The organism is Conservatibacter flavescens (assembly GCF_002795425.1).
Lineage (GTDB): Bacteria > Pseudomonadota > Gammaproteobacteria > Enterobacterales > Pasteurellaceae > Conservatibacter > Conservatibacter flavescens.
In genome coordinates this window covers 1-57671 of sequence record NZ_PHHA01000021.1, presented here as the reverse complement: position 1 = coordinate 57671, position 57671 = coordinate 1, and the positions used below count along the sequence as shown (strand labels likewise).

The 57671-nt window shown below is 39.1% G+C and carries 50 protein-coding genes and 1 pseudogene (1 of these 51 running past the window's edge); 24 read left to right on the top strand and 27 right to left on the bottom strand.

From position 1 onward, the window contains the following. On the bottom strand, positions 1–252 hold the beginning of the coding sequence (locus tag CVP05_RS09455; protein ID WP_100289329.1) for a sucrose-specific PTS transporter subunit IIBC. 1167 nt of this gene lie to the left of the window's left edge; the window shows 252 of its 1419 coding nt (coding positions 1–252); the start codon lies at positions 250–252; its stop codon lies beyond the left edge, outside the window. 127 nt (positions 253–379) lie between these two features. Then, positions 380–1540 carry a cytochrome-c peroxidase gene (locus CVP05_RS09450; RefSeq protein ID WP_100289328.1) on the bottom strand — a complete coding sequence of 387 codons (1161 nt, stop codon included), beginning with the start codon at positions 1538–1540 and terminating at the stop codon, positions 380–382. A gap of 197 nt (positions 1541–1737) precedes the next feature. Here CVP05_RS09450 and CVP05_RS09445 point away from each other — a divergent pair. Then, positions 1738–2211 (top strand): annotated as a pseudogene (locus CVP05_RS09445) (hemerythrin domain-containing protein); the annotation flags it as partial. Positions 2212–2247: 36 nt separating this feature from the next. Here CVP05_RS09445 and CVP05_RS09440 read toward each other — a convergent pair. Both CVP05_RS09440 and tilS read right to left on the bottom strand, forming a co-directional pair. Continuing rightward, complete coding sequence (locus tag CVP05_RS09440; protein ID WP_100289326.1) at positions 2248–3537, bottom strand: NRAMP family divalent metal transporter; 1290 nt, start codon at positions 3535–3537, stop codon at positions 2248–2250. A 364-nt stretch (positions 3538–3901) separates the two neighbouring features. Beyond that, the gene (tilS, locus tag CVP05_RS09435; RefSeq protein ID WP_100289408.1) at positions 3902–5236 is read right to left on the bottom strand and encodes a tRNA lysidine(34) synthetase TilS; all 1335 of its coding nucleotides are present in this window, start codon (positions 5234–5236) and stop codon (positions 3902–3904) included. A gap of 60 nt (positions 5237–5296) precedes the next feature. On the opposite strand from tilS, the gene CVP05_RS09430 reads away from it, so the two are divergent. Beyond that, the gene (locus CVP05_RS09430) at positions 5297–5695 is read left to right on the top strand and encodes a YbaN family protein (protein ID WP_100289325.1); all 399 of its coding nucleotides are present in this window, start codon (positions 5297–5299) and stop codon (positions 5693–5695) included. Here the strand turns inward: CVP05_RS09430 and CVP05_RS09425 are convergent. The 5 genes from CVP05_RS09425 to CVP05_RS09405 form a co-directional block, all read right to left on the bottom strand. Beyond that, the gene (locus CVP05_RS09425) at positions 5673–6263 is read right to left on the bottom strand and encodes a hypothetical protein (protein WP_100289324.1); all 591 of its coding nucleotides are present in this window, start codon (positions 6261–6263) and stop codon (positions 5673–5675) included. The two genes, CVP05_RS09430 and CVP05_RS09425, sit on opposite strands and share 23 nt — an antisense overlap. A gap of 68 nt (positions 6264–6331) precedes the next feature. Continuing rightward, positions 6332–7585: a multifunctional CCA addition/repair protein gene (locus CVP05_RS09420; protein WP_100289323.1), complete on the bottom strand. Its 1254-nt coding sequence runs from the start codon at positions 7583–7585 to the stop codon at positions 6332–6334. A 5-nt stretch (positions 7586–7590) separates the two neighbouring features. After that, a complete protein-coding gene (locus CVP05_RS09415; RefSeq protein ID WP_100289322.1) occupies positions 7591–8199 on the bottom strand; it encodes a TIGR04211 family SH3 domain-containing protein in 609 nt (202 codons plus the stop codon). Positions 8200–8269: 70 nt separating this feature from the next. Beyond that, on the bottom strand, positions 8270–9532 hold the full coding sequence (locus CVP05_RS09410) for an inorganic phosphate transporter (RefSeq protein ID WP_100289321.1): 1263 nt from the start codon (positions 9530–9532) through the stop codon (positions 8270–8272). Between the two features lie 26 nt (positions 9533–9558). Beyond that, positions 9559–10239: a TIGR00153 family protein gene (locus CVP05_RS09405; protein ID WP_100289320.1), complete on the bottom strand. Its 681-nt coding sequence runs from the start codon at positions 10237–10239 to the stop codon at positions 9559–9561. 185 nt (positions 10240–10424) lie between these two features. Here CVP05_RS09405 and CVP05_RS09400 point away from each other — a divergent pair, with 185 nt between their 5' ends. The 7 genes from CVP05_RS09400 to CVP05_RS09370 all read left to right on the top strand — a co-directional run bounded on the left by CVP05_RS09400 (position 10425) and on the right by CVP05_RS09370 (position 19243). After that, entirely contained in the window at positions 10425–11519 is a 1095-nt protein-coding gene (locus CVP05_RS09400; protein WP_100289319.1) for a CYTH domain-containing protein, read from the top strand. A gap of 18 nt (positions 11520–11537) precedes the next feature. Then, entirely contained in the window at positions 11538–12917 is a 1380-nt protein-coding gene (gene radA / locus CVP05_RS09395; RefSeq protein ID WP_100289318.1) for a DNA repair protein RadA, read from the top strand. Next, positions 12914–13807 carry a DMT family transporter gene (locus CVP05_RS09390; RefSeq protein WP_100289317.1) on the top strand — a complete coding sequence of 298 codons (894 nt, stop codon included), beginning with the start codon at positions 12914–12916 and terminating at the stop codon, positions 13805–13807. Before radA ends, CVP05_RS09390 begins: the two co-directional genes overlap by 4 nt. A 51-nt stretch (positions 13808–13858) precedes the next feature. After that, on the top strand, positions 13859–14338 hold the full coding sequence (gene lrp / locus CVP05_RS09385) for a leucine-responsive transcriptional regulator Lrp (RefSeq protein WP_100289316.1): 480 nt from the start codon (positions 13859–13861) through the stop codon (positions 14336–14338). Positions 14339–14343: 5 nt separating this feature from the next. Beyond that, a complete protein-coding gene (locus tag CVP05_RS09380; protein ID WP_100289315.1) occupies positions 14344–17175 on the top strand; it encodes a DNA translocase FtsK in 2832 nt (943 codons plus the stop codon). A gap of 61 nt (positions 17176–17236) precedes the next feature. After that, positions 17237–17854, top strand: a complete 618-nt coding sequence (gene lolA / locus CVP05_RS09375; RefSeq protein WP_100289314.1) for an outer membrane lipoprotein periplasmic chaperone LolA — start codon at positions 17237–17239, stop codon at positions 17852–17854. A gap of 51 nt (positions 17855–17905) precedes the next feature. After that, positions 17906–19243: a replication-associated recombination protein A gene (locus CVP05_RS09370; protein WP_100289313.1), complete on the top strand. Its 1338-nt coding sequence runs from the start codon at positions 17906–17908 to the stop codon at positions 19241–19243. A gap of 37 nt (positions 19244–19280) precedes the next feature. On the opposite strand, the gene parC is transcribed toward CVP05_RS09370, so the two are convergent. From parC to pilM, 11 genes are all read right to left on the bottom strand, one after another. Next, positions 19281–21533 carry a DNA topoisomerase IV subunit A gene (gene parC / locus CVP05_RS09365; RefSeq protein WP_100289312.1) on the bottom strand — a complete coding sequence of 751 codons (2253 nt, stop codon included), beginning with the start codon at positions 21531–21533 and terminating at the stop codon, positions 19281–19283. Between the two features lie 69 nt (positions 21534–21602). After that, the gene (gene parE / locus CVP05_RS09360; RefSeq protein WP_100289311.1) at positions 21603–23489 is read right to left on the bottom strand and encodes a DNA topoisomerase IV subunit B; all 1887 of its coding nucleotides are present in this window, start codon (positions 23487–23489) and stop codon (positions 21603–21605) included. A 126-nt stretch (positions 23490–23615) separates the two neighbouring features. After that, positions 23616–24557, bottom strand: a complete 942-nt coding sequence (locus CVP05_RS09355) for a bile acid:sodium symporter family protein (RefSeq protein WP_100289310.1) — start codon at positions 24555–24557, stop codon at positions 23616–23618. Positions 24558–24640: 83 nt separating this feature from the next. Continuing rightward, positions 24641–25486, bottom strand: coding sequence for a Dam family site-specific DNA-(adenine-N6)-methyltransferase (locus tag CVP05_RS09350; protein ID WP_100289309.1), 846 nt, complete (start codon positions 25484–25486; stop codon positions 24641–24643). 1 nt (position 25487) lies between these two features. Further along, positions 25488–26576 (bottom strand): 3-dehydroquinate synthase, encoded by a 1089-nt coding sequence (gene aroB, locus CVP05_RS09345; RefSeq protein ID WP_100289308.1) that lies wholly within the window; start codon positions 26574–26576, stop codon positions 25488–25490. An 18-nt stretch (positions 26577–26594) separates the two neighbouring features. Further along, positions 26595–27122, bottom strand: coding sequence for a shikimate kinase AroK (aroK, locus tag CVP05_RS09340; protein ID WP_100289307.1), 528 nt, complete (start codon positions 27120–27122; stop codon positions 26595–26597). A 210-nt stretch (positions 27123–27332) separates the two neighbouring features. Next, positions 27333–28727, bottom strand: a complete 1395-nt coding sequence (locus CVP05_RS09335; protein WP_100289306.1) for a type IV pilus secretin PilQ — start codon at positions 28725–28727, stop codon at positions 27333–27335. 8 nt (positions 28728–28735) lie between these two features. Next, positions 28736–29122: a hypothetical protein gene (locus tag CVP05_RS09330; protein WP_100289305.1), complete on the bottom strand. Its 387-nt coding sequence runs from the start codon at positions 29120–29122 to the stop codon at positions 28736–28738. Positions 29123–29126: 4 nt separating this feature from the next. Then, entirely contained in the window at positions 29127–29657 is a 531-nt protein-coding gene (locus CVP05_RS09325; protein ID WP_100289304.1) for a hypothetical protein, read from the bottom strand. Beyond that, a complete protein-coding gene (locus CVP05_RS09320; protein WP_100289303.1) occupies positions 29654–30202 on the bottom strand; it encodes a hypothetical protein in 549 nt (182 codons plus the stop codon). The genes CVP05_RS09325 and CVP05_RS09320 overlap by 4 nt, the downstream gene beginning before the upstream one ends. Before the next feature lie 8 nt (positions 30203–30210). Continuing rightward, on the bottom strand, positions 30211–31107 hold the full coding sequence (pilM, locus tag CVP05_RS09315; protein ID WP_100289302.1) for a pilus assembly protein PilM: 897 nt from the start codon (positions 31105–31107) through the stop codon (positions 30211–30213). Between the two features lie 175 nt (positions 31108–31282). Here pilM and CVP05_RS09310 point away from each other — a divergent pair, with 175 nt between their 5' ends. After that, the gene (locus CVP05_RS09310; protein WP_100289301.1) at positions 31283–33847 is read left to right on the top strand and encodes a penicillin-binding protein 1A; all 2565 of its coding nucleotides are present in this window, start codon (positions 31283–31285) and stop codon (positions 33845–33847) included. A 37-nt stretch (positions 33848–33884) separates the two neighbouring features. Here the strand turns inward: CVP05_RS09310 and CVP05_RS09305 are convergent, their stop codons facing one another. Together CVP05_RS09305 and uxuA are read right to left on the bottom strand one after the other, a co-directional pair. Then, the gene (locus CVP05_RS09305; protein WP_100289300.1) at positions 33885–34781 is read right to left on the bottom strand and encodes a DMT family transporter; all 897 of its coding nucleotides are present in this window, start codon (positions 34779–34781) and stop codon (positions 33885–33887) included. Between the two features lie 35 nt (positions 34782–34816). Then, complete coding sequence (gene uxuA / locus CVP05_RS09300) at positions 34817–36001, bottom strand: mannonate dehydratase (protein ID WP_100289299.1); 1185 nt, start codon at positions 35999–36001, stop codon at positions 34817–34819. Between the two features lie 226 nt (positions 36002–36227). Between uxuA and CVP05_RS09295 the strand changes: the two genes are divergently transcribed. The 4 genes from CVP05_RS09295 to CVP05_RS09280 are packed head-to-tail and all read left to right on the top strand — an operon-like array spanning position 36228 to position 40064. Next, positions 36228–37247 carry a zinc-binding dehydrogenase gene (locus CVP05_RS09295; RefSeq protein WP_100289298.1) on the top strand — a complete coding sequence of 340 codons (1020 nt, stop codon included), beginning with the start codon at positions 36228–36230 and terminating at the stop codon, positions 37245–37247. A 25-nt stretch (positions 37248–37272) separates the two neighbouring features. Further along, positions 37273–38259 carry a TRAP transporter substrate-binding protein gene (locus CVP05_RS09290; RefSeq protein ID WP_100289297.1) on the top strand — a complete coding sequence of 329 codons (987 nt, stop codon included), beginning with the start codon at positions 37273–37275 and terminating at the stop codon, positions 38257–38259. Positions 38260–38313: 54 nt separating this feature from the next. Then, on the top strand, positions 38314–38790 hold the full coding sequence (locus CVP05_RS09285; protein ID WP_100289296.1) for a TRAP transporter small permease: 477 nt from the start codon (positions 38314–38316) through the stop codon (positions 38788–38790). Between the two features lie 2 nt (positions 38791–38792). Beyond that, positions 38793–40064 carry a TRAP transporter large permease gene (locus tag CVP05_RS09280; protein WP_100289295.1) on the top strand — a complete coding sequence of 424 codons (1272 nt, stop codon included), beginning with the start codon at positions 38793–38795 and terminating at the stop codon, positions 40062–40064. A gap of 81 nt (positions 40065–40145) precedes the next feature. On the opposite strand, the gene CVP05_RS09275 is transcribed toward CVP05_RS09280, so the two are convergent. The 4 genes from CVP05_RS09275 to CVP05_RS09260 are packed head-to-tail and all read right to left on the bottom strand — an operon-like array spanning position 40146 to position 45114. Beyond that, positions 40146–40901, bottom strand: coding sequence for an FCD domain-containing protein (locus CVP05_RS09275; protein ID WP_100289294.1), 756 nt, complete (start codon positions 40899–40901; stop codon positions 40146–40148). A 14-nt stretch (positions 40902–40915) separates the two neighbouring features. Further along, a complete protein-coding gene (locus CVP05_RS09270; protein WP_100289293.1) occupies positions 40916–43291 on the bottom strand; it encodes a glycoside hydrolase family 31 protein in 2376 nt (791 codons plus the stop codon). Between the two features lie 19 nt (positions 43292–43310). Further along, entirely contained in the window at positions 43311–44612 is a 1302-nt protein-coding gene (locus tag CVP05_RS09265) for a TRAP transporter large permease (protein ID WP_100289292.1), read from the bottom strand. 13 nt (positions 44613–44625) lie between these two features. After that, entirely contained in the window at positions 44626–45114 is a 489-nt protein-coding gene (locus tag CVP05_RS09260) for a TRAP transporter small permease (RefSeq protein ID WP_100289291.1), read from the bottom strand. 260 nt (positions 45115–45374) lie between these two features. Between CVP05_RS09260 and CVP05_RS09255 the strand changes: the two genes are divergently transcribed. From CVP05_RS09255 to uxaC, 3 genes are all read left to right on the top strand, one after another. Then, positions 45375–46361 (top strand): TRAP transporter substrate-binding protein, encoded by a 987-nt coding sequence (locus CVP05_RS09255; protein ID WP_100289290.1) that lies wholly within the window; start codon positions 45375–45377, stop codon positions 46359–46361. Between the two features lie 70 nt (positions 46362–46431). Continuing rightward, entirely contained in the window at positions 46432–47277 is an 846-nt protein-coding gene (locus CVP05_RS09250) for an SDR family oxidoreductase (RefSeq protein ID WP_100289289.1), read from the top strand. A gap of 3 nt (positions 47278–47280) precedes the next feature. After that, positions 47281–48684, top strand: coding sequence for a glucuronate isomerase (uxaC, locus tag CVP05_RS09245; protein WP_100289288.1), 1404 nt, complete (start codon positions 47281–47283; stop codon positions 48682–48684). Between the two features lie 152 nt (positions 48685–48836). On the opposite strand, the gene tsaD is transcribed toward uxaC, so the two are convergent. Then, positions 48837–49871, bottom strand: a complete 1035-nt coding sequence (gene tsaD, locus CVP05_RS09240) for a tRNA (adenosine(37)-N6)-threonylcarbamoyltransferase complex transferase subunit TsaD (RefSeq protein ID WP_100289287.1) — start codon at positions 49869–49871, stop codon at positions 48837–48839. 132 nt (positions 49872–50003) lie between these two features. Here tsaD and CVP05_RS09235 point away from each other — a divergent pair, with 132 nt between their 5' ends. The 7 genes from CVP05_RS09235 to murI are packed head-to-tail and all read left to right on the top strand — an operon-like array spanning position 50004 to position 57362. Beyond that, positions 50004–50882: a VirK/YbjX family protein gene (locus CVP05_RS09235; RefSeq protein WP_100289286.1), complete on the top strand. Its 879-nt coding sequence runs from the start codon at positions 50004–50006 to the stop codon at positions 50880–50882. Between the two features lie 29 nt (positions 50883–50911). After that, a complete protein-coding gene (gmk, locus tag CVP05_RS09230) occupies positions 50912–51532 on the top strand; it encodes a guanylate kinase (RefSeq protein ID WP_100289285.1) in 621 nt (206 codons plus the stop codon). Positions 51533–51589: 57 nt separating this feature from the next. Beyond that, the gene (gene rpoZ / locus CVP05_RS09225) at positions 51590–51865 is read left to right on the top strand and encodes a DNA-directed RNA polymerase subunit omega (protein ID WP_100289284.1); all 276 of its coding nucleotides are present in this window, start codon (positions 51590–51592) and stop codon (positions 51863–51865) included. A 29-nt stretch (positions 51866–51894) separates the two neighbouring features. After that, positions 51895–54015: a bifunctional GTP diphosphokinase/guanosine-3',5'-bis pyrophosphate 3'-pyrophosphohydrolase gene (gene spoT / locus CVP05_RS09220; RefSeq protein WP_100289283.1), complete on the top strand. Its 2121-nt coding sequence runs from the start codon at positions 51895–51897 to the stop codon at positions 54013–54015. A gap of 8 nt (positions 54016–54023) precedes the next feature. Next, positions 54024–56105 carry an ATP-dependent DNA helicase RecG gene (gene recG, locus CVP05_RS09215; RefSeq protein WP_100289282.1) on the top strand — a complete coding sequence of 694 codons (2082 nt, stop codon included), beginning with the start codon at positions 54024–54026 and terminating at the stop codon, positions 56103–56105. After that, complete coding sequence (locus CVP05_RS09210) at positions 56098–56571, top strand: chorismate--pyruvate lyase family protein (protein ID WP_100289281.1); 474 nt, start codon at positions 56098–56100, stop codon at positions 56569–56571. Before recG ends, CVP05_RS09210 begins: the two co-directional genes overlap by 8 nt. Beyond that, positions 56568–57362, top strand: coding sequence for a glutamate racemase (gene murI / locus CVP05_RS09205; RefSeq protein WP_100289280.1), 795 nt, complete (start codon positions 56568–56570; stop codon positions 57360–57362). The genes CVP05_RS09210 and murI overlap by 4 nt, the downstream gene beginning before the upstream one ends. The last annotated feature ends 309 nt before the right edge of the window (positions 57363–57671 follow it).

Genomic DNA, 57671 nt, shown 5'->3' with positions numbered 1-57671 from the left:
ACCGATGCCAAGTAATTTGCTTAATTCGGTATGGACTTTATTTACTGTGCCTGAACCAAAGATAATTTGATATTGGCCAGCTACAGAAAATTGGCCTTTAACACCGTCGATATTATCAATTCCCTCTTTGTCTACTTTGCTTTCGTCATTAAGCACAATACGTAGACGAGTTGCACAGTGGGCTGCGGTAACGATATTTTCTTTACCGCCGAGTTTGTCGATGACTTGACTTGCGATTTTTGGAAAATCCATAAACTGATCCTCTAGGTGAATAAAATAGGGCTAACCCCTAACCAAAAATTAGGTAAATTTTAACTAAAACGTGTCAAGCTGGCTAGTGAAATTGTTATTTTTTCGCCATTTTTTCCCCTAAAGGCGGTTATTCTAATAACGATTCATAACGTTCGTCTGTGAGCAGTTTTAAAAAAGCGAGCAGTGCATCAATGTCTTCATCACTCAGCGCTTTTCCTGACTTTAACTCTTGGTGATTCACTGTAGGAGCATATTCAGGCGCTGACCAAGGTTGGTTTGTTTCAGGGTTTATGCGACGATTTGGATTATTGTAGTGATCGAGAAAGAGTAATACAGTGCGCAGTTCACTGAAGACACCATTGTGCATATAAGGGCCGGTTACAGCAATATTACGGAGGGTAGGAACTTTAAATTTGCCTTTTTGTTGCTCATCATTTTGCACCATAGGATTTTCAAATAACCCCAAATCGACGAAGTCTTCACTGAGTTGGTTATGGGCGATTAGACGAGGGTTTTTAGGTACGCCAATATTATGGTAGTGGTAATTGGTGAATGTTTCTTCTTGGTGTCCTGTTTCATGTAATTGGTGACAGCTGGAACAGTTAGTTGAAGTGCGGTCAAAAAATAAATTTTTTCCTTTTTCTTCTTGAGAACTTAGGCGGTATTCTCCACGTAAGTATTTATCATATTTAGAATCAAACGGTGCGAGTAAGCGCATGTTTTGTTGAAAGACCGCGAGAGCATCTTCCATCGCGGCGTAAACGGATTCTACGGAATGCCATACTTCTTTGCCATAATGTTGGGTAAAGAGTTGTTGATACATGGGCGTGAGGTAGAGTCGTTCAGCCACACTACGTTTGTCAGGCATGCCCATTTCTACGGGATTAATTGGTGGTTGCCCTGCTTGTTCGGCAAGATTTTTAGCGCGACCGTCCCAAAATTGCCCCCCAATATATTCTCCACTTGCATCATCATAATGAAATTCAGGGCTGTACTTGGCATATAGCATGGTTTGCGAGTTTCGGTTGCCGAATAAGGCGGGATTATCGCCTTGTGATACCATGCGTTTGGCTGAATTATCTCGTAGATCCACAAAAGCGGTATCAGGGCTATGGCAGGTTGAACAGTTTTGTGTGCCATTTAGAGAAAGTGCGGTGTCAAAAAATAAAATTTGTCCTAATAATGCTTTATTAATCCCTCCTTCCGGCATAACACGTGGGGCTTTTTCTAAAGCAAAGGCGGTATATGTGAGACTGCACATGGCGAGCGTAAGTAAAAAACGTTTCATAGTTTGGGTGCATATTGTGGAAACATAGCCATAGCATAGCGAGAAATAATAGAAAAGTCCTCCCTGTTTTTAGGTATGTGTTTTGATTTAAATCACAAAAAGGTCAAAAGGCAATAAGATTTTCTTTGGGAAAGGGGCAAAATATCCTACTATTTTAGTCGGTTTTAATGATACAAAGAGGTGATTAAATGGCTGATGATCAAAAATGGCTAACCGCAAGTTATGACGAGACAATTGCTTATATTTTATCGCGTTTTCACGAGCATCATCGTGTACAGTTACAAACGTTAATTCCTTTGGCAGAAAAAGTCGAAGATGTACATGGTGATCGTGAGGATTGCCCGGTTGGTTTGGCTGCTCAACTGAAACATATTTATGCCGATTTAAGTCAACATATGATGAAAGAAGAGCAGATTTTGTTTCCTATGATTAAGGCTGGGCAGTACGCAATGGCTCGTATGCCTATTCAGGTGATGGAGCATGAACATGCAGAGCACAATGATAGTTTGGATGTGCTAAGAGCTTTGACTAATAACATGACACCTCCTGCAGATGCTTGTAATACATGGCAGACATTATATCGTGGCGTACAGGAGTTTGTGGACGATCTGAGCTTACATGTACATACGGAAAATAATATCTTATTTCCACGCGTATTGAACGAAGCTTAATAATCAGGCGGATTCTCAGAATCCGCCTTATGCTTTTTAGTTTAACCAACCTGCTCGATGAACAATAAAGAGAATTGTAAAAGCAGTTAAATAGAATAATCCCATTAAAGAAAGCCAGAGTAATCCGCCTTTCACTTTATGCTTACCTTTTAATACTAATGACAGATTTAAGGCCGCAAAGACCGGGGTGGAAACAAAAGAGGCGATCATTGCAAATTTTAGCATAGGGTCAACGGCATTATTGAAATAGAAAATAATCGCTAATCCTGAAATAGCCGCAAATAATATAGCTAAGTTCAAGTATTTTGGTGTTGTTTGTTGGCGTTTTAAAATTAAACGTAAAGACTCAACATTGGTACGTGAATAGCCGTCGATGACGGTAATTGTAGTGCCAAACATACACATAAACGCAATAAAAGCGATTAAACCTCGTGCCCAGTCACCAATAGTAACGGCATACATATTAATTAATTGTGCAATATATTTGCCCCCAACCATTTCTACAGCTTCACCGGAACCATATTGTACTAATGCGCCTAAGGCTAAAAAAACGATCGCAAGAATCGCGGTGCCGATGTAGCCCACATTAAAATCCCAAATACCGTCTTTATAAGACACCGGCGTGAGACGACGTTTGGCGACAACCCACATGGAATTGATGGCAGAAATTTCAATAGGTGCAGGCATCCAGCCCATTAACGCCACAATAAAAGTCAATGCGGTTAAATTCCAAGGTGAAGCACTGATGTGATCAGGCGTGGCAACTCCATGAATACCGTTACGAAATAAAGCAATAGCAACAGCAGCAACCGTTGTGACTGTAAGAGCAATCATAATGAGTTTAGATAAATTATCTAATAAGCGATATTTGCCTAATAACAAGATGAGCGCACTAATACCGATAACAACAAAACTTAATACGGGTACGGGAATAGAAATAGGGAGAACAAAAGTCAAAATCGTTGCACATAAAAGCCCAACTGCAGCAGTATTAATCATGGTTGCAAACACATTTAAAATGAAGAAAACCCACAGATAAATCTGACCTTTTTGGCGATAGCCCTCAAGCAAAGTATTTCCCGAATCTAATGTATATTGGACACCAAAACGGAAAAACGGGTATTTAAATAAATTTGCTAAAATAATGATAATGGCTAATTGCCAACCATAAATCGCACCGGCTTGGGTAGAAGCAATAATATGTGAACCGCCGACAGCGGCAGAAGCCATAAGAATGCCTGGACCTAATGCGTGTAATTTTGATGACCAAGTGGACGGGCTTTCAATCGTATCAGTTGGTGAAGAAACATTTTTTGTTGTTTGCATATTGTATTCCTCATAATGTGTTATAGGTTTTATGATTCTAATATGTAAAATATTTTTTGCAATGTGGAATAAAATATTGCCACTTATTCATTTTTTCTTTTTAATCAATAGCTTATTCTTTATTGGCGGGTAGTAAAAGGTTTATAAAATGATAAAATATCTTTGTTTTTTGGTGAAAAATGCTATTTTTTGATAGATAGTGATGTATTTATCTTGTTGTTAGATGAACCGTAATATTTTATATCATATAAAAAAATTTATCATCTCACCTATATTAATTGGATAAAATATATCCTATTTTTGTTGAAGGTGATGGACTTATGGCGCTAGAGCACACCGATTAGGCTTATTTGTGGCGCTTTATTTAAAAAGTGGTAAAAAAACCCACCGCACTTTTAAGCTTGTTTCCTTCAAAAATTAATGGAATACGATGTCTTTGCCAAGGTGGGACGTTGAGTGATTGCCAAACTTTTTTGATATCTTGGTTTGCGCTGTGTGTGTTTAATTTGATTTTACCAGAATAGCTGAAACGAATGGTAAAGTGTGTTTCTGATGAATTAAATTCACTTTTCCACTGGTGATGGTGTTGTTGCCAAAGTGCGGTGAGTTTTTCTTGATTTTTGCTGAGAGAAAGTTTCCCTAATCCATCTGGCAGTTCGATAGTTTCATTTAATTGAATTGGGATTTCTTGCTTCTGAATATCGTGAAAGCACGGTGTAATATACAATCTCGATTGGTAGCGACGCACCACGCTTTGTTGTAATTGGAATTGTGGATTACGATCGGCTTGGGCAAAAATCACATCATTAATCAGTTGATATAGCTGTGTTTGTGATGGCATAGCAAGTTGATGTTTTGTGAGCCATAAACGCAATAAACCACATTGTTTGGGTTTGCTATATGTGTGGAAATGAGCAATGGATAAAGAGCGGTCTGTTTTTTGATAGATTTGATGAAAGATTTCCGCTAGTAGTTCGTTTATGAGCTGTTGTTGTTCAAAACAATGCTGCGCAGAGCGCTGCACCGCTTGATCGAAATATGTCCAGCGTTCACGTAAGGGCGCTAAGATCTGATTACGTAAGAAGTTGCGATCGTAGTGATCGTCTTCATTACTTTCATCTTCTACCCAAGTCATATGGTGTGTTTTTACATAGGCTTCCAGTTGTGGACGTGAAATATTCAGTAGCGGCCTAAAAATAGGCAAATGATAGACGGTATTGTGTGTTTGCATAGCACTTAAGCCTTGCAAGCCGCTTCCTCGCTTTAGAGCAAGCAAAAAAGTTTCCGTTTGATCTTGTTGATGATGGGCGGTAATGACCACTTCATCAGGGTCGCGTATTTGCGCAATGGCTTGATAACGCGCTTCACGTGCGCCTTGTTCTATACCGTTTTTGCGATCAATTTGTACTTTGCAACATAAAAATGGCACATTTAATTGCTGGCAAAGTGATTGACAATGCAGCGCCCAAGCATCGGCATTAGGACTTAATCCATGATGAATATGCACAGCACGCAAAGCAAGATTTGGCAAGATTTGGCGAAGTTTTGCCAATAACAGGAGTAAGGCTGTTGAATCTAAACCACCGCTTAATGCAAGCAGAAATTTGGGAGATGTGTTGTGATAAGCTGCTGTAATTTTTTGCGCAACGATAGATTCTAATTCGTGTTGTTTATCGGTGATTAAAGGTTGTTCAGTCATTTTCATCTGTTAGGAATTGTATTATACTTGAGAACAATTCTTATTTATTGGGTGTTATTTATGAAAGTCATTTATATTTTGCTCGGTTTTCTTTGCTTAGGTTTGGGCATTATTGGCGTGTTTCTCCCAATTTTGCCAACCACCCCTTTTTTATTGTGTACATTATTTTTCTTTACTAAAAGTTCTCCTAAATTACATCACTGGTTTGTACAAAGCAAAATTTATCATAAATATTTGAAAACATTCAATGAGCAACGGGCATTAACAGCAAAATCTAAAGCCTATATTTTGATTATTTCAACCAGTATGATGGCATTGTCGTTTTATTTTTCACCCAGTATAGTGGGCAAAATCGCGATTATTATCTTGCTCATTATTGAATATTGGTTCTTTTTCTTTTGGATTAAAACCTTACCAAATCGCGAACACTTATCTTCTAAGAAGCTTGATCGGGTTTAGGCAATAATTCAGGGTCGGCATTTTCTTCTGAGGGCGGAGTACTCTCAGGTGCTATCGGATGTTCAGGTTGTGCCACTTCATTTTTTTGTTGCCCGATTAGTCGCGATCTTAAGCGGGTAAAATTCGTATTTTCAGCTAACCAAATAGCGACAAATGCATCAGTGAATTGACGATCAAAGTCATGATTCAAAATAGTGTCATTAATGACAAAATAACCGTTTCCTTCTAGAGCGATGTAACTGAGCGTATCTCCTGGCTGAAAATCAGGCAGAATTTTTTGTAGTGTTGTCACAATTGTTTCACGATGTAATCCCTCAATATTTAAGGAATCCATTTCTTTCATTAGCGTGATAGCGAAATCTTTTCCTTCAACAGGTTTCGCAAAAGTGATGGACAACATGAGTGGGCGTTGGCCAGCGTGGTATTCACCGGTTTCGGAATACAATGAAATCGTGTACACATGGAACGGGCCCCAGTTGTAATCTGCATTGCCAACGTTGAGCCATTGTGCGGATAGTGCGCAGGGCAAGAGCCCAAGTAGCAAAAATAAACGAGATTTGAATTTCATGTTTGTACTCATAAAAGAATTCACGTTTTCTATTATAGCAAGTTCACTTTGATAAAGAAATTTGATTATTATGTTGAGCGATAAGTCTGAATAAATTCTGTGAGCGCCCCTAAGCGACGCTTATTAAGTTCTTCTCGAATGGCTTTTTGGGTAAAGCCATCTGCGATAACGTGTTGTACATCGATGCTTAACGCTGCATGGTAGCATTGCATAATATATTCTTTTTGGGGATAGGCGCGTTGTTCAAACCCTAATCTTCCTCGACTGTCAGCTTCACAAACCAATAAAAAACTTTCAAAACGTTGAGGTTTTCGCCAAATATCTAAATGGTTAAACAGCTCTAAGATCGTTTTAGGGCGTAATTCAAAGGCGCGGTGAATATGTGTGTGAAATTCACAACAGATCTCCGCCAATTCTTGTACTGCGACAGGCGGTTTTAAACGGCGGCATAGTTGTTTGATAGGAGAAAGTCCTTTTTTTTCATGGCCATAATGATGGGGCAATAGGTGTTGGGGACTGAGAGCCTTGCCTAAATCATGACAAATTGCAGCAAAACCGACCGCACTTTGGTTGAATGAAGTACCCTGGACAAGTTTGCTCGCTTGCTGAAGTACCATCATGGTATGAACAAAACTATCTATTTCAGGATGATGTTCCTGTGGATTAGGAATGCCACTGAGGGCATTTAACTCAGGAAATAAGATCGCAAGAGCGCCCACTTGATGTAAAATTTGGAAATAGATTTCAGGCTGAGGCTCATTGAATGCTTTTTCCGTTTCCAACCAAATGCGTTCAGGGGAAAGGGATTGGAGTTCATGGCTATTGCTAATTTGCTGCATTAACGCTAAAGTTTCTTCAGCAACACGAAATCCTAGATAATTGAACCGGGCAGCGAAACGAGCAGCACGCAACACACGTAGCGGATCTTCAATAAAGGCAGGGGAGACGTGGCGGAGTATGCGCTGTTGAAGATCGTTAATCCCACCATAAGGGTCATGTAGATTGCCTTGGGCATCTTGCGCGATGGCATTAATGGTCAAATCACGACGAATTAAATCTTGCTCTAGGCTGACATCAGGGCCAAAATCACAGGAAAAGCCAGTGTAACCTTGCCCTGATTTTCGCTCTTTTCGAGCAAGGGCGTATTCTTCTTTTGTGTCGGGGTGGAGGAAGACAGGAAAATCTTTGCCAACTTGTTGATACCCTTGCTCAATTAAATCGCTTGGTTGAGCGCCGACGACAACCCAGTCTCGATCTTTGATTGGTAAAGAAAGGAGCTGATCTCGCACAGCTCCTCCAACTAAATAAATTTGTGCCGGCATAAGATCTATGACCAGCCATCTCTGCGACGGCGTTTTGGCAAAATAAGAGGAATAATCAGCCCAAGTATTAATCCTACGCCTAATACGGAACCACCGTAGATAAACCATTGAATCGCAATTTCACGTTTGCCGGCATCCAACAATGCTTCTAAATCACGGTTTTTATTCTTGGTGATTTCTAATTCTCGGTTAAGTTGCGAGTTTTTTTCTAATAGCTCGCTACTTTGCTGCTCTGCTTGACGAGTACGACGTTGCATTTCTGCCGTACGTTGTTGCCAGTCCTCGTCTAATTTGTTGAGTTTTAGACTCAGCTCTTGAATTTGTTTTTTAAGTGCTGGATTTTCTTCTTTACTACTTGGTGAGTTGCTTAGCTCACTGGTTAAGATCCAACCTTCACGGTTTCGGCTATCACGAATGAGACTATATTTATCTTTTTGGTTTAAGACAGTGACGGGTTCACCCGCTTGGATTGCGCCTGAGATTCTAAATTGATCCCCCGCACCTTTGCGTAGAAAGGTGTTTAAATTTTCACTGACATAATGGGTAGCAGCTTGCACTTGCATAGCAGCAGTTAAACATAAACAAGAAAATAGAATTTTCGTGATTTTTTTCATAACAATGTCACTTAACTCACAGAATGTAAAGTGTGGCCAATTATTTTATCAAACTGACCGCACTTTTATATTAGAAGAAAATAGCTTTTAAACAATAATAAATAACAATAGCAAGAATTGCGCCAGCTGGCAAGGTAACAACCCAAGAGGCAATAATATTACGGATAACCGTTAAGTTTAAAGCCGCGATACCACGAGCAAAGCCGACACCTAATACAGCACCAACCAGCGTTTGTGTTGTTGAGATTGGTAAACCTGTTCCAGAGGCCAGTACTACCGTAATTGCACAAGCAAATTCTGCGGAAAAACCACGACTAGGGGTGAGATCGGTGATACCTGTACCGATTGTCCCCATTACACGATAGCCCATCACAGCCATACCAAGCACAATACCAAAAGCACCTAATGGAAGGATCCACCATGCTAGTGCTGTTTTAGGCACAATTTCACCACCGTGTTCAATGATAGATACCACAGCAGACAGTGGGCCAATCGCATTGGCAACATCATTAGAACCATGGGCAAAGGCCATTGCACAAGCCGTGATCAACATTAAGATACTAAAGACTTTTTCTACACCACCAAAGGTGCCACCTTGAACACGGTTTTTGAAAGATTCACTACGTAAATAGAAATTACACAGAATAATGGAGATAATGCCGATGCCTAGTGAGATAAGGAACGTTTCTGTGCCGTTTAGGTGTAAGCCAACATGTTTTAAGCCTTTTGTCATTGTGACGATACTTAAAATAAAGGTGGTGAGTCCCATATAAAATGGTCCAAAACGTTTGGCGTTTTTGAGCGGATCTTCTGTATCAAAAATGAGTTTTTGTGTGCTAATAAAAATGGTGTAAGCCACAATACCAGAAATAACGGGAGTGATAAACCAGCTGCCTACAATATTACGCAGTTGTCCCCATTCTACGGCTTGTGAACCAATGGTCACAAGGGCAAAACCGACAATTGCACCAATAATTGAGTGGGTAGTAGACACAGGCCAACCCATTCTTGAAGCAATGAGTAACCAAAGCCCCGCAGCAAAAAGTGCAGACATCATGCCAAGAACAAGGACTTCAGGGGTATCCACAAACTCCATTGGATTAATAATACCGCTTTTAATGGTTTCTGTAACTTCGCCACCAGCTAAATACGCACCGGCAAATTCAAACACCATTGCAATCATAATAGCTTGTTTAGCAGTAATAGTACCGGAACCGACAGAGGTTCCCATTGCGTTAGAAACATCGTTGGCACCAATACCAAACGCCATTAATAAACCAAAAATTGCTGTAATCGTGATGAGCAATGTGCCATATTGATTAAGTAATTCCATTGTATTTTCCTATTCTGTATTTACACTTATGAACGCGCTAACATCAATTCAATACGAGAGCCGACACGTTGTGCTTGCTCTGCAAGTTCGCTTACCCAATCAATGATTTTATGGAAAAATAGAATATCCACAGGGCTAAATTGGCTTTCCATACTAAAGAGTTTACGGCGTAAAGCTAATTGTAGCACTTCAGTGTCATCTTCTAATTTATCTAGCTCATTAATTAATTTATTGACTAATTTTAATTCACGTCCTTTGAAACCGGTTTCTAATAATTCATCAATTTCATCAATAACGCGGTGAGCTTGACGGGTAGATTCAAGGCTACATTGTAAATATTCTAAGAAAGGTTGTTGTAAATCTTCTGGGATATAGAGATGGCGAGTCATTACGCGGGTAGTAATACGCTTTGCATAATTGGCGAATTTATCTTGTTGCGTAATTAACTCCAGTAAATCACGGCGATCAATTGGCATAAATAAACCGCGTGGTAATTTAAGACGAATTTCACGTTTTAGCGCATCCGCCTCGCGTTCATCTTCGGCGATTTGAACACGCAATGTTTCTGCGTTATCCCAGTCTTTAGCAAATGTGGCCTCAAAAAAAGGAATGAGACGATCACAGCATTCTGTGACTTTAGTGGAATGTTTTTGTAGGGGTTTAAGGGGTGAGTGGGCAAATAAACCTAAAATATTATTCATTGCCATAATTATGTTTGCTCCAATAAACAAGGATCAATAGATCCTAGAGTTTTATAAAAAATCATGCGAATATTACATTATGTCGGTCAGAAATTCACGATTTTAATCGAAAAACTTAAGAAATTCTTCTCGAGTAGTTGTGTGTATTTTGTATTTTTAATTTTAACCTTTTGATATATAAGGAATTATAGATGAGTCATGAAATTGAGCTAAAATTAGCGATAGATCATCACTTTGCTGATTTTTTGAGCCAGGAAATGACTGGGTTTCGGGTTTTGGCACAAAAACAGGTGATGTTGGAAAATTGTTACTATGATACGGTTAATCAGTTTTTTGCTAAGCAAAAGATGGGATTGCGCGTGCGCAGTGAAGAAAATGAGCATGTGCTAACACTGAAAACACATGGCAAAATTCAAGGGGGCTTACATATTCGCCCTGAGTACAATGTCGTGTTGGATAGCGCTCAGCCACAATTAGAAAAATTAAAGAGATTCACTGAGCTGGAGGCATTTGAAAATATTGACTTAAACGATTTACAACAACAATTGTATCCTATTTTTCGAACGGATTTTCAGCGTCAGTTTTGGCATATTCAGCTAGCAAATGGGGCAGAAATAGAGGTGGCATTAGATCAAGGTGATATTGTTGCGGGTGAAAAAGTTGAGCGTATTTGTGAGGCTGAATTTGAGCTAAAATCGGGTGTTGTGGACGATTTGTTAACTTTTGTTGAAGGGTTAAGTTTGGTTGATGGTGTCCGAGTGAGTAGTATTAGTAAGGCGCAACGGGGTTATAAATTAGCTAATCCCCAATTACAAATGCCAATTGATTGGATAGCCCGTTGGCGCCAATTAATTGAGCATGAAAAAAGTGCGGTCAATCCTGAAGAAAAATTAACCGCACTTTTCCAACATGAGCAACAATTAATTGAAGATACGATTAATCTTGATAAAACAACCATTACCCAAAATTTTGTCAAAACGGTTGAGCGGGTAGGGGCATTTTTTAATTTGTATTTTCATTATGTGGAGCATGGGAAATGGTTCGAACAGCTTCTTGTAGAGAAATTGGAAAAACAAGCTCAAGATGGATCCCATGTTCGTTTAGATCGGGAAATTGTTGAGCAGTTAATCGAAAGTAATGAGCGTTTATTAAAAAATGTTAAAAACATTATTCAGCAGCATAGTGAGCAAAAAGATAATGATAAAGCATTGGCGCAATTGATTGAGATGGTTCAAGTAGGGAGCTATGTGCATCGTATGATCGGTTTGATCCGTTTAACAATGTAATATGAGATAGAGAGAAACATGGCAAAAGCAGCAAAAACCGCATATGTATGTAATGATTGTGGCGCAGATTATCCACGTTGGCAGGGTCAATGTTCTGCTTGTAAAGCATGGAATACTATTACAGAAGTTCGCCTTGCTCCAGCAAAAGCGGCAAAAGGTGATCGATTTAGTGGGTATGCAGGGGAAACACAAGCTAAAATTCAAACTCTGGCAGAAATTAGCCTACAAGAAATGCCGCGTTTTAATAGCGGATTTAATGAGTTAGATCGTGTATTAGGAGGGGGGATTGTGCCGGGTTCTGCCATTTTGATTGGTGGACACCCTGGTGCAGGTAAGTCAACATTATTATTACAAGTGATGTGTGGGTTATCACAAAATATGACAACACTGTATGTGACTGGTGAAGAATCTTTACAACAAGTCGCAATGCGAGCGAATCGATTAGGACTACCAACAGATAAATTACATATGTTGTCTGAAACTTCGGTTGAACAAATTTGTCATTTAGCTGATCAGTTAAAGCCAAAAATGATTGTAATAGACTCCATTCAAGTAATGCATCTTGCAGATATTCAGTCTTCGCCGGGCAGTGTCGCACAAGTTCGTGAATGCGCTTCTTTTTTAACGCGTTATGCGAAAACCCGTCAAATTGCGATTATGATGGTGGGACATGTTACGAAAGATGGCACACTGGCAGGCCCTAAGGTGTTAGAACATGTGATTGATTGTTCATTATTACTAGAAGGAGAAACAGACTCTCGCTTTCGCATGTTGCGTAGCCATAAGAACCGTTTTGGTGCGGTAAATGAATTGGGCGTATTTGCCATGACAGAACAAGGATTGCGTGAAGTTAAGAACCCGTCTGCTATTTTTTTAAATCGTAGCGAAGAACAAACGTCAGGGAGTTCAGTCATGGTTTTATGGGAAGGAACTCGACCGCTTTTAGTGGAGATCCAAGCTTTAGTGGATCATTCAATGCTAGCGAATCCTCGTCGTGTTGCAGTGGGGTTAGAGCAAAATCGTGTAGCCTTGTTACTGGCAGTACTACATCGTCATGGTGGGTTACAAATGGCTGATCAAGATGTATTTGTGAATGTTGTTGGTGGGGTAAAAGTGAGTGAAACCAGCGCGGACTTAGCTCTGTTGTTAGCCTTAATTTCTAGTTTTCGTAATCGTCCATTGCCTCAAGATGTTGTCGTGTTTGGTGAAGTCGGATTAGCAGGTGAAATTCGTCCTGTGCCGAGTGGACAGGAGCGTATTGCTGAGGCCGCAAAACATGGATTTAAACGTGCGATAGTTCCTTATGGCAATAAGCCGAAAAGTGCGGTTAAAAACATGGCAGTTTTTACAGTGAAAAAACTGGGTGATGCGTTACGAATTCTGGAGGAGCTTCAATGAGGATAGATTGGCGCTCAGAAAGTTCTGCAAGCGTGTTACTTGTTATCGGGTGTATTGTTTTTGGACTTGGGAGTATTATTGTTGCAACGGTACCGGTTGGTGCTTATGCCATCGCGTTCTGGCGCTTGTTAGTGGCTGGTGGGATTTTTCTTATCTTAGGGCGAGTGTTTCATCAGCATTTTCCGCGCTCTGCTAAAGCGCGATACTACGGGCTTATTGCGGGCGTGTTTCTTGGCTTTGATTTGGCTTTATGGCATGAAAGTATTTATGCGGTAGGGCCTGGAATTTCTACATTATTAAATAGCTTACAGATTTTTTGGTTATCCGCCATAGGATTTATTTGGTTTAACGAACGTCAGACTAAACTGCAATTATTTAGTCTCGTATTAGCGGTATTGGGCGTTGGTTTAATTGGTAGCCCCGAATTTACGCATAATGAACAGGCATTATGGGGCTTTATATCAGGGATAACGTCTGGTTTGATGTTAGCCTTATCTATGGTGTTTGTTCGTAAAACTCATGAAGTTGAAAAAACGCAAATATTTCCACTGATGTTATTAATTAGTTTAGGTGGCATGGGGGCTCTGATTGTGCCCGCGCTGGTATTTGATTGGGGGAAATTGTTCCCGACGACACTGACTCATATGGGATTAATTTTTATTTATGGCGCGATTATGCAATGTTTTGCATGGGGGCTAATCGCTTATGCGATTCCTTTATTGTCGCTGGCTTTAACGGGACTTTTGTTGTTATCTGAACCCGTCGCGGCGTTGTTAATTGATTACTTCTTTTTAGCCAAGCCGATTAGTGCGTTACAGTGGATTGGTGCAGTATTCACCATGATAGCGATCTATTTAGGTTCATTAAAAGCACAAAAAGTTAAAAAATAGTGTAGAATCAGAATATTTAGCTATAAATCAATAAATCGATTAGAGGCAACAATGAATAAGAAGCTCACTAAAGCACTTGACAGTATTGATATAAAAATTCTCAATGAATTACAAAGAAATGGCAAAATTTCCAATATTGACTTGTCTAAAAAAGTAGGTTTATCTCCGACACCTTGTTTAGAGAGGGTAAAACGTCTAGAAAAACAAGGTATTATCATGGGATATCGCGCTCTGCTTAATCCGGAATTATTAGATTCTCCATTATTGGTGATTGTCGAAATCACGTTAGTACGTGGTAAACCGGATGTATTTGAGGAGTTTAATGCGGCGGTGCAGCAGCTTGATGAGATTCAGGAATGTCATTTGGTATCAGGTGACTTTGATTATCTACTTAAAACACGTGTTGCAGATATGGCGGCCTATCGTAAGTTGTTAGGAACAACATTATTACGCTTGCCGGGCGTTAATGATACGCGGACTTATGTCGTCATGGAAGAAGTGAAACAAACAAATTTTTTACAGCTTAAATAATAAATATGATTGAACAAATTAAGGCACGTTTTACGCCAAAACAATATTTTGTAGAACTACTTTTCGGTGTAGTGGCATTATTAGGCTTATATTTGATTATTGCATGGTCGAGTTATAGCCCAATTGATAGCACTTGGTCAGTATCCTCTTATCAACCTGAAACCATTAATAAAGCGGGTTTTTTAGGTGCATGGCTAGTGGATTTATTTTTTGCATTATTTGGTTATATTGGGAATATTATTCCGTTTGTCTTATTTATAGCACCCATTTATTTTATTCGCACTAAATTAGTAGACTCTTTAACATGGACTCGCTTTAGTTTACGCATGATGGGGTTTGTACTGATGTTGTGTGGGTTAACCATGTTAACGGCATTGTTATTTTCTGACCCAGTTTATTATTTATCTGGTGGGGTGTTAGGTGGAATGCTAACCGCTTGGTTATTGCCGGTGCTAGGTAAATTTGGTGCGCTTTTATTGGCTATCGCATTGAGTTCAGTAGGATTCGTATTGTGTTCAGGTGCGTCATTAATTCTGTTATTAGTGAAGTTTTACCATTGGTTAACGATAAAAAATGAAGAACCTACCACAGAAAATAGCACACCAGTAGCAGAGCATAATGTGCAGAGTACACCGATTACCGCAGAGCCTAGCGCTAAAGAAACGCGAAAAAATGATTTTGTAGATGTCACTCATTTTGCGAAGCCTGAAATTAAAGGTTTAACGCCAAAAACTGAGACACAAGAACAGGTTGTTGAATCATCAGTGGTTGAAGAGACTCAAGAAGTCATGCCACAAATTATACCAACAACCATATCACAAGCTACGCCTCATGTTCAGATTGAGTCCGTTGATGTGTCTGATTTTGATCAAACACAATTTGATTTCCAGTTAAAATCCGATACCCCATTACCAACAGTGACTATTCATGATGACTATTCGTCGTTGATGGAAAAGCCCGTTGAGCTTGAATTACCAACGCCTGTTGTAAAAGAAGAAAGTGCGGTGGATTTTGGGCAAGATTTTCCAACTATGCCGACTATTTCACTGGCCGAAAACGAATCTAAAACAGCGTTTACTGTGAGTTTATCGGATTCACCAGCAGTTGCACACAAAGACGAAGATGATGAGCATTTTTATGCCTTACAAAAACAATTTGAAGAACGTGAGGCGCAGCGTTTAGCTGAAATGGAACAACGCGCTAAAGCACTTGATGCGGAAGATTTGTTTCAAAATATTACGACCGTCTCTGAGCGAGAGGAGCAGCCGGAAAAACAAGCACCGGTATATAAGCCTTATGAAAATTCGTTAATTCACCCGTTATTACAGCCTACTCAGACCCATACGGCAAAGCCGACAACGCCTATGCCGACATTAGATTTATTGGATCAACATTCGGCACAAACGCATGAAATTACGGAGGCTGAAATTATAGAAACATCACGTCATATTTCTCAGAAATTACGTGATTTTGGGGTAAAAGCTGAAGTAGAAGATGTATTAGTCGGACCGGTGGTGACACGTTATGAATTAGCGTTGCAACCTGGTGTAAAAGCGTCAAAAGTGACTGGTATTGATCGGGATTTAGCACGTGCATTAAGTTTCAATTCTATTCGGGTTGCAGAAGTGATACCTGGTAAACCTTATATCGGTATTGAAGTGCCAAATAAACACCGACAAACAGTTTGGTTACGAGATGTATTGAACACTCCGGTATTTTTGCAGTCTAAATATTTGTTACCGATGGCATTAGGTAAAGATATTAGCGGTGAGCCTATTATTATTGACTTAGCAAAAACGCCACATTTATTAGTTGCAGGCTCTACGGGATCAGGGAAATCAGTTGGTGTGAATACCATGATTTTAAGTTTGCTATTTAAGGTTAAACCAAGTGAAGTTAAATTCATTATGATTGATCCTAAAGTGGTGGAATTGTCTATTTATAATGATATTCCTCACTTATTAACGCCTGTGGTAACGGATATGAAAAAAGCCGCCAATGCCTTGCGTTGGTGCGTGGAAGAGATGGAGCGTCGTTATCAGTTGTTATCAAAATTATTTGTGCGAAATATTGAGGGGTATAACGAAAAAATTGCACAAGCTGAAGAAATGGGGCTGCCGATTCCAAATCCGATTTGGAAGCCTGGAGACTCGATGGATACTATGCCACCAGCACTCGAAAAAATGAGTTATATTGTTGTTATTGTGGATGAATTTGCTGATTTAATGATGGTTGCAGGGAAGCAAATTGAAGAGCTTATTGCGCGATTGACACAAAAAGCAAGGGCGGTGGGGATTCATGTTATTCTTGCAACTCAGCGCCCATCTGTTGATGTCATTACGGGATTAATCAAATCAAATATCCCAAGTCGCATTGCGTTTACTGTTGTGCAGCGCAATGACTCTCGTACCATTTTGGATCAAAATGGTGCGGAAGCTTTGCTCGGTCGAGGGGATATGTTGTATTTAGGTAATGGTACGACAGATTTAGTCCGAATTCACGGTGCATTTATGAGTGATGATGAAGTACGTAGAATTGCAGATGATTGGCGCGCTCGTGAAAAACCGGAATATATTGATGCCATTTTAGAATCCGTTGATGATAATGATGAAGAGGCTAAAGGGGCGAGTTCTGACGGTGACTTAGATGAATTATTTGATGAAGTGACAGAGTTTGTCGTCAGTACGGGGACAACATCGACTTCCTCCATTCAGCGCCGTTTCCGTGTGGGATTCAATCGAGCTGCAAGAATTATGGATCAATTAGAAGAGCAAGGCATTATTTCAGCTATGCAAAATGGGAAACGCGAAGTATTAGCAAGACGTGGAGAATATTGACGATTGTTCAATCATTGATGTGAACTAATAGATTTAATTTCATTGTAATTGAGGAAAGCAAATGAAAAAAACGTTATTGAAAACAACAGGTGTATTTTTATTATTCGTGACACCATTCGCTTGGGCTAATGCGAGTGGAGAATTACAAAATCGTTTAAAACTAGTCGAAAATCTAAGCGCTGACTTTAATCAAACGGTGACTTCTGCAAATGGTAAAAATGTCCAACAAGGAAGTGGAAAACTGCAAATTAAACGTCCGAATTTATTTCGCATGGATACAAAAACGCCACAAGAAACCCAAATTGTTTCAGATGGTAAAACATTGTGGTTTTATGATCCTTTCGTAGAGCAAGTGACGGCAAATTGGGTTAAAGATGCGGTGAACAATACGCCATTTGTATTGCTGACCAGCAATGACCAAAGTCATTGGCAGCAATATCGTGTCGAACAGCAAGCGGATACATTTGTACTGAAACCAACAGCCAAAAATAGCAATATTAAACAATTTAGTATTCGTATTGATAGTGCGGGTGTGTTGCGTAATTTTAGTACGGTTGAAAATGATGGGCAAAGTAATTTATATGTCTTACGTAATATTAGTAATCAGCCTTTGTCTAATGAATTGTTCAAGTTTAATGTGCCAAAAGGCGTAGAATTTGATGATCAGCGCAAAAAATAATTAATGATAGATGGGCATATCGCCCATTTTTTTGTTTAACAAGAGGGCATTATGTCTAATTTTAGCTTTGATTTTGCAGAAAGTGATTTTCGTCCGTTAGCGGCAAGAGTGCGGCCACAAACCCTTGAACAATATTGTGGACAGAATCATTTAATCGGACAAAATAAGCCATTACGCAAAGCGATTGAAGCAGGCCATATTCATTCTATGATTCTTTGGGGACCGCCTGGCACAGGGAAAACCACTTTAGCGGAAATTATGGCACTTCGTATAAATGCTGAAGTTGAGCGAATTTCTGCTGTGACGAGTGGGATTAAAGAAATTCGAGACGCCATTGAGCGAGCAAAACAAAATCGCCTTGCAGCGCGACGTACGATATTATTTGTTGATGAAGTACATCGCTTTAATAAAAGCCAGCAAGATGCTTTTTTGCCTCATATTGAAGATGGCACGATTATTTTTATTGGTGCAACGACAGAAAACCCTTCTTTTGAGTTAAACAATGCGTTGTTATCACGCGCTAGAGTCTATGTGTTAAAGCCCTTAACTGCGAAAGATATTGAGCAAGTATTACAACAAGCAGTGAATGATGTTGAATTTGGCTTAGGCAAAGAGCGGTTGATTTTTGAAGAGAATGTATTGCAGTTATTGGCTGAATATGTCAACGGTGATGCGCGGCTGGCGTTAAATTGCCTAGAATTAATGGTGGATATGGCTGAGGAAAGTGAAAAAGGTAAAAAAATAGACCGCACTTTGTTAACTGAAGTTTTAGGGGAAAGACAAGCACGTTTTGATAAGCAAGGTGATCGCTTTTATGATTTAATTTCGGCCTTACATAAATCTGTTCGAGGTTCTGCACCGGATGCGGCACTTTATTGGTATGCTCGGATTATTACAGCTGGAGGCGATCCACTGTATGTCGCCCGTCGCTTATTAGCCATTGCTTCGGAAGATGTCGGCAATGCCGATCCACGTGCTATGCAAGTTGCACTGGCTGCGTGGGATTGCTTTACTCGTGTTGGTGCATATGAGGGAGAAAGGGCGATTGCACAAGCGATTATTTATCTTGCGGTCGCGCCGAAGAGTAACGCGGTGTATGAGGCCTTCAATGCAGCAAAACAACTTGCTAAGGAAGCGCCTGATTTTGATGTGCCAGAGCATTTGCGTAATGCCCCCACCCATTTGATGAAAGAATTGGGCTTTGGTAAAGAATATCGTTATGCCCATCATGAAGTGAATGCTTATGCCGCAGGAGAAAACTATTTTCCTGAAGCATTGAAAGATACCCAATTTTATTTTCCAACTAATCGTGGTATGGAAAGTAAGATTAAAGAGAAACTCGATTGGCTTGCTGAACTCGATCGTGAGAGTGATAAACAGCGTTATTAATTGGTGGACAACAGATAGGTTGTCCACTTTAATCTATTTATTGCGCTTCGACGACTTCAATTTCTGCACCAGAATGTAATCCTCTCGGTAATTGACTACCTTTACGCCCACGTTCAGCGCGGAACTTTTGTAGATCTTCAGGTTTTAAGGTAATTTTGCGTTTACCAGAATGGAAGACGAGGCTAGCTTGATCGGAAATGAGTAATAGCTTAACCAATAATTCTGTTCGAGCTTTTGCCGCCGCTGATGGGATTGTCACGATTTTATTGCCTTTACCTTTGCTTAATGCAGGTAAATCGGCTACTGGAAAAATCAACATACGGCCTGCAGAAGTCAGCGCAACTAATAGATCCGTTTGCTTTTCAATTTTCAATGGCGCTAGGCTTTTGGCGTTTTCCGGCAAACTGATAACCGCTTTCCCTGCTTTATTACGTGCGATAAGATCTTCCACTTTACAAATAAACCCATAACCCGCATCAGAGGCCATCAGCAATGCTTGATTATCTTGATCAAGTAATACACTCTCCACACTCGCGCCAGCCGGCAAGGTTAAGCGACCTGTTAACGGCTCGCCTTGTGATCGTGCAGATGGCAAGCTTAATGGGTCAAGGGCATAGCTTCGTCCTGTGCTATCTAAGAATATGGCGGCTTGATTGCTTTTGCCATAAGCATGGGCTAAATATTTATCACCCGCTTTGTAGCTGAGGCTTTGGGCATCAATATCATGGCCTTTCGCACAACGTACCCAGCCCGCTTCTGATAATATCACGGTAATAGGTTCTGCTGGTGTCATTTCACTTTCTGCGATCGCTTTAGCTTCCTCTCGCTCTACTAATGGAGATTGGCGTGGGCTAGCATAGGTTGTAGCATCTTGCTGGATTTCTTTTTTCAATAAATTATTTAATTTGCGCGCTGAACCTAAAATCGCTTCTAAATTTAACCGCTCTTTTTCTAATTCATCTCGTTCGGCTTGCAGTTGATATTCTTCGAGTTTAGCTAAATGGCGTAAACGTAAGTTTAAAATGGCTTCGGCTTGTTGTTCAGAAAGTTGAAAACGTGCCATTAAGACAGCTTTGGGTTCATCTTCATTACGAATAATATGAATGACTTCATCAATGTTTAAAAACGCAATCATTAAACCTTGTAGAATATGTAAACGATTGAGTACTTTATCAAGACGATACTGTAATCGGCGCGTGACGGTAGTACGACGGAAATCAATCCATTCACTGAGGATTTGGACTAGGTTTTTGACCGCAGGTTTTTGATCTAAGCCGATCATATTCATATTGACACGGTAGCTTTTCTCTAAGTCAGTTGAAGCAAACAGATGGCTCATCAGTGCATCTAAATCCACTCGATTTGAACGTGGCACGATGACTAAGCGAATTGGGTTTTCATGATCGGATTCATCTCGGATGTCTTCTACCATCGGTAATTTTTTATTCGTGAGCATATCACCGATTTGCGCCATGATTTTCGAGGGTGAAGCTTGATGAGGTAAGGCGGTGATAATAATTTCGCCATCTTCTTTTTTCCAAACCGCTCGCATTTTGATAGAACCCCGACCTTGTTCATAAATTTTGCGAATATCGGCTTTTGGAGAAATAATTTCTGCTTCTGTTGGGTAGTCTGGGCCTTGTACAACAGTCAGTAAATCATCTAAAGTCGCTTGCGGATTATCCAGTAACATAATGGTTGCTTCAGCAATTTCATTAATATTATGCGGTGGAATATCGGTTGCCATACCGACAGCAATACCTGTTGTACCATTGAGCAGGATATGAGGGAGGCGCGCGGGTAAATATTGAGGTTCATCTAATGAGCCATCGAAATTAGGTTGATAGTCAACCGTGCCTTGCCCTAATTCAGATAAGAGAATCTCAGCAATTTTTGAAAGGCGAGATTCGGTATAACGCATGGCTGCGAAAGATTTGGGATCATCGGGCGCACCCCAGTTACCTTGTCCGTCGACTAAAGGGTAACGATATGAGAACGGTTGTGCCATCAATACCATAGCTTCGTAACAAGCACTGTCACCGTGTGGATGAAATTTACCTAATACATCACCTACTGTTCGTGCGGACTTTTTATATTTTGCTGAAGCATTGAGGCCTAATTCCGACATAGCATATACAATGCGGCGTTGAACCGGCTTTAGGCCATCGCCAATAAAAGGTAATGCACGATCCATAATGACATACATGGAATAATTTAAATAGGCATTTTCGGTAAATGTGCGAAGTGGCATTTGCTCAATGCCATCATAATTTATTGTTTCATTTGTCATTTTATTAAATTTCCAAAATATCTCTGTAAGGTAGCTACGATAAACTCATCAAATGAATACATAACCAAACTAGACAGCAAGTTCCACTTGATCGCCTTTTTCTTGTAACCAACTTTTACGGTCTTCTGCGCGTTTTTTCGCTAACAGCATATCCATTAGCTCAACGGTTTCATCATCATTATCGTAACGTAATTGCACTAAACGACGGGTGTTAGGATCCATTGTTGTTTCGCGTAATTGCATAGGATTCATTTCACCTAACCCTTTAAAACGCTGTACGTTTGGCTTACCTTTCTTATTTTTTAAACGATCTAAAATCCCTTCTTTTTCGCTTTCATCAAGGGCATAAAAGACCTCTTTGCCTAAGTCGATACGATAAAGTGGAGGCATTGCAACAAAAACATGGCCTTCTTGTACTAATTTCGGGAAATGTCGTAAAAATAAGGCACACAGTAATGTTGCGATATGCAAGCCATCAGAATCGGCATCTGCAAGAATACACACTTTTCCATAACGGAGTTGGCTGAGATCATCATTATCTGGATCGATGCCTAAAGCAACCGCAATATTATGTACTTCTTCTGAACCCAACACTTGTTCGGAGGAGACTTCCCAAGTATTTAAAATTTTACCACGTAAAGGCAATATGGCTTGGTATTCACGGTCTCTTGCTTGTTTAGCGGAACCTCCTGCGGAGTCACCTTCGACTAAAAAGAGTTCTGTGCGATCTAAATCTTGTTGTGAACAATCCGCGAGTTTACCCGGTAAAGCGGGGCCACTTACCAATTTTTTGCGAACCACTTTTTTCGCCGCGCGTAAACGACGTTGTGCGGAGTTGATAGCCATGTCAGCTAATTGTTCAGCCACTTGCACATTTTGATTTAGCCATAGACTAAATGCATCTTTGACTACGCCTCCGACAAAAATGGCACTTTGACGAGAGGATAAGCGTTCTTTCGTTTGACCGGCAAATTGTGGATCTTGCATTTTAACGGATAATACATAGGCACAGCGTTCCCAAATATCATCGGCAGTGAGTTTAACTCCTCGAGGTAAAAGATTACGTAACTCACAAAATTCACGCATGGCATCTAATAACCCTTGTCGTAAGCCATTAACATGGGTTCCCCCTTGTGCGGTTGGAATGAGGTTAACGTAGCTTTCATTGACTAATTCACCGCCCTCCGGCAGCCATAATAATGCCCAATCCACAGCCTCTTTATCGCCTGCATGTTCTCCAATGAAAGGGGTTGCAGGGAGTGTCTCAAAACCGTTGACAGCTTCGGTTAAATAAGCACTTAATCCAGCTTCGTAAAGCCATTGATCTTCCCTTTGATTGACCTTGTCGATAAATTTAATTTCTAGGCCGGGACAAAGGACGGCTTTAGCACGCAGTAAATGACGTAAACGGCTGACTGAAAATTTAGCAGAATCGAAATATTTAGGATTCGGTTTGAAATAAACGGTTGTGCCAGTATTGCGACGGCCGCAAGTGCCAATGACTTCAAGCTCTTTTGTTTTTACGCCATTGGAAAATTCAATTTGATAAATTTGTCCATCGCGTTTAACGGTAACTCGCACCAAATCAGATAACGCATTGACAACGGAGATACCCACACCATGTAAGCCACCAGAAAATGTATAATTTTTATTTGAAAACTTACCACCTGCGTGGAGTTTACATAAAATGAGTTCTACCCCCGAAATGTTTTCTGTCGGATGAATATCAACGGGCATGCCTCGACCATTATCAATGACTTCTAGAGATTGATCTTCATGTAAAATGACTTCAATTTTGTTAGCATGGCCAGCTAATGCTTCATCAACGCTGTTATCAATGACTTCTTGGCCTAAATGGTTGGGACGAGAGGTGTCTGTATACATGCCCGGACGCAGTTGTACGGGTTCAAGGTCTTTTAGAACGGTGATATCTTGTGCTTGGTAATTAGTTGCCATATTGAATTAAAGGAGTTAAAGAGATTAAATGATAAAAATTGGCAGAATTGTAGCAAAAAATCGGGCTAATTTATAGAGGCGACAAAAGTCGCCCCAGTAGTTGAATTAATATGTATCAAAGTGCGGTTAATTTTGCGTATTTTTTTCTTTCATGTTGGAAAAAATATTTGCCAAAATTGGGCCTGATACGTTGTGCCAGAAGCTAAATAGCGCACTTGGTACAGCGGCGATTGGGTTAAAATGCGCGGCTGCAAGTGCTGCGCCTAACCCTGAATTTTGCATGCCGACCTCAATGGAAATGGCTTTACTGTCATAATTATTGAGTTTAAATAATCGAGCCATACCATAACCGATCAAATAACCTAAGCCATTATGTAGAACAACAACTGCAAAGATGAATAAGCCCGATTCAACAATACGTGTCTTACTCACAGCAACAACTGCAGCCAAAATTAAAGCAATACAAATTACGGATAATAGTGGCATGGTTTGACTGATTTCTGTAATTTTCTTCTTAAAAATAGTGCGGACAATTAATCCTAATAAAATTGGGAATAACACCATTTTTAGCACAGATATAAACATCGCAGAGGCATTAATATCTAACCATTGGCTCGCTAATACATAGAAAATGGCAGGCGTGAGAATCGGAGAGAGTAAGGTTGAAATAGTTGTACAGGCAACAGAAAGGGCGGTATTTCCTTTGGCGAGATAAGTCATTACATTTGATGATGTACCACCAGGGCATGATCCAACTAAAATAACACCAATAGCAAGTTCAGGCGGTAAGTTAAATCCTTTTGCTAGCGCATAAGCAATGGCAGGCATAATAATAAATTGTCCTGCGACACCAATGAAAACGGCTTTAGGGTGTTTAGCGACTTCCCCAAAATCGCTAAAAGTCAGCGTAATGCCCATACCGAACATAACGATGCCTAATAAATAGGGAATATAAGGTGCGAAAACCTTAAATGTTTCCGGAAAGAAAAACGCTAATACGGCAAAAATAAGTGCCCAAAGCGCGAAAGTTTTACTCACAAACTGAGTGAGTTTCAATAATGCTTGCATAATAGTTCCTTGTTTTTTCTTCAATGACTTTATAAAGATTGGCTAAAATAGCACAATTTTTTGGGAGGTCAATATGTTAATCTCTATTTAAAGATGGCAATAAGCTCATTTACCTTAATACGTTTCTCGGCGGAATGGCTGATTGAGCGTTGCACTAACACTTTTTTGATTTTAGCATTTTGATAGATTTCACGGGTAAACGGTGTGTCATGGTTCGAAATAATGACAGGAATCGCATGTTGTTCAGCCGTTTGTTTTGCGAGATCCGCGAGTTCTTTTTGATGAGACAAATTAAAGTTATTGCTAGAGTATTGAGTAAAATTTGTAATTTGGTGAATGGGTGCGTAAGGGGGATCGCAGTAAATCACTGAATCCTGATTAGCTAATTCAAAGGTTTTACGAAAATCTTGGCAAATAAACACCGCACTTTGCGCTTTTTCTGCAAAGTAGCGTAATTCATTTTCGGGAAAATAATGGGTTTTATAAGCACCAAATGGCACATTGAATTCGTTCTTAGCATTGTATCGACATAATCCATTAAACCCAAAGCGATTTAAGTAAAGAAAGAGTAGAGAGCGTAAGTAAGGATCTGCTGATTGATTGAATTCTAGTCGCCTCGCGTAATAATATTGTGCGGTATTAGCTTCCGGATGAAAAAAAATAGGGCGACATTGCGCGATGTAGCTTTCTACATCGTGTTTTACGATATTAAAGAGATGGATTAAATCAGGATTAACATCTGCAAGAATATATCGTTTAAATTGACTGTTAAGAAACACTGAACCAGCACCGACAAAGGGTTCAATTAAACAGGATTTTCGTTTAGGTAATACCTTGCCTATTTGTTCTGTTAGACGATATTTTCCCCCCGCCCATTTTAGGAATGAGCGGTATTTTAGTGGAGATGTGGATGCTGAATGGGTGGACATGCTAATGCGTTTGTGTACAACAACGAATGGCGTTTAAGACTAAGTCTCTATCAGCATCTTTGGCAACATAAGCTTGTCCGAGTTGTTTGAGTAAGACTAAGCGTAATTTGCCCGCAATGACTTTTTTATCACGCATCATATATGGCAAATACTCTTCGGGCTGCATACCATCAGGAGAAACTGTAGGTAGATTGGCACGAGCTAATAATTTTTCTATGCGTGCAACATCTTGTGGCGCGAGGTGGCCTAATTTTTCAGAGAATACTGCAGCCATCATCATTCCTACAGAGACAGCTTCACCATGTAACCAATTACCATAACCGAGATGGGCTTCAATCGCGTGACCAAAAGTATGGCCTAAGTTGAGTAAAGCGCGATCTCCTTTTTCTGTTTCATCACGGGCAACGATATCCGCTTTAATTTGACAGCAACGAGCAATGCAATATTGTAGCGCGTCAGTTTGTAGCGTCACCAGTTTGTCAATATGTTCTTCTAGCCAATTAAAAAACGGTAAATCCAATATCGCACCATATTTAATGACTTCGGCTAACCCTGCATTGACTTCACGTTTAGGCAAGGTATGAAGAGTTTGAGTATCAATAATAACCGCGATAGGTTGGTAAAATGCACCTATCATGTTTTTGCCTAATTCATGATTAACCGCAGTTTTCCCTCCGACAGAGGAGTCGACTTGTGCTAATAACGTTGTTGGGATTTGAATAAATGGAATACCACGTTGGTAACTCGCAGCGGCATAACCTGCTACATCACCGATAACGCCACCACCCAATGCAATTAGGGTGGTATCACGGCCATGATTGCCTTTTAACAGGGCAGTAAAAATTAAATTGAGAGAGTCTAAATTTTTATGCTGTTCACCATCAGGTAATAATACATGTTCCACCACACACCCTATTTTTTCAAGGGTGTGGGTGAGGGTTTCTAGATAATATTGTGCGATAGTTGGATTGCTGACAATCATCACTTTTTGCCCAGCATTAAGTGGGTATAGTTCTGGGTTGGTGAGCGTATTCTCTCCGATATAAATTGGATAGCGACGATCGTTTAGTTCAACATTAACACACAACATAATATAGGATTCCTTTTTTTAGCCGTTGATGTTTTCAATCATATCCACAATCTGATTTGCCATAAGTTTTGCACTTTGTTCATCAGTAGGTAAGGTAATATCCGCGATTTCTTCGTAAAGTGGATTGCGAATTTTTGCGAGTTCTTCTAACACCGCTCGTGGATCATCGGTGTTTTGTAATAATGGACGTTTTTTATCACGTTGAGTGCGTTGATATTGCTTATCTACAGTGGTTTGTAAATAAATAACAATACCTCGTGCAGAAAGGTGATTACGCGTTTCTTTTGATAATACTGCGCCACCACCTGTTGATAGCACGATACCTTGTTGCTGTGTTAATTCATTAATGATACGTTCTTCACGTTTACGAAATCCGTCTTCGCCCTCAATGTCGAAAATCCAGCTGATATCCGCCCCAGCGCGTTGTTCAATTTCTTGGTCTGAATCGATGAAATCCATGTTAAGCTGTTGAGCGAGTTGGCGTCCAATGGTGCTTTTTCCCGCTCCCATTGGGCCGATTAAGAAAATATTACGTTTTTCTGCCATTTTTTATCGTCTTTAATTTAAATTATCAAATTATCATAATTGATCTTCTGGGTAGCCAAAAGGGCGCTACATAAAATAACCAAAAAGATCCGCCAAACCTCGAATTTTAAGAAATTTTGAGATAACGGTTATTATCTCAATAAATCCCATCAATTTTCAACCTTAGTTGACGGATTTCTGTGAATAATTTTCTCTTATAGAAAAGAGCGGTTATTTTTTCGTTTTTTTATTGTTTTTTTCTTGTTGTAATTGGGTTAATGTTTGACCTCTTTTTAAAATATGTGGTGTCACAAAAATCACGAGTTCGCGTTTTTGATATTTCTCAGTTTCTTTCGAAAACAATCGTTTTACCACAGGAATATCGCCTAGTAGTGGCACTTTATCTACCCCTTTGATCAGGGTATCGTGAAAGACTCCACCAAGCACAATAGTTTCACCATCACGTGCAAACACTTGCGTGTTGATTTCTTGTTTATCAATGGTAGTCATCTCACCGACACCGGAAATAATATTGTTGCCAGGTGAGTTTTGACTTACAACAAGATCTAATAAAATCGAGTTATCTCGGGAAATATGTGGTGTCACTTCTAGTCCTAAGACTGCTTCACGAAATTCAATCGATTGGGTATCTCGGGTGGTATTTGTAATAACATAAGGAATCTCCGTCCCTTGTTTAATGCTTGCACTTTTTTTGTTCGTTGTGAGTAAGCGAGGGCTGGCGATGATTTTGACATTATTCTCCCGTTCTAAGGCGGTTAATTCGAGATCTAATAATCGCCCGTTAATTTTGGCTATTTGTACTGCAACGGAACCGGCCGGAGAGTTGCTCGTGGCAAAGTTAACATTGAGTTGTTCGGTGAGATTTTGAAATTGATTCGCTGCTAGACTACCGGTGACTTTATGTGCGGTATCGGTAGGGTTAAAAATGCCCCAACGAACCCCTAATTCTTTTAAGCTATCATCACTAATGGTGACAATTCGTGCTTCAATGGCAATTTGTTCGATGGGTTTATCCATTTCGGCAATGAGTTTTTTGATATTTTGAATAGAATGTTTATTGTCTTGGATAAGCAATAAATTACTGCGATCATCAAAGGCAATACTGCCATTAGCAGAAAGCAAAGAGCCGTTGCCTGTGGTGAGGGATTTCATCACTTCAGAAGCCTTGGCGAAATGTAGCTTAATAGAGGTCGTAATGAGTGAGGGTTCGTTTATTGTGGGCGTAGAAGCGGGAATGGAAAAGTCAGGCATGATCGTAGCATGGGAGGCATGATTATCCATTGGTGAGGCAAATTTCGCTTCTTGAGATAAGGGGCTAAGGTAATACACGTTATTTTCTTGCCACAAATCAAATTTTTTAAGACGTGCCATAGCACGCAATAGATGATCGAAATCAGTATTATCTAATTGCAGTGAGACAGTGCCGCTTAGTTCATCATCAATAATTAAGTTTGTGCGATGCGCTAAGGCGAGTTGTTGTAATACAGGAACAAGGGGCGCTTGTTTTAAGCGAATGGAGAATACCTGATTTTCAGCAGTGACTGTACAGGAAAAAATGAGAAAAAATAGACCGCACTTTAGGCGTGAAAATAAACGTGATGACATAATTTCTCCTAGAATTTCATGGTAAATGTGGTCGGTGTCGTGCAATTTTTACTTTGGCGCCAGTCGAAAAAATGGATACGATTTTGTTCTATTTTATGTATTTGAAAGCCTTCTTTGGCGATAAATTCTTGAGGTGCCGCGCTAAATAGTTGCTGTTTTTCATCAAGAAAAAAGAGTGTTTGTGAATGGTTATTAAGCACAATTCCAATGAGGGTAAGTTGTGCAAAATGACTATTTTCTGCTAAAGCGGGGCTTTTGGCGCAAGAGATTTCTTGTGTCGCCGTTGTGGTTTGAGAGGATATGGGGTGTTGTTTATTAAACGGATCTTGTCTTGTCGTGGTGGCTTGGGCAAAACTACTGACAATGAGTAGAAACAGTAAAAATAGGTGTGGCATGAGATTACTCCATAGAATTCAGTTGTAAATAAATTTCACTTTGGATAGATCGTTGTTCAGATATGTCGATTTGCTTAATCGACAGGGATAAAAGCTGCAGTGGTGAAGAATCAAAAAGTGCGGTCAAAAATTGCTGTAAATTTAAAAAATGCCCTTCAATTTGCAAAGAAAAAATTGGATTAGCAGAAAATAACCATTGCGATGAAATAAGTTGTAAATTGGTTTCTGCTAGACTATGTTGAATATGTTGGTTAATAGGAGATAGCCGAGCTGTTTGTTGAGCATTAAGGGTGTGAAGTTGCTTTTGTTTGAGGCTAGTTAGCAATTTTTGCTGATGAGCAAGTTCAGCTTGTTTTTCTGTGAGTTGAACCGATTGTTGTACAACTTTTTGTTGAGTGGAAAACCATTGCCAAACAGGGAAGTAATTGCATAAGAAAAAGCATGTGATGAATAAACTTATATGTTTACGTTTAGACTGAGCTAACCAATGCCCAAAAGCATTATGTGGATCGTTAAAGTAATTTAGCTGCTTCATGGCGTATCCTCTAGTAATGTTAACTGAAATTGAAAATGTAATTGTTGGTGTTGTTGGGGTTCTAAATGTAATAGTTGTACCTGTGTAATCCAGTCTTGTTCATTGAAAAATGCGTGTAATTGCTCAAATTCATGACTGTTACCAGCCATACCTTGTAAAATAACGCTCGGAGAAGATTGAGGCGGTTGTCGCAGTTCTAGCCCGTATAGTTCACCTAGCATGAGAGGGAGTTGGGTTAACATATTGAGTAACTGCGCCACTCTCGTGGTTGCAATAGCCTGTGAGGGTTCTGTCGCGGTATTTTGATTGTTTTGTCGATGAGTTATATCATTTTGCGTTTGAGTCAATTGCTGTTGTACTTGTTGTAAAGTGCTAAATTGTTGTTGATATGTTTGGTTTAGTTGTTGGGTGAAATAGGAAAAACATAACCAACAGCCTAAACAAGTTAGGCTGAAGAAAATCAGCGTGAATAATAGAATACGGCATCGCTGCAAATGCGCATTTAAACGCCAAGGGAGTAAATTAATGGTGCGTTTCGTGTACATGTTTTAGCTCAATCCATTTCATATTGGTAAGGAATTTGTTTGTGGCTTGTTCGTTGTTTTTCAGCCTCTTCCCTAGCAGCTTGTTGTGCAGCCTTGTTATCTCTTCCCCACAACGCACAACCCAGCGCCATAACGGGAAATATGGTTTTTAATTCTTCAAAATATTCAGGCAATTCTTCTGATTCCGATAGATTGCGATAGATAATGCAGCGATCAGGCTCATAGATATAACGTTGCCGAAATTTTGCAAGTAGGATATTTAGGTTGGAGCTTTCTTGTTGCACGATACGAAGTTCATGGGGATAGTTTTGAAATGCAAGACAAGCGTTATCATCTTGATAAACCCACAGAATTTCGGGATCGCTTTGTAATTCTGGACGTAGATAATAAAATGCTCGCAAGATAGCATGGGCGGCATGATCTAATACAGAAATGTCAATACCAGGAAAAAGCGCCATATGGGCTTGAGCTGAATCTTTGGTCAGGGCAAAAATTGTTAGATTCGTGGAGGTACTGGCTTGTGTAGGGTGACTAATTGGTGTGTAGCAGTAATCATACCAAACTTGTTCTAAGGGCATCGGGAGTTCATGATGTAGAGTGTATCGGCATTGTTGCTCACACTCTTGATCGGTTAATAAGTGAGGAATGATCAAGGTTTTTGACCAAATGCGATGGGGCAAAATGGCGGTAATAAATTGGAAGTGATATTGAATTTCCTGATCATCAATGGTTTTTTGTTCTAATCGGTGATGGATAAAAGCATGATAGTCACTTAATTGAGCTGGTACAATTTGACACATTTGGATCGTTTCATGCTGATCAAACCAAACGAATTCGACAGTATCTCCATTTAGCCAAATGCCAATAGGGAGAGTATGAGGTTTATTGCGACTAGGAATAAGCATAGAATCTCTCTTTTAGTTGTTGAAATAGATTTTTCTTAAACTTTAGCTTTTGATTTATTCTCTTAGTCTTTATACTAGGAGAGGTATGAAAGCTAACCGTTATTATCTTTACGTAAAAGAGCGGTGAAGTTAATTAGTTTTTTATTTTATGCTTTAGTTAAGAGTGAATTTCACGATGAAGATCGCAAAATTAATATTTAGTTCGCTATTAACACTCATTATTTTGGGTGGGATTGCTGTGGGTGTGCTGTATATGCACATAAAATCTGATTTACCTGATGTAGAATCGCTAAAAACGGTTGAATTACAGCAACCAATGCAAATTTTTACTGCCGATGGGAAGTTAATCGGTGAAGTCGGGGAACAACGCCGTATTCCAGTGAAATTAGCAGATGTCCCACAAGGCTTAATTGATGCGGTGATTGCGACTGAGGATAGTCGTTTTTATGATCATCATGGCTTAGATCCTATCGGGATTGCGCGAGCATTGAAAGTGGCATTAGGTAATGGCGGAGCTTCGCAAGGTGCTAGTACAATTACCCAACAACTTGCACGTAATTTTTTCTTAACACCAGAGAAAACCTTAACTCGTAAGCTTAAAGAAGCGGTGTTAGCAGTAGAAATTGAGAATGCTTTAAGTAAAAATGAAATTTTAGAATTGTATTTAAATAAAATTTATCTTGGCTACCGTTCCTATGGTGTGGCAGCGGCGGCAAAAACATATTTTGGTAAGAACCTAAATGACTTAACGTTATCTGAAATGGCAATGATTGCAGGATTGCCAAAAGCCCCCTCTACGATGAATCCATTATATTCACTAAAACGGGCAGAAGAACGCCGTAATGTCGTATTAGGGCGCATGTTAAGTGAGAATAAAATCACCAAAGCACAGTATGATGAAGCTATTAAAGAACCTATAGTCGCCTCCTATCATGGCGCACAACTTGAGTTTAGAGCGGAATATGTGACTGAGATGGTTCGTCAGGAAATGGTGAAGCGCTATGGTGAAGAAGAAGCTTATACTAAGGGCTATCAAGTTTATACGACGGTTTTATCAAAAGATCAGGAAGAAGCGCAGCGAGCGGTGCGTAATAATTTAATTAACTATGATATGCGACATGGCTATCGTGGAGGAGCGCCATTGTGGAAAAATGGTGAGGAAGCTTGGGAGCAAGATCGTATTATTGGTTTTTTGAAAAAATTACCTAATTCAGATCCATTGATTCCTGCCGCTGTACTTTCTGTGGCGAAAGGGAGCGCAGAAATCTTGTTAACCTCTGGCGATAAAATGACGTTAACTGCCAGTGCTATGCGTTGGACCGGGCGTTCAAACCCAGTCAAAGTGGGTGAACAAATTTGGATTAGAAAGCGCGATAATGGTGAATGGATCTTGGGGCAAATTCCAGCAGTGAATTCAGCCTTAGTGTCTTTAAATAGTGATAATGGGGCGATTGAAGCCATTGTGGGGGGATTTAGCTTTGAACAAAGTAAATTTAACCGCGCGACACAATCTTTAGTTCAGGTAGGATCGTCGATTAAACCATTTATTTATGCAGCCGCCCTTGAGAAAGGATTGACATTATCGACTATTTTACAAGATACACCTATTGTTATTCGTAAACCGGGACAAGCGGAATGGAAACCTAAAAACTCTCCAAATCGTTATGATGGGCCATTGCGTTTACGTGTAGGATTAGGATTATCTAAAAATATGATTGCAGTTCGCTCTTTGCAAATGGCTGGAATTGATTATGTAGCAGAGTATCTACAGCGTTTTGGATTTAAGCGTGAGCAATATTTTGCCAGTGAAGCATTAGCGCTAGGCGCAGCTTCTTTTACTCCGTTAGAAATGGCACGGGCTTATGCAGTGTTTGATAATGGTGGTTTTTTAATCGATCCTTATTTGATTGAAAAAATTGTAGATAATACAGGCAAAGAGATCTTTATTGCTAACCCTAAAATTGCTTGTATTACTTGTTATGATATTCCAACTATTTATGGCGAGACAGAAAAATCAGATGAATTAAGTGTTGAAAAACAAAATGAACGTTCTTTAGCTGAAGGTAATGTCAAAATTGATGAAATGGCAGAAGATGAACAAGAAGCTGTACCAGAATTGCCAGAGTTAGAGCAGCAGGGTGGTCAATTAGATGAAAGTGCGGTGAATTATATGGCAGAATCGAAAACAACGACACAAGAAATTCGTTATGCCCCGCGTGTTATTAGTGCAGAATTAGCGTTTCTTGTGCGTGATGCGCTGACTTCGGCGATTTATGGTGAAAAAGGCCAAAGCTGGAAAGGAACAAGTTGGCGTATGGCTAACTCATTCAAACGTAGAGATATTGGTGGGAAAACAGGGACGACGAATAATTCTAAAGTTGCATGGTATGCCGGATTTGGTGCAAATTTAACAACGGCAGTTTATGTTGGTTTTGATGATAATAAACGTTCTTTAGGACGAGGAGAAGCCGGCGCTTCAACAGCAATGCCAGCGTGGATTGATTATATGAAAACCAGTTTGGAAGATATTCCTGAACGCCAATTAGCCGTGCCTCCAAATATTATAGAAAAACGCATTGATCCAAACTCTGGATTGCTTGCCAATGGTGGAGGGATTGTGGAATATTTTATCAAGGGAACGGAACCTAAACGAGCTTATGTGCCGGAGAGAGGTTATAAAATTCAAAGTCCATTACAACCTCTGAATGGAGGTGGTAATCAGATGGAAGAATTATTCTAGTTTGATGTGAAATAAGGGGCTTAAGAAATAAAGCCCTTTATTTTTTGCTCGAAATGGCTTTGCCCTTAAAGATATTTTGTAGGCGATAAACTAGAATTGCAGAAAGAATGAGGAAGCAACCTACTGCCTTCTGTAAAGTAATGAATTCATCAAGTAGCCATATACTCAGTATGAGCGTCCAAACAGGTTCAAGCATCATCATAATTGATGCCGTAGCAATCTGACTATGTTTTTGCCCAATAGTTTGTAGAAAATAGCGTAAGTTAGTCGCGATTAATGTACTTGCTAAAAGCCATGCCCAAGTTTCCGTAGAAATGCTAGATTGCCAAGTTTCAAATAAAAGAGAGTATCCCGTGCAACAGAACCCCACAATAGCAAATTGAATGGTAATGAGGGGCATATAAGGAATGTGTTTAGCAAATTGGTTATTTAAGACAAAATAGAGCGCGGCAGTAAGTGACGATAAAAGAAAAAGTAGGCTGCCAAAAGAAAAATTTAATGCGCCATGTGTAGTTCTCGCGGTGGCGAGTAAATATAAACCGAGAATCGCAATTGGCATGGAAAACCAAAAAACACGAGCGAGTGGGTGCTTAAATAGTATGAAAGAAAGTATGGGAGCAATAAGCATGGATAAGCTCATCAGAAATGCACCTTCGCCAAAACTATTGCTATAAGTAATGCCCATTACCCATAAAAATAGGTTGAAAACTAATGAAAAACCGACCGCACTTGCACGGAGAAATTGGGGGCGATTCAGTTGTTTTAGTTGTGGATAAGCAAAAGGAAGAAAGATGAGCGTGGCTAATAAAAATCGCATGCCCATAAAACCGGCTGACGGTAATTCTGTAATGGCATGTTTAGACATAAACCAACCGAAAGCTCCGATTAGTGTCACTAAGAATATGAATGTGGATCCTAAATATTTGTTAATCATCATCTATTAAAAGAGGGAGCGGCTGCTCCCCAGTATTATTTTTCAAAATACACTTTTTTCAATGCTAATTCCAACCCTCGAAATTCCGCCAAGCCTCTTAATCGCCCGATGGCGGAGTAGCCTGGATTGGTTTTTTTATGGAGATCATCAAGCATTTGATGCCCGTGATCTGGTCGCATAGGAATTAAACGTGTATCACCTTGTGCTTTACGACGGTATTCTTCGGTCAAAATAGATTTTGTTACCCCAAAAAGATTACCATCACCTTCTAAATGGTTTGCTTCATGAAAGCTTAACGGATTTTCTTCACGTTGTGTAGAACGTAAGTGAACAAAATAAATACGATCAGCAAATGTATCAGCCATTTTAACCAAATCATTATCAGCTCGCACGCCATAAGAACCCGTACAGAATGTAAAACCGTTGGCGGCAAGGGGTTGAGTGTCTACAAACCATTTCATGTCTTCAATGGTCGAAACAATACGCGGTAAGCCTAAAATCGGGCGTGGTGGATCATCAGGGTGAACAGCCATTTTAATGCCGACTTCTTGTGCAACAGGGATAATTTCATGTAAGAAATAAGCAAGATGAGTACGAAATTTATCCGCATCAATATCAGCATATCGATCTAACTGTGCTTGAAATTCTTCTAGTGTATAGCCTTCTTCCGCACCCGGTAAGCCAGCGATGATATTATTTGTTAGCAGCTTAATATCGGCTTCACTCATTTTTTCAAAATACGCTTTTGCTTGACGTTGTTCTTCTTCGCTGTAAGTCGCTTCAGCATTTGGACGTTTTAGAATATGTAATTCAAACGCAGCAAAAGCGATATGATCATAACGTAAAGCCTTTGAGCCGTCTGCCACTTCATAGGCTAAATCGGTACGTGTCCAATCCAATACTGGCATAAAGTTATAACAAACCGTATCGATACCACATTGAGCAAGATTGCGTAATGTTTGTTTATAGTTATCAATCCATTGTTGATAGTTACCCGTTTGGGTTTTGATTTCCTCATGAACAGGCACACTTTCTACCACCGACCAAACTAATCCAGCTTTTTCAATTATCTCTTTTCGTTTTTGAATTTCTTCAATAGACCAAATTTGTCCATTGGGAATATGGTGTAGTGCAGAGACTATGCCGGTTGCACCAGCTTGACGCACGTCTGAAAGGGATACGGGATCATTTGGTCCATACCAACGCCATGTTTGTTCCATTTTAATTTCTCCTTGATGATAAGTCAGTACTTAAATTTATATTCGTTCTATATCAATATTATCTATCATTGCCAGTTATATTGGAATGCCAAAATTGTAAAAATGTGCGTGAGATCTCAAAAATGAAAAATTGGTATACCAAAATTAATTTTACTTAGATAGAATGAAATTTAAATGTAGGTAGCCTATAGCATGTGAGTTTTTTCAATTTATTATGGGAGAAAACATGGTTAAATCTGTCTGTTTGAATAATGCGTTATTAGTTGATTTTAAAGAGGTTGATTATCCTAAAAAGGCGGATAATGAGGTCTTGATCAAAGTTGAAGCGATGGGCATTTGTGGTTCCGATATTGGTGCATACAGAGGAACCAATCCTTTGGTTACTTACCCCCGCATTTTAGGGCATGAGCTGGTTGGTACAGTATTAGAAACAGGAATTGGTATGCCTGATGGCATATCAGTTGGCGATAGGATAGTCGTAGAACCTTATGTTTATTGTGGCCATTGTTATCCTTGTTCTATTGGTCTAACCAATTGTTGTGAAAATTTAAAAGTATTGGGTGTACATATTGATGGTGGTATGCAAGAGGTGATTGCTCATCCAGCTCATTTGATTGTAAAAGCACCAAATAATTTACCTCCTGAACATTTAGTATTGGCTGAGCCTTTAACCATTTCTTTGCATGCTATTCATCGTACCAAAGTAAAAGCAGGGGAGTTTGTGACGGTTATTGGTGCTGGTGCTATTGGTTTGATGGCGGCTTTGGTTGCCCAATCTTATGGGGCAACTCCAATACTCATTGATATTTTAGATGACAGATTAGCCTATGCCCAATCTATCGGCATTACTCATGTAATCAATCCTCTAAAACAAGACGATATAGAAACCATTCGTCAGATTACGCAAGGAAAAATGTCTGAAGTCGTAATTGAAGCTTCAGGGGCAAATAGTGCGGTACAAAATACGCTGAAATATGTTTCTTTTGCTGGGCGTATTGCTTTAACGGGGTGGCCAAAAACTGAAACGCCATTACCAACCAATATAATTACGTTTAAAGAACTCGATATCTACGGGGCAAGAACAAGCAAGGGAGAGTTTGAGGAAGCCCTAATGCTGTTATCAACCGGAAAAATCAATCCCCATCATATAGTTAGTCAAGTCATTAAATTTGATGAACTACCTCAATTTATTCAAGCGCAATCTGAAAATCCGGAGAAGTTTTTAAAAATTAACGCTATCTTTTAATCTAACGTTCGAATAGGAGATGACTATGAAAACATTGAAATGTCTTGCAAAACTAGGGTTAATTACCAGTGTTGTATTTGGAAACGTAGCACTAGCAAAAACGGTGATTAAAGTTGGTCATTATAATGCAGATACTCACCCATCTAATATCGCATTACAAGAGTATTTTAAGAAAACTGTTGAAGAAAAAACAGCAGGGCGTTATGAGATCCGTATTTATCCTAATAATCAATTAGGAGGCGAAGATCAAATTGTCAATGGCTTACGGAATGGAACGATTGAAATGGGGATTACAGGATTATTACTGCAAAATGTAGATCCTGTGTTCGGCGTATGGGAATGGCCTTATTTATTTAAAGATAATCAAGAAGCTAAGAAAGTGCTTGAATCGCCTGTTGCCCAAGAAATTGGTGAGAAAATGCAAAACTATGGAATTAAGCTACTTGCTTATGGTATGAATGGTTTTCGTGTGATTTCGTCTAATAAAAAATTAGAGAAATTTGATGATTTTAAAGGTTTACGCTTACGTGTTCCTCTCAATTCTCTTTTCGTAGATTGGGCAAAAGCGATGAATATCAACCCACAAAGTATGCCATTAAGTGAGGTGTTCACCGCTTTAGAGCAAAAGGTAATTGATGGACAAGAAAATCCTTATGCCTTAATTAAGGATTCGGGTTTATATGAGGTGCAAAAATATATTATTGAAACGAATCATATGTTTTCTCCTGGCTTATTGCAGATTAGTTTAAAAACCTGGAATAAAATGTCAAAAGAAGACCAAGAGATTTTCTTAGAGGCAGCAAAACTTTACCAAGAAAAAGAATGGGAGTTAGCAATTCAAGCTGAGCAAGATGTTAAGAAATTCTTTGCTGAAAATGGTAAAGAAGTCATCATTCCAAATGAGCAATTCAAAGCAGATATGCTAAATGCCTCTCAAAAATTATATGACAGCTTTTATCAAAAATATGATTGGGCGAGTGCATTAATTGAACAAATTAACAACGCTAAATAGTGAGTTATTCATTTTACGCTACTTATTTAAGTGGCGTATGGCAAGGAGGAGTGGATGAAAATCGGTCATTATTTAGATAACACATTAAAAATACTTGCTATTTTGGCGTTAGTTTCAATGATTGGGCTCGTATTTTTTAATGCTTTATTACGTTACTTTTTTGATTCTGGAATCGCTTGGTCGGAAGAGTTTGCCCGCATATGTTTTGTTTATATGATATTTCTTGGCATTGTGCTTGTTGCAAAGGAAAAAGGGCATTTAACCGTTGATATTTTATTTACTGCGTTGCCAGCCAGAATGCAATTTATTTTCTTATTGATTGCTGATTTACTGATTTTAATTGCAATGGCATTTATTGCGATTGGGGCTTATCAGTTAGCTTTACTGACCTTTAGTCAAAAAATGCCAGCCACAGGTATTTCATCAGCGTTTTTATATATTGCAGCAATTATTTCGTCAGTATCTTATTTTAGTATTGTTCTCATCAATCTTATGAAACATATTCAATATGGCTTAGCCAAAGGAGAGTAAAAATGTTGTGGTTATTCTTAGGCAGTCTATTTTTTCTTCTTTTTTTAGGTGTTCCAGTTGCGTTATCAATGCTATTAAGTGCCAGTTTGATGTTATTTCAAATGGATATGTTTGATACACAGTTGATTACAGAAAATTTTGTGATGGGAACTAATAATTTCCCTCTGATGGCCATTCCCTTTTTTATGCTAACTGGCGAAATTATGAAGCATGGTGGCATATCTGAACGTATTATTAACTTCGCCATGAGTATGGTTGGACATATTAAAGGCGGGTTGGGCTATGTTGCGATTATTTCTGGATTAATTTTTGCAGGATTATCGGGATCTGCGGTTGCAGATACGGCGGCGTTAGGTGCCATTTTAATTCCAATGATGGTGGCGAGAAAATATGATGCAGCTCGATCCACTGGATTACTCTGTGCTGCCGGTATTATTTCTGTTGTCATTCCACCAAGTATTCCCATGATTGTTTATGGTATTACAGCGGGCACGTCTATTACGAAATTATTTATGGGAGGGGTAGTACCAGGTTTATTAATGGTAATTGGGCTATGGCTCGTTTGGAAGTTTCTTTACCGTAGTGAAAATCTTGCAGTAGAAGAAAAACGGACAGGAAAACAACGTTGGGTGGCCTTTAAACAAGCATTTTGGCCATTATTATTGCCAGTTATTATCATTGTTGGATTACGAGGTGGGATTTTTACGCCTACCGAAGCAGGCGTTGTTGCGGCTATTTATGCAGCGATTGTGAGTATTCTATATAGAAGCTTAACTTGGGATAAAGTTTTTGAAGTCTTTATTAGCACAATTAAAACCACTTCGATGGTAATGTTTGTTGCCGCAGCTGCCATGATTTCTGCTTTTGCAATTACCGTTGCCCAAATCCCAATGGAGTTAGTTGATGTCATTAAAGGTATAACAGATAGCCCATTAGTGCTTATGTTTATTTTGATGATTTTCTTCTTATTGGTTGGGTGTGTAATGGACTTAATTCCTGCCGTATTAATTTTCGTACCAGTATTATTGCCTATTTTAAGAGCCTATAACATCGATCTCGCTTATTTCGGGATTATGATGGTCATTAATTTATCTATAGGCTTAATTACCCCGCCAGTTGGTACAGTATTATATGTTGGCTCTGGCATTGCTAAATTAGGAATTGGCAAAATATCAAAAGGCATCTTACCATTTTTACTTGTTTATTTTGCTATTCTATTCTTAATGGTTTTATTCCCTGATATTGTGATTGTGCCGATGAACTGGCTATCTTAAGATAAGGAAGATGATGGATAATTATTTAAAATAAAAGAAACTGTCGCCTTAAAAACCATTAAGGCGACATATTTTTTTGAATTAAATACCTACAGTAATCGGATTGATACTGAATAAATACCCGTCGAAATCTGGGTCATTGACATCTGATAATTCAAACAATTTTTCTTTGACATTTTCTAAATGTTGCCACATGGCTTTTCGGGCTGAGGCAGGATCTTTGCGTTGAATTGCGCTGATAATATTTTCGTGATCTTGTAGCCATAAAAAACGATAACTTTGATCGGGAATATGTTGATGTAACCCTTTCCACATATCGCTGTTATTACGGTATAGCCACAGTTCCCTTTGCATTCTAATTAATACTTCATTTTGTGTGATTTCAGCGATCATACAATGAAAATCTTCATCAGCAACATAATCTTCTTTGCCATCAGCTAGGGTTTCTTTCTCTCGATTTAAAATGTTTTTGAGCTTTTCCACATCTTTTTTGGTGGCTTGAATGGCAGCAAACTCAGCAATACTGCTTTCTAGTAACTGACGAGCTTGTAGCAATTCAAATGGACCAATATCAACAAAATCTTTTTTTTCATCATTTGCTGCACTATGAAGTGGCAAATTAATGACATAAACCCCCGAGCCTTTTCGAATATCAATTAAGTTTTCTAACTCCAACATAATTAACGCTTCACGGATTACTGTACGACTCACCCCTAATTCTTCAGCTAATTCACGTTCGGTTGGTAATTTATCACCTATCGCATAAGTTCCTTGTTCTAAGCGGGCTTTTAATAAAAGCCCTATTTTTTTATAAGAACGTAATTCATCATTCATCATTTCTCACCTTCCTATCAAATAATGAGATCTTGTAGTACTAATGTGTCAACGGTTTTGCCATTTACTATCAACTTTCTCTTCTCTGAGTGAGGTAAAACAAAAGAGAGTGTTTGATATTGAGGTATAAAGTCACCATGACGATTAATTGTTAGCTCAATTGTATAGCTTGTACATTTTAATTCAATATTTAACAAGAGGTGATGATTATTTTGATAATCGAAACTCACACCATCATCATCAAACAAGGTGATATGGCTAACGCCTTGATTGATAAACGGTAGGATAAATAATTCCCGGTGATTATCAGTTAGTGTGTTTTTATGCCCAAGCCCTGCCAATGGTAAGATTGTTCCTGCTTTAACAAAAAGTGGAATACGTTCAAGTGGTGCATCAACTTGAACATCTTGTTTACCTTTAAACCATTGATGAGTATAAAAATCATACCAACCTACTTGGTTATCTGGTAGGTAAACATTGCGTTTACGCTGTCCTTCTTCCACAACGGAAGCGACTAACAGATCTTGTCCGAAGAGATAATCATCTGTTTCTTCAAATGTTCGCAAATCCTGTGGATGATCGAGGAAGGTTGGACGTAACATTGGTTCATTTTCAGTATGCGCTTTCCATAATAGATTATAAATATATGGCATTAAGCGGTAGCGTAGCTGAATTGTGCTACGGATAATGTCAGTTACTTGTGGATACATCCAAGGTTCATTGACAGTTTTATCATCATTCCAAGAATGGATTGTGAAACGTGGATGCATTACACCGTTTTGAACCCAGCGAACAAATAATTCAGGATCTGGTTTATTGCCAGAGAAACCGCCTACATCGTGTCCGATATTATATAGACCCGACAAGCTCATTCCTAAGCCCATACGAATATTGTAACGTAAGGTATTCCAGTTTGTACGGTTATCACCAGACCAAGTTTGCACGTAGCGGTTCATTCCTGGTGAGCCGGAACGGGAAATTAAATAAGGACGTAAGTTTGGTGCATATTCTTTTTGTGCCTCATAAGACGCCTTCATCATTAACAATGGCTGTAATGGGCGAATAAGTTTAATCGGCAAGCCTTGACCGAAGAAGTGGCATTTGGCGTGATTATCCCATACTTCAAATTCGTTATTATCGTTCCAAGTTGAATCAATACCATATTCAAGCAATTGTTGTTTGACATTGGTTTTCCACCAGTCGATTGTATTTGGGTTAGTAAAATCTAAATGTGAACCTTCGTCGTCCCAGAATACAGAAATTTCAGGATTATCAGATTGAGAATCTTTGATAAATAATCCTTGTTTTGCTACTTCTTGATATTTTGGATGATCGTGTAATAAGCAAGGTTTGATGTTTGCAGCTAATTTCATTCCAGCTTGATGAAAATGTGCTGTTATCTCTTTTGGGGTCGGAACTTTGTCATAGTTCCAATTAAAGACATAACGTTTTGCCCCGATTGAAGTATAGCCTGAAGATAATTGGAATGAGTCGCACGGAATATCATATTGTTCACAGAGATCCACAAATTTCTTCAACTGCTGCTGTGCATCTGGAGCATCGGTATAACTCATTGTTGAACCGCTATAACCCAAGCTCCATTTTGGACCAAATATCGTACCACCAGTAAGTTGAGTATATTTTTTGGTAACATCTAAAATTTGAGGGCCGAGGATCATATAATAATCCAAGTCGCCATCTTCCGCTTGATAGCTACGATAATAGGCGTGGTAATTATCAATTTCACTACCTAAACGGAACCAGCAAGATGCGAGGTTATCGTAATATAACCCATAGCTGACATCTTCTGTATGAGTAATATAAAATGGAATATGTTTATACAGAGGATCAGTAAATTCGGCATTGTAACCCATTGCATCTAAGTTACGCATTTCAAAACGTCTGCCTTTGCGGTTCAGATCACCAGCTTTTTCACCTAAGCCATAGTAATTATCTGTAACACTGCGTTGTACGAAATGCGATACTTGATTATTGGATATCCCTAAGAGATAGGCCCCTGTTTTGCGATCTTGTGAAAAAGTTTTCCAATTTTGACCGCACTTATATTGCCATTCCAGCCATAAAGGCTGATGAACAATGAGTTTTAAGTGATCAGTTGTAATTTCTACTTCGCCGTTTTTCTCACAAACCTCATAAGTTGGCAAAGAATAACCATCTAAGCACCAGCGATCTCGTCCTTGCCATTGCACATCAGGTTGATTTGGGGTAATAGCCCAAGTCTGTGGTACACGAAATGTATCATTTTGGGTAAATGCCACACGGAAAATATCTTGCTCTAAGACAAAAATATGCAATTTCCACTGATGTTCACATTGAATATCAATACGGTTGTTTTCATTTTTCAGTAAGGTTACTTGTTTTAATGTTTTCATTTTTTACCTCATTCCGAGCCTAATAACCTAGTAATAGTTGTGGTAAGAATAGACTTAATTGCGGTACAAAAGTAACTAACAATAAAGTAGCAATTAAGACAGCGTAGAAAGGCAGTAACGGCTTAATCACTTGATCAATTTTTACACCAGCAACAGAGCAACCAACAAATAAGGTACTGCCGACAGGTGGTGTACAGATACCAATAGATAAATTAAATGTCATTAAGATACCAAAATGAACAGGATCTACCCCTAATTCAGTTGCAATTGGTAAAAATATCGGTGTGAAGATTAATAGTGCAGGGGTCATATCCATAAATGTACCGATAATCAACAGAATTAAGTTAATGATAAGTAAGAGTACAATTGGATTTTCTGATACAGTTAATAATGCGTCGCTAATAAGGTAAGGAATATCCGCATTTGCCATTGCCCAAGACATCCCCATTGATGTTCCGATTAGTAGGAGAATAATGGATGTCGTAACAGAGGCATCTAAAATAATTCTTGGTAACTCTTTTAATGAGATTTCTTTATAAATAAACATTGCAAGAATGAGAGTATAGACAACCGCAATGGCTGAGGCTTCTGTTGCAGTAAAAATACCTGCAATAATTCCCCCAATAATAACAACGATAAGTCCTAAACTAGGTAAGGCATCAAATGTCTTTTTAAGCACCTCTTTTGATGTAGGTTTTGCTGATACTGGATAACCTTTTTTACGGGCAATAAAGTATGCGACGACCATAATACCTAAGCCCATTAAAATACCAGGAATATAACCTGCGAGAAATAACGCACCGATTGATGTTCCGCCAGAGATTAAGGAATATACAATAAAGGTATTACTTGGTGGAATAAGCAAACCAGTTGGAGAAGAAGTAATATTTACAGCAGCAGAAAATGCGGGATCATACCCTTCTTTTTTCTGTAATGGTGCCATTGTACCGCCCACAGCCGCCGCTGCTGCGACCGCAGAACCAGAAATAGAGCCAAACATCATATTGGCAAGTACATTAACGTGAGCAAGAGAACCTGGTAAACGCCCACCTAATACTTTAGCAAATTCAATTAAGCGTAAAGCAATACCGCCACGGTTCATAATATTACCTGCAAGAATAAAGAACGGAATTGCAAGTAAAGAAAAACTATCTAAACCTGTTGCCATTTTTTGAGCAATTACTTGAATTGCAGCATCAACTGGCAAGGAAAGCATAATCGTAAGTAGTGATGAAATACCGATAGCAAAAGAAATTGGTGTACCAATTGCAAGTAGGATGAAAAAACTACCGGCTAGAACAAGAATTGATGACCATTCCATATCCATTTCCTTATTAATGAGAAGTTAATTGACGATATTCTTCGGCAAGATCACGTAATAAGAATATCAACATAAAGAAGCCACTGACGGGAATTGCTGCATAAACGAGCCCCATTTGAATGCCTAGAACGGGTGAAGTTTGTCCAGCGTTGAGTGTGTCTAATACTAAGCGGCTGCCACCATAACACATCACAACCATAATAAAGAGTAGGCTAATACCACTGATAATTAATTTGACGGTATTATGTTTCTTAGGCTGTGTTTCCAGTTTGGTTAAGAGAAGATCAATCGCTAGATGTTTTTTCTGACCTAAGCCGTAAGCGGCACCGATAAGTCCTACCCAAATAAATAAAAATCGGGAGAGCTCTTCTGTAATCGTACTTGGATCGTTAAGAACATAACGAGAAAAGACTTGCCATACTACACTAATAACAAGACCAATACAGATGAAAATACACAGTGTAGAAAGTATTTTATCCAATAATGATATAAAACGATTCATACAGTTTCCTTTTGATTGAGTGATGATAGTTTAAGTTTTATTAGATAACTCTAAATTGGTGAACCAAATATACTTTAAAAACTATTTATATGCTGTTTTTTTTATTTAATTTGTGATCATAATCACTTTTTTAATAAAATTGGTTGGAGTGGGTTGGTTAATTGGTTTAATATCTTTGTGTGCAAGAGGATGTCTTGTCGTAATTGTTGTAACTGTTTCTATACTTTGAGTTAATCCTTATTTATACGGAGAATTAAACTATGTTGATAAAGAAAAAAGCATTAGTGATTGGTTTAAGCGGTTTATTAGCTGCAACTTTTTCCTTATCTGCTACGGCAAAAGTGACTTTAAAGCTCAGCCACAATAATGATAAAACCCACCCAGTGCATATTTCTATGCAAAAATTTGCAGATGATGTGAAAAAACAAACAGACGGTGAAGTGATCATTCGTATCTATCCGAACAGCCAATTAGGTACACAGCGTGAGTCAATGGAGTTGTTACAAGCTGGCTCCCTTGATATGGCAAAATCTAATGCAAGTGAATTGGAATCTTTCGAAGTCTCTTATGGTGCATTTAATGTTCCATACCTCTTTAAAGATACTGAACATTACTATCGAGTATTACAAGATCCAGAAGTAGGCGAGAAAATTCTCAATTCTACGAAAGGAAAAGGATTTATCGGTTTAACCTATTATGATGCAGGTTCTCGTAGTTTTTATGCACATAAACCGATTAAAACTCCAGAAGATCTAAAAGGATTAAAAGTCCGCGTTCAACCAAGTCCAAGTGCATTAGAAATGGTTAGATTGATGGGGGCTTCACCAACACCATTAGCATTTGGTGAGCTTTATACAGCATTACAGCAAGGTGTGGTCGATGCAGCTGAAAATAACCCAACAGCATTAACCCTAATGCGTCATGGTGAGGTAACGAAATTTTATAGCGAAGATGAACATACCATTATTCCAGATGTATTAGTGATTGGTGAGAAATCTTGGGCAAAATTGACACCTGAACAACAGACCATCGTGAAAAAAGCAGCAAATGACTCAATGATGTCGCATAAAGTATTATGGGCTGAAATGACAGCACAGGAAGTACAAAAAGCTAAAGAAAAAATGGGTGTTGAATTTATCAAAGTAGAAAAACAACCTTTTGTAGATGCAGTGAAACCAATGCATGATAAAGCATTACAAGATCCTGCGATTGGTGCTTATGTAAAACGTATTGATGAACTACGTTAATTTATTGATTAGCAAATGGGGTGAGATTTTCTTGCCCTATTTACCCATTTGATTTTAGAGGAAAAGAACAATGACTATTTCACAAAATCATAATTTTAAAGACAAAACCATCGTCATCACAGGTGCTGGTGGTGTATTGTGTGGATTTTTAGCAAAACAGCTCGCTAAAACAGGTGCGAAAGTTGCCTTATTGGATTTAAATCTCGAAAGTGCGGTTAAATTTGCTGATGAAATTGTTGCAGAAGGGGGTATTGCTAAAGGATATCAAACCAATGTATTGGAATTGGAGAGCTTGAAAGCTACCAGAGACGCAATTTTAAAGGATTTCGGCACCTGTGATATTTTAATTAATGGTGCAGGCGGAAACAGCCCGAAAGCGACTACTGATAATGAATTTCACGAAACAAATTTACCAGAAAACACGAAATCGTTCTTTGAGCTAGATAAAGCGGGAGTAGAATTTGTCTTTAATCTCAATTATCTTGGTACACTCTTACCTACTCAAGTGTTTGCACAAGATATGGTTGGTAAAACTGGGGCGAATATCATCAACATTTCCAGTATGAATGCCTTTACACCACTGACTAAAATCCCTGCGTATTCTGGAGCAAAAGCCGCGATCAGCAACTTCACTCAATGGCTTGCGGTGCATTTCTCACACGTTGGTATTCGTTGTAATGCCATCGCTCCGGGCTTTTTGGTGAGTAATCAAAATCGTGGATTATTGTTCGATCAAGACGGCAACCCAACTGCTCGTGCCAACAAAATTCTCACTAACACACCAATGGGACGTTTTGGTGAACCAGAAGAATTAGTGGGAGGTATTCTGTTTTTAATGGACGAACGCTATGCCAGCTTTGTAAACGGTGTTGTTTTACCGATTGATGGCGGATTTTCAGCATATAGTGGGGTATAAGCAATGAAAATGTTTATGTGTGAAGACTTTCTGCTTTCAAGCGAGGTGGCTCGTCGCTTATATCACGATTATGCGAAACATCAACCAATTTTCGATTACCATTGCCACCTTTCCCCTAAAGACATTGCAGAAGATCGTCAATTTAACGATTTAACGGAAATTTGGCTAGAAGGCGACCACTATAAATGGCGAGCATTACGCACCGCTGGCGTAGAAGAGCATTTCATTACTGGTAAAGCAAGTTCAAAAGAGAAATATCAGAAATGGGTGGAAACGGTACCGAAATGTATCGGTAATCCGCTTTATCATTGGACACATTTGGAACTTCGTCGCCCTTTTGGCATTGTTAATACATTATTCAATTCGGAAAGTGCGGAAGAAATTTGGGAAAAATGTAACGCTTTATTGGCTAAGCCTGAATTTTCTGCTCGTGGCATCTTAAAACAGATGAACGTGAAGTTAGTCGGCACAACAGACGATCCTATTGATGATCTTCGCTATCACCAGCAGATAAAAGCTGATCCAAGTATCGATATTGAAGTCGTTCCAACATTCCGCCCAGATAGAGCTTTTAAAATTGAATTGGCAGGTTTTCTGGATTATCTGCAACAGTTAGAACAAGTAAGCGGTCTAAAAATAGAAAAATTTGCCGATCTGACAACCGCATTGGAAAAACGGATAGAGTATTTTGATCAAAATGGTGCGAAGGCTGCCGATCATGGTATTGAGTTTGTTCGCTTTGCATTAGTGGAAGATGAAAGTGAACTGGATCATATTTTGCAAAAAAGAAAGCAAAATCAACCGCTTTCTGAAACAGAAATTGCTCAATTTTCTACCGCACTTTTAGTTTGGCTTGGTAAAGCATATCATAAACGCCAATGGGTAATGCAGTATCATATGGGAGCTATCCGAAATAATAATTCCCGTATGTTTAAACAGTTAGGTGCTGATGCTGGTTTTGACTCCATCGGAGATCGTCCGTATGCTGAAAATCTCTCTGCATTGCTAGACCAAATGGATCAAACTGATCAATTACCTAAAACAATCTTATATTGCCTTAATCCACGCGATAATGAAATGATTGCCGCAATGATTGGCAATTTCCAAGGTGGTGGTATAGCAGGTAAAATTCAATTTGGTTCGGGCTGGTGGTTTAATGATCAGAAAGATGGAATGGAGCGTCAGTTACAGCAGCTTTCACAATTAGGCTTACTTAGCCAGTTTGTTGGAATGTTAACCGACTCCCGTAGTTTCTTATCTTTCACTCGTCATGAATATTTCCGCCGTATTTTGTGCGAAATGATCGGGCAATGGGTGGTTAATGGTGAAGTACCGAATGATATGAATTTACTGGGTAATATGGTCAATAATATCTGTTACTACAATGCCAAACACTATTTTAAATAGGGAAAGTTAGGATAATCATCACTCGAAAAGTGCGGTATGTTTTTCTGAACTTTTGAGGGAGATGATAATATAAATAATTCCATATTTTTGAAAGGAATATTGTGATAAATCAGCCCAATACATTGGAGAAATATTGGGCTTGAAATGGGCGATTAATTATTGAGTTTATTTAAATCCGTCATCGGCCATCTTGGTTTAACCATGATGGAGAGATCTTGTTGTTCACCATTTTTTAGACGTAAAAAACCAGCATAAGCAATCATCGCACCATTGTCCGTGCAAAATTGAGGTCGTGGATAGAATACCTCTCCACCAAGTTGTTGCATTAATTTCGCAAGCTCTTGGCGTAGTTGTTTATTCGCGCTCACTCCGCCTGCGATAACAAGCCGTTTTAAACCTGTTTCTTTTAAAGCGCGTTTACATTTGATCGCTAAAGTCTCAATAACCGCTTGTTGGAAAGCATAAGCAATATCTGCGCGTGTTTGTTCACTGAGTTCGCCTTCCATTTGTATTGCTTGAGCAATTGTATTCGCCGCAAACGTTTTTAGACCGGAAAAACTAAAGTCTAAACCAGGTCGATCCGTCATTGGGCGTGGGAAGGTAAAACGAGTCGGATTTCCTTGTTCTGCTAGGCGAGATAGCGCGGCTCCTCCTGGATAATCTAAACCCAATAATTTAGCGGTTTTATCGAAAGCCTCACCAGCGGCATCGTCAATAGATTCGCCAAGTAATTCATATTGCCCCAAGTTTGAGACTCGGACTAATTGGGTGTGTCCCCCTGATACAAGTAATGCAATAAAAGGGAATTGTGGTGGGATATCTTCTAACATAGGGGCAAGTAGATGCCCTTCCATGTGATGAACCCCGATGGCCGGTACGTTCCAAGCATAGGCGAGCGAGCGAGCAATGGTTGAGCCTACTAATAAGGCGCCAACTAAACCCGGACCAGCGGTATAGGCGATCCCATCAATATCTTTGGCTTTTAAGTTTGCTTCTTGTAATGCTGCGTTAATGAGAGGCAGCGTTTTACGAATGTGATCACGTGAAGCTAACTCAGGCACAACACCGCCATAATCAGCGTGTAGTTCAATTTGAGTATATAGTTGATTCGCAATTAAACCTTTATGTTCGTCATAAATAGCAACACCTGTTTCGTCGCAAGAGGTTTCAATACCCAAAATTTTCATGCTTGATCCTTAAAATCTATCTTTTTTAGCTATTTTAGCAAAAATGATTTCATTCACCAAAAACTAGATTTGGATTCTGATTTATGTCAAACTATGTATGGTTGTGTCTATAAATAAGAAGATATAAGAAAAATGTTATATGAACATTATGATTGGCCAAAACCTATTACTTTTTATCCCGATCAAGGCCAAAAATCTTACCGTTTAAAACGCTTGCGTTTTCATTTACGTTCGTTGTTATACAAGAGGGTTATTCGTCAATTTGTATATTTTGTCCAGCAAAATCCACAAATTCAGCCTCTTTTGGCGCATAAACCTAGCTATTACTATCCTTTGGTTCATCGCTTTTTAGATAAACGTTTTCATGCAGAGCAACGGTTAAAGTACATGTGCCAAAGCTTACAATTTTTACCGCAAAAATTAAGGGAATTGGGTTTACCGCCTTTATGGGAAAACCCCATTTCTTTTGGGGAGATTGTGCCGAATTTAGCGCTGCGATTAAATATTAATGAATTTCAAGCAATGGAAGGATTTTGGGCTCTGGAATTATATGATATTTCTATCGAACAATGTGTTTATGTGTTGACTTTTGCCAATGTTGATGATGCATTTTTAATCGGCTCAATTCAAGGACCTAATTTTGATGGTTCAAAAGAGCTTGTTAAAAAACTGACTAAAGCATGTCACGGTTTGCGCCCTGCATATTTGTTAATTGAATCAATGAAAGCGTTAACAATGACATTGAATGTTAAGCAACTATTGGGGATTCCGCATCAATACCAAAATAAATCGCGCGTTATTCAGAGTAAACGTTATGTCGTCAATTATGACGAAATGTTTAAAGAATCTGCAGGTGTGAAGCATAAGTATTGGGAATTACCCACTTATTTTAATATAAAAGATATAGAAACTATTGCCAGTAATAAGCGTTCCATGTATCGTAAGCGCTATGCGATGTTGACAGATATTCAGCAACGTATGATGATGTTAATGAATAAACAAGCGCAATAAATCCGAATTAATCATTTAAGGAAGAGTGTATGGCACAAGGTAATCTCTATATTATTTCTGCACCTAGCGGTGCGGGTAAATCTTCATTGATTTCAGCATTGCTTAAAGATAATCATAAGATGAAAGTGTCCGTTTCGCATACCACACGATCCCCTCGTCCTGGAGAAGTAGAAGGGGAACATTATTATTTTGTGTCTGTTGAACAGTTTGAACAGTTGATTGATAATGATGTTTTCCTTGAGTATGCCAAAGTGTTTGGGGGAAATTATTATGGCACGTCATTACCGATGATTGAAAAATCGTTGGCGCAAGGCATTGATGTTTTTCTAGATATTGATTGGCAAGGGGCGCAGCAGATTCGAGAAAAAGTGCCTGATGTGAAAAGTATTTTTATTTTGCCTCCATCATTAGTTGAATTAGAACGTCGTTTAATCGGGCGAGGACAAGATTCAGAAGAGGTCATTCTTGATCGCATGGCTAAAGCGCAAGATGAAATGAGCCATTATACGGAATACGATTACGTAGTGGTTAATGATGATTTTGAACAAGCCTTAACAGATATTCGGCATATTTTGAGTGCAGAGCAATTAAAAACCCGAACGCAGTCTTTGCGTTATCAAGGATTAATTACTGAATTACTAGCAAAATAGATTACTCTTTAGTATCATATCTTCCCTTTATTTTTAGATTAGAGATTGGAGTAAATTATGGCTCGAGTAACCGTTCAAGATGCCGTTGATAAAATTGGTAACCGTTTTGATTTGATTTTAACCGCAGCACGCCGTGCAAGACAATTACAATTACATGCGCGTGAACCTTTAGTGCCGGAAGAAAATGATAAACCGACAGTAATTGCGTTGCGTGAAATTGAAAAAGGGTTGATTACGAATGATATTATGGATCAACAAGAGCATCAGAGCCAAGAAGAAAGAGAAGAAAGCGAAAATTATGCTGTCTCATTACTAGCCGATCAAAATCCGTAATTTTCAATAGATAAAAGTGCGGTGAACAAATGTATCTTTTTGAAAGTCTAAATACTATTATTCAAGGGTATTTACCATCTGAACAAATTGATCTTGTGAAGCGAGCATTTGTTATCGCACGAGATGCGCACGAAGGACAATATCGCTCCAGTGGAGAACCCTATATTACACACCCTGTTGCGGTAGCCTCGATTATCGCTGAAATGAGGCTCGATCATGAAGCTGTCATGGCGGCCTTGTTACATGATGTGATTGAAGATACACCTTATACAGAAGAACAATTAACAGCAGAATTTGGACAAAGTGTCGCTGAAATTGTGGAAGGGGTGTCAAAACTGGATAAATTGAAATTCCGCACGCGTAAAGAGGCAGAAGCCGAAAATTTCCGTAAAATGATCTTAGCCATGACGAAAGATATTCGTGTGGTGTTGATTAAACTTGCTGACCGTACCCATAATATGCGCACACTAGGTGCGCTACGTCCTGATAAACGTCGTCGAATAGCCAAAGAAACCCTTGAAATTTATAGCCCTCTTGCTCATCGTTTGGGGATTGAGCATATAAAAAATGAGCTGGAAGATTTGGGGTTTGAGGCGATGTATCCTCAGCGTTACTCTGTATTACAAAAAGTTATCCAAGTTGCTCGCGGGAATCGTAAAGAAATGATTCAGCGTATTTCAGAAGAAATTAAAGGCCGCTTGACGGAGGCAGGGATTAGCGCACGAGTATTTGGGCGAGAAAAACATCTTTATTCAATCTATCAGAAAATGCGAACGAAAGAGCAGCGTTTTCATTCTATTATGGATATTTATGCCTTTCGAGCTGTTGTGGGAGAAGTTGATACTTGCTATCGCGTATTAGGCCAAATGCATAGTTTATATAAACCACGTCCAGGTCGTGTAAAAGATTATATTGCAGTACCTAAAGCTAATGGATATCAGTCCTTACATACTTCAATGATAGGGCCTCATGGTGTACCCGTGGAAGTGCAAATTCGTACGGAAGAAATGGACCAAATGGCTGAAATGGGGGTTGCTGCTCATTGGGCATATAAACAAAGTGGTAAGAATGATAGCACGACCGCACAGATTCGTGCGCAACGTTGGCTACAAAGTATCATTGAATTACAGCAAAGTGCGGGTAATTCTTTTGAATTTATTGAAAATGTTAAGTCAGATTTATTCCCTGACGAAATTTATGTTTTTACCCCAAAAGGGCGTATTGTCGAGTTGCCAGCTGGAGCAACACCAGTAGATTTTGCTTATGCTGTGCATTCTGATATTGGAAATACTTGTGTCGGCGCGAGAGTTGAACGCATGCCTTATCCATTGTCCCAAGCGCTTGAATCTGGACAGACTGTTGATATTATTACCGCGCCAGCAGCTCGCCCAAATGCGGGTTGGCTAAATTTCGTTGTCACAGCAAAAGCACGAGCAAATATTCGTCAAACATTGAAGAATTTGCGCCGTGATGAATCCATATTATTCGGTAAACGCCAATTAGTACATGCACTTTCTCCAATAAAACTCGATCAGCTAGATCAAAGACGAGTGACAAATTTATTACAAGAATTGAAATTGAGTAGCTTTGATGATTTATTGGCAGAAATTGGATTAGGCAATCAAATGAGTACAATAGTTGCTTTCCGTTTATTAGGTGAAGCGATTGAAATTGATACTGATGGTGACAGTAAAAATAATGATAGCCTAGTGATTAAAGGCTCCGATAGCTTGTTGACAACATTTGCGAAATGTTGCCACCCTATTCCAGGCGATCCAATCATTGCCTATGTCAGTCCGGGTAAAGGATTAGTTATTCATCATGAATCTTGTTCAAACCTGAAAACACGTCATGAAAACCCAGATCACTATATGCAAGTTGAATGGGAAAAAAGTGAAAATAAAGTGGAGTTTGAAACAGAATTGCGCATTGATATTATTAACCAGCAGGGTTCTTTTGCTCATTTAACAGCAGCAATTGCTGCAGCTGGAAGTAATATACATGGTATTTCAACTGAAGAGCGCGATGGACGCTTATATCAAGTAACAGTACTACTCACCGCTCAAGATAGAACGCATTTGGCAAATATTATTCGGAAAATTCGCGTGGTGCCAGGTGTGACGAATATTGAGCGCAATAATAACGAATAAGCGAAGATATGGGAACGCAATTGCTTGACGCCGTACCACTCACTGCATTATCAGGCGTGGGGAGTGCAATGGCTGAAAAATTAGGTCGTCTAGGCATTTGTAATGTTCAGGACTTGTTATTTCATTTGCCCATTCGCTATGAGGATCGTACCCATATTACACCTATTTCCGATTTGCGCGTAGAGCAATATGCCACTATAGAAGGGCTTGTTCAAAGTTGTGATGTGCAGTTTGGTCGTCGCCCTATGTTGACTGTCAGTTTATCTGATGGAACCTCCAAAATTATGTTGCGTTTTTTTAATTTTAACGCCGGTATGAAAAATAGCTTCCAAATCGGTGAGAGAGTCAAAGCATTCGGAGAGGTGAAGCGTGGGAGATTTATGGCGGAAATACATCACCCAGAATACCAAATTATTAAGCACAATGCGCCACTTGTGCTGGACGAAACCTTAACACCGATTTATTCGACTACGGAAGGTTTAAAACAAACTTCATTGCGTAAATTAACCGATCAGGCATTAGCATTACTTGATAAAATTCAAGTTACAGAAAGTTTACCCTCCGAATGTAATCCTTATCCTTTTGATTTAAAACAAGCTATTCATTTTTTACACCGTCCGCCACCAGATATTTCTGCTACCTTATTAGAGCAGGGGAAACATCCCGCACAGCAACGCTTAATTTTTGAAGAGTTACTGGCATATAACTTGGCTATGCAGAAAGTGCGGTCTGGTATCCAAGAACACACCGCTTTACCATTGCAGTATCAAACCAATTTAAAGCAACGTTTTTTGGCAAATTTACCCTTTCAACCAACCAATGCACAAGAACGCGTTGTCACAGATATTGAGCAAGATTTAAAATTGCCGATTCCAATGATGCGCTTGGTGCAAGGTGATGTTGGTTCAGGGAAAACCTTAGTTGCGGCATTGGCTGCATTATGCGCTATAGACAATGGTAAACAGGTCGCATTGATGGCTCCAACCGAGATTTTAGCAGAGCAGCATGCGCAAAATTTTATGAAATGGTTTGAACCATTGGGCATTACCGTTGGTTGGTTAACAGGTAAAGTGAAAGGAAAAGCTCGTCAAACCCAATTAACCGCACTCAAAAATGGCGATATTAAAATGATAGTTGGAACACATGCTTTGTTTCAAGCTCAAGTAGAATTTGCGGATTTAGTCTTAGTTATCGTTGATGAGCAACACCGTTTTGGTGTACATCAACGCTTAATGTTGCGCGAAAAAGGGGAAAATTCAGGGTTTTATCCTCATCAATTGATTATGACCGCAACGCCAATACCACGTACTTTAGCCATGAGTGTATATGCTGATTTAGATACATCTATTATTGACGAGCTTCCACCAGGACGTACACCAATTAGCACGGTAGTGGTATCAGAAGAGCGTCGAGTAGAAATTATTGAACGTGTACGTCATGCATGTATGAACGAAAAGCGACAGGCATATTGGGTTTGTACCTTAATTGATGAAAGTGAGGTGCTGGAGGCTCAAGCGGCGGAAGCGACAGCAGAAGATCTGCGTAAAATCTTACCGCACTTACGTATAGGTTTGGTGCATGGCCGCATGAAACCCCAAGAAAAACAAGCGATTATGACTGAATTCAAATCAGCAAATTTGGATTTATTGGTTGCAACGACAGTCATTGAAGTCGGTGTAGATGTACCCAATGCGAGTTTGATGATTATTGAAAATGCTGAGCGCTTGGGGCTTTCACAGTTACATCAATTACGTGGTCGAGTTGGGCGTGGTTCCACCGCTTCTTATTGCGTTTTAATGTATAAGCCTCCGCTAGGTAAAGTTTCAAAAAAACGTTTGCAGGTGTTACGTGATAGCCAAGATGGTTTTTTTATAGCGGAAAAAGATTTGGAAATCAGGGGCGCAGGAGAAGTGTTAGGAACAAAACAAACTGGGCTTGCTGAGTTTAAAGTAGCAAATTTACTACGAGATCGGAATATGTTGCCACTCGTTCAACATCACGCTAAACAATTGATGCTAAAATATCCACAATATGTTGATACGCTAATTCTGCGGTGGTTAGGAGAGCGAGAGATTTACAGTAATGCTTAATATTGAAAATTATAGACAGATCTTAACACAAAATAATTGGAAAACTGACCGCTCTTTTTTGCCATCGGCAGTCGCTCATTGGTTATTGACACAAGATTCTATGACACAAAAATTACAAAACATTTGTACAGATTTGAATGTCATCGTGATAAATGAAAGTTGGACGTCACAACAGCAATGGCGAAGAGAAGTTTTGTTGCAAGGTGATGGAAAAAATTGGGTGTTTGCGCAAACTGATTTTTCTATCGCTTTGATGAAGCAATTTGAGCAAGATATTATCAATTTAGGGGAGCAGCCTTTGGGGTATTGGCTTTTTTCTCAGAAGCTAGAGCGTGAAAAACTGGAATGGTTGTTGGACGAAAGAAGTGGGTTATATGCGCGTCGTTCAATTTTGCGTATTAATGAAGCTATGCTGAGTGTGACGGAGTTATTTTTGTCTGATTTTAGTTTTAAGGAATCAATATGAATCCGACTATTTTATTTTTTGATTCTGGTGTCGGTGGACTCAGTGTGTATCGTGATGTTCGCGATCTTTTACCTCATTGTAACTACTTATATTGCTGTGATAATGCCTTCTTTCCTTATTCTGAAAAGCAAGAAGATGAGATTATAGAAAGAGCGGTGACAATATGTCGACAAATTAACGCAATGCACCCTTTAGATGTGATTGTGATTGCCTGTAACACAGCTAGTACAGTTGCATTACCCGCTTTAAGACAAGAGTTTCAATGTCATGTGGTAGGCACTGTACCTGCAATTAAACCAGCAGCCGCGCTCTCTCAAACAAAACGAATTGGATTATTGGCGACAAAAGGTACAGTGAAACGTACTTATGTGACAGAGCTTATTGAACGTTATGCAACAGATTGTGTGGTTGAGAAAATAGGTAGCACAAAATTAGCTGAAATTGCTGAACATAAACTGCATGGGCACCCTGTGGATTTGGTTGCGTTAAGAGAAGAGCTTTCACCTTGGTTGACTGAAAAAACACTGGATACTGTGATTTTAGGTTGCACCCATTTCCCATTAATTAGAGAAGAGATCCAACTTTGTTTGCCACAAGTAAAATATTTTGTGGATTCAGGTAAAGCGATTGCTAAACGTATACAATCATTATTGGACAATGAAGCTGATAAAGTACGAGCAAAATCCATAATGAAAAAAAATCAAATTTTTTGCACCGCACTTTTTGAAGACAAAGAGAAGTTTGAAGCCATTTTACATCAATGGGGATTTGAACAATTGAAATTATTATAAATCAATGAGTTATAGAGTGGAGTCGAAAGCAGTAGAATGATAAATAATCATTTGAGAAATTTTTTTCAAAAAATATGTTGCAAAGATTCGTAATATGTCTATAATACGCCCCACACAACGACGCGCTGTTGTGAATGAGATTAGCGGTGCGTCGTTTTATTTTCGCTTAAATTCTTGTTTTATGGATTTGAATTTAGCGACAGTTCTTTAACAATTTATCAGACAATCTGTGTGGGCACTTGTTGATTGACTTAATGTTGAAACTATTTTTAATTTTGAAGTCTTAATGGGTGCTTAAACTAGAAATTC

Excerpts from the sequence above, each read along its gene's own strand:
- CVP05_RS09420 (WP_100289323.1), bottom strand. The coding sequence starts at position 7,585 with ATGCCGGCACAAATTTATTTAGTTGGAGGAGCTGTGCGAGATCAGCTC.
- gmk (WP_100289285.1), top strand. The coding sequence starts at position 50,912 with ATGGCACAAGGTAATCTCTATATTATTTCTGCACCTAGCGGTGCGGGT.
- CVP05_RS09370 (WP_100289313.1), top strand. The coding sequence starts at position 17,906 with ATGTCTAATTTTAGCTTTGATTTTGCAGAAAGTGATTTTCGTCCGTTA.
- uxuA (WP_100289299.1), bottom strand. The coding sequence starts at position 36,001 with ATGGAACAAACATGGCGTTGGTATGGACCAAATGATCCCGTATCCCTT.
- pilM (WP_100289302.1), bottom strand. The coding sequence starts at position 31,107 with ATGCTTATTCCTAGTCGCAATAAACCTCATACTCTCCCTATTGGCATT.
- aroK (WP_100289307.1), bottom strand. The coding sequence starts at position 27,122 with ATGGCAGAAAAACGTAATATTTTCTTAATCGGCCCAATGGGAGCGGGA.
- CVP05_RS09305 (WP_100289300.1), bottom strand. The coding sequence starts at position 34,781 with ATGATTAACAAATATTTAGGATCCACATTCATATTCTTAGTGACACTA.
- CVP05_RS09265 (WP_100289292.1), bottom strand. The coding sequence starts at position 44,612 with ATGGAATGGTCATCAATTCTTGTTCTAGCCGGTAGTTTTTTCATCCTA.
- CVP05_RS09260 (WP_100289291.1), bottom strand. The coding sequence starts at position 45,114 with ATGAATCGTTTTATATCATTATTGGATAAAATACTTTCTACACTGTGT.
- aroB (WP_100289308.1), bottom strand. The coding sequence starts at position 26,576 with ATGTTGTGTGTTAATGTTGAACTAAACGATCGTCGCTATCCAATTTAT.
- CVP05_RS09310 (WP_100289301.1), top strand. The coding sequence starts at position 31,283 with ATGAAGATCGCAAAATTAATATTTAGTTCGCTATTAACACTCATTATT.
- CVP05_RS09275 (WP_100289294.1), bottom strand. The coding sequence starts at position 40,901 with ATGATGAATGATGAATTACGTTCTTATAAAAAAATAGGGCTTTTATTA.
- CVP05_RS09355 (WP_100289310.1), bottom strand. The coding sequence starts at position 24,557 with ATGCAAGCATTATTGAAACTCACTCAGTTTGTGAGTAAAACTTTCGCG.
- CVP05_RS09285 (WP_100289296.1), top strand. The coding sequence starts at position 38,314 with ATGAAAATCGGTCATTATTTAGATAACACATTAAAAATACTTGCTATT.
- CVP05_RS09425 (WP_100289324.1), bottom strand. The coding sequence starts at position 6,263 with ATGAAATTCAAATCTCGTTTATTTTTGCTACTTGGGCTCTTGCCCTGC.
- tilS (WP_100289408.1), bottom strand. The coding sequence starts at position 5,236 with ATGACTGAACAACCTTTAATCACCGATAAACAACACGAATTAGAATCT.
- spoT (WP_100289283.1), top strand. The coding sequence starts at position 51,895 with ATGTATCTTTTTGAAAGTCTAAATACTATTATTCAAGGGTATTTACCA.
- CVP05_RS09350 (WP_100289309.1), bottom strand. The coding sequence starts at position 25,486 with ATGTCCACCCATTCAGCATCCACATCTCCACTAAAATACCGCTCATTC.
- CVP05_RS09430 (WP_100289325.1), top strand. The coding sequence starts at position 5,297 with ATGAAAGTCATTTATATTTTGCTCGGTTTTCTTTGCTTAGGTTTGGGC.
- CVP05_RS09330 (WP_100289305.1), bottom strand. The coding sequence starts at position 29,122 with ATGCCACACCTATTTTTACTGTTTCTACTCATTGTCAGTAGTTTTGCC.
- CVP05_RS09235 (WP_100289286.1), top strand. The coding sequence starts at position 50,004 with ATGTTATATGAACATTATGATTGGCCAAAACCTATTACTTTTTATCCC.
- uxaC (WP_100289288.1), top strand. The coding sequence starts at position 47,281 with ATGAAAATGTTTATGTGTGAAGACTTTCTGCTTTCAAGCGAGGTGGCT.
- parC (WP_100289312.1), bottom strand. The coding sequence starts at position 21,533 with ATGACAAATGAAACAATAAATTATGATGGCATTGAGCAAATGCCACTT.
- lrp (WP_100289316.1), top strand. The coding sequence starts at position 13,859 with ATGAATAAGAAGCTCACTAAAGCACTTGACAGTATTGATATAAAAATT.
- CVP05_RS09390 (WP_100289317.1), top strand. The coding sequence starts at position 12,914 with ATGAGGATAGATTGGCGCTCAGAAAGTTCTGCAAGCGTGTTACTTGTT.
- CVP05_RS09405 (WP_100289320.1), bottom strand. The coding sequence starts at position 10,239 with ATGGCAATGAATAATATTTTAGGTTTATTTGCCCACTCACCCCTTAAA.
- CVP05_RS09255 (WP_100289290.1), top strand. The coding sequence starts at position 45,375 with ATGTTGATAAAGAAAAAAGCATTAGTGATTGGTTTAAGCGGTTTATTA.
- CVP05_RS09270 (WP_100289293.1), bottom strand. The coding sequence starts at position 43,291 with ATGAAAACATTAAAACAAGTAACCTTACTGAAAAATGAAAACAACCGT.
- CVP05_RS09280 (WP_100289295.1), top strand. The coding sequence starts at position 38,793 with ATGTTGTGGTTATTCTTAGGCAGTCTATTTTTTCTTCTTTTTTTAGGT.
- murI (WP_100289280.1), top strand. The coding sequence starts at position 56,568 with ATGAATCCGACTATTTTATTTTTTGATTCTGGTGTCGGTGGACTCAGT.
- CVP05_RS09290 (WP_100289297.1), top strand. The coding sequence starts at position 37,273 with ATGAAAACATTGAAATGTCTTGCAAAACTAGGGTTAATTACCAGTGTT.
- CVP05_RS09440 (WP_100289326.1), bottom strand. The coding sequence starts at position 3,537 with ATGCAAACAACAAAAAATGTTTCTTCACCAACTGATACGATTGAAAGC.
- CVP05_RS09380 (WP_100289315.1), top strand. The coding sequence starts at position 14,344 with ATGATTGAACAAATTAAGGCACGTTTTACGCCAAAACAATATTTTGTA.
- recG (WP_100289282.1), top strand. The coding sequence starts at position 54,024 with ATGGGAACGCAATTGCTTGACGCCGTACCACTCACTGCATTATCAGGC.
- CVP05_RS09250 (WP_100289289.1), top strand. The coding sequence starts at position 46,432 with ATGACTATTTCACAAAATCATAATTTTAAAGACAAAACCATCGTCATC.
- CVP05_RS09450 (WP_100289328.1), bottom strand. The coding sequence starts at position 1,540 with ATGAAACGTTTTTTACTTACGCTCGCCATGTGCAGTCTCACATATACC.
- parE (WP_100289311.1), bottom strand. The coding sequence starts at position 23,489 with ATGGCAACTAATTACCAAGCACAAGATATCACCGTTCTAAAAGACCTT.
- CVP05_RS09400 (WP_100289319.1), top strand. The coding sequence starts at position 10,425 with ATGAGTCATGAAATTGAGCTAAAATTAGCGATAGATCATCACTTTGCT.
- lolA (WP_100289314.1), top strand. The coding sequence starts at position 17,237 with ATGAAAAAAACGTTATTGAAAACAACAGGTGTATTTTTATTATTCGTG.
- CVP05_RS09210 (WP_100289281.1), top strand. The coding sequence starts at position 56,098 with ATGCTTAATATTGAAAATTATAGACAGATCTTAACACAAAATAATTGG.
- CVP05_RS09325 (WP_100289304.1), bottom strand. The coding sequence starts at position 29,657 with ATGAAGCAGCTAAATTACTTTAACGATCCACATAATGCTTTTGGGCAT.
- radA (WP_100289318.1), top strand. The coding sequence starts at position 11,538 with ATGGCAAAAGCAGCAAAAACCGCATATGTATGTAATGATTGTGGCGCA.
- CVP05_RS09415 (WP_100289322.1), bottom strand. The coding sequence starts at position 8,199 with ATGAAAAAAATCACGAAAATTCTATTTTCTTGTTTATGTTTAACTGCT.
- CVP05_RS09295 (WP_100289298.1), top strand. The coding sequence starts at position 36,228 with ATGGTTAAATCTGTCTGTTTGAATAATGCGTTATTAGTTGATTTTAAA.
- CVP05_RS09335 (WP_100289306.1), bottom strand. The coding sequence starts at position 28,727 with ATGTCATCACGTTTATTTTCACGCCTAAAGTGCGGTCTATTTTTTCTC.
- CVP05_RS09410 (WP_100289321.1), bottom strand. The coding sequence starts at position 9,532 with ATGGAATTACTTAATCAATATGGCACATTGCTCATCACGATTACAGCA.
- tsaD (WP_100289287.1), bottom strand. The coding sequence starts at position 49,871 with ATGAAAATTTTGGGTATTGAAACCTCTTGCGACGAAACAGGTGTTGCT.
- CVP05_RS09320 (WP_100289303.1), bottom strand. The coding sequence starts at position 30,202 with ATGTACACGAAACGCACCATTAATTTACTCCCTTGGCGTTTAAATGCG.
- rpoZ (WP_100289284.1), top strand. The coding sequence starts at position 51,590 with ATGGCTCGAGTAACCGTTCAAGATGCCGTTGATAAAATTGGTAACCGT.